33 protein-coding genes, 4 tRNA genes and 1 pseudogene are annotated in these 44,515 nt (G+C 72.7%); 10 read left to right on the plus strand and 28 right to left on the minus strand.

The features are described from left to right. The 16 genes from BCD48_RS35865 to pgsA form a co-directional block, all read right to left on the minus strand. Nucleotides 1-1,985: RelA/SpoT family protein (locus BCD48_RS35865; RefSeq protein WP_131804167.1), on the minus strand; the 1,985-nt coding region annotated here is incomplete at its 3' end. A 30-nt stretch (nucleotides 1,986-2,015) separates the two neighbouring features. Further along, nucleotides 2,016-4,733, minus strand: a complete 2,718-nt coding sequence (locus BCD48_RS35870; RefSeq protein ID WP_083419717.1) for a RelA/SpoT family protein — start codon at nucleotides 4,731-4,733, stop codon at nucleotides 2,016-2,018. A 180-nt stretch (nucleotides 4,734-4,913) separates the two neighbouring features. Further along, nucleotides 4,914-5,510: an adenine phosphoribosyltransferase gene (locus BCD48_RS35875; protein WP_071052859.1), complete on the minus strand. Its 597-nt coding sequence runs from the start codon at nucleotides 5,508-5,510 to the stop codon at nucleotides 4,914-4,916. A 9-nt stretch (nucleotides 5,511-5,519) separates the two neighbouring features. Continuing rightward, complete coding sequence (secF, locus tag BCD48_RS35880) at nucleotides 5,520-6,731, minus strand: protein translocase subunit SecF (RefSeq protein WP_071052860.1); 1,212 nt, start codon at nucleotides 6,729-6,731, stop codon at nucleotides 5,520-5,522. 1 nt (nucleotide 6,732) lies between these two features. Beyond that, on the minus strand, nucleotides 6,733-8,610 hold the full coding sequence (gene secD / locus BCD48_RS35885; protein WP_071052861.1) for a protein translocase subunit SecD: 1,878 nt from the start codon (nucleotides 8,608-8,610) through the stop codon (nucleotides 6,733-6,735). 133 nt (nucleotides 8,611-8,743) lie between these two features. Further along, on the minus strand, nucleotides 8,744-9,226 hold the full coding sequence (yajC, locus tag BCD48_RS35890) for a preprotein translocase subunit YajC (protein ID WP_071052862.1): 483 nt from the start codon (nucleotides 9,224-9,226) through the stop codon (nucleotides 8,744-8,746). A gap of 197 nt (nucleotides 9,227-9,423) precedes the next feature. Next, the gene (ruvB, locus tag BCD48_RS35895; protein WP_071052863.1) at nucleotides 9,424-10,503 is read right to left on the minus strand and encodes a Holliday junction branch migration DNA helicase RuvB; all 1,080 of its coding nucleotides are present in this window, start codon (nucleotides 10,501-10,503) and stop codon (nucleotides 9,424-9,426) included. 106 nt (nucleotides 10,504-10,609) lie between these two features. After that, nucleotides 10,610-11,230 (minus strand): Holliday junction branch migration protein RuvA, encoded by a 621-nt coding sequence (gene ruvA, locus BCD48_RS35900; protein ID WP_071052864.1) that lies wholly within the window; start codon nucleotides 11,228-11,230, stop codon nucleotides 10,610-10,612. Beyond that, nucleotides 11,227-11,787, minus strand: coding sequence for a crossover junction endodeoxyribonuclease RuvC (gene ruvC / locus BCD48_RS35905; protein WP_071052865.1), 561 nt, complete (start codon nucleotides 11,785-11,787; stop codon nucleotides 11,227-11,229). The genes ruvA and ruvC overlap by 4 nt, the downstream gene beginning before the upstream one ends. A 690-nt stretch (nucleotides 11,788-12,477) precedes the next feature. Beyond that, complete coding sequence (locus tag BCD48_RS35910) at nucleotides 12,478-13,233, minus strand: YebC/PmpR family DNA-binding transcriptional regulator (RefSeq protein ID WP_071052866.1); 756 nt, start codon at nucleotides 13,231-13,233, stop codon at nucleotides 12,478-12,480. 446 nt (nucleotides 13,234-13,679) lie between these two features. Beyond that, a complete protein-coding gene (gene pdxT, locus BCD48_RS35915; RefSeq protein WP_071052867.1) occupies nucleotides 13,680-14,285 on the minus strand; it encodes a pyridoxal 5'-phosphate synthase glutaminase subunit PdxT in 606 nt (201 codons plus the stop codon). A gap of 172 nt (nucleotides 14,286-14,457) precedes the next feature. Next, on the minus strand, nucleotides 14,458-15,402 hold the full coding sequence (gene pdxS, locus BCD48_RS35920) for a pyridoxal 5'-phosphate synthase lyase subunit PdxS (RefSeq protein WP_071052868.1): 945 nt from the start codon (nucleotides 15,400-15,402) through the stop codon (nucleotides 14,458-14,460). A gap of 372 nt (nucleotides 15,403-15,774) precedes the next feature. After that, nucleotides 15,775-16,356: a hypothetical protein gene (locus BCD48_RS35925; protein WP_071052869.1), complete on the minus strand. Its 582-nt coding sequence runs from the start codon at nucleotides 16,354-16,356 to the stop codon at nucleotides 15,775-15,777. Nucleotides 16,357-16,434: 78 nt separating this feature from the next. Beyond that, nucleotides 16,435-17,574, minus strand: a complete 1,140-nt coding sequence (locus BCD48_RS35930) for a glycosyltransferase family 4 protein (protein ID WP_071052870.1) — start codon at nucleotides 17,572-17,574, stop codon at nucleotides 16,435-16,437. Further along, nucleotides 17,571-18,545 (minus strand): phosphatidylinositol mannoside acyltransferase, encoded by a 975-nt coding sequence (locus BCD48_RS35935; RefSeq protein WP_083419719.1) that lies wholly within the window; start codon nucleotides 18,543-18,545, stop codon nucleotides 17,571-17,573. Before BCD48_RS35935 ends, BCD48_RS35930 begins: the two co-directional genes overlap by 4 nt. Nucleotides 18,546-18,562: 17 nt before the next feature. Continuing rightward, nucleotides 18,563-19,384, minus strand: a complete 822-nt coding sequence (gene pgsA / locus BCD48_RS35940; protein ID WP_083419724.1) for a phosphatidylinositol phosphate synthase — start codon at nucleotides 19,382-19,384, stop codon at nucleotides 18,563-18,565. A gap of 944 nt (nucleotides 19,385-20,328) precedes the next feature. Between pgsA and BCD48_RS35945 the strand changes: the two genes are divergently transcribed. Beyond that, nucleotides 20,329-22,446: an elongation factor G-like protein EF-G2 gene (locus BCD48_RS35945; protein WP_071052871.1), complete on the plus strand. Its 2,118-nt coding sequence runs from the start codon at nucleotides 20,329-20,331 to the stop codon at nucleotides 22,444-22,446. A gap of 61 nt (nucleotides 22,447-22,507) precedes the next feature. Here the strand turns inward: BCD48_RS35945 and BCD48_RS35950 are convergent, their stop codons facing one another. Beyond that, the gene (locus BCD48_RS35950) at nucleotides 22,508-23,020 is read right to left on the minus strand and encodes an HIT family protein (protein ID WP_071052884.1); all 513 of its coding nucleotides are present in this window, start codon (nucleotides 23,018-23,020) and stop codon (nucleotides 22,508-22,510) included. A gap of 868 nt (nucleotides 23,021-23,888) precedes the next feature. Continuing rightward, nucleotides 23,889-23,960 (minus strand) — tRNA-Val (locus BCD48_RS35955). 605 nt (nucleotides 23,961-24,565) lie between these two features. On the opposite strand from BCD48_RS35955, the gene BCD48_RS35960 reads away from it, so the two are divergent. Beyond that, the gene (locus BCD48_RS35960) at nucleotides 24,566-24,997 is read left to right on the plus strand and encodes an SsgA family sporulation/cell division regulator (protein WP_007520135.1); all 432 of its coding nucleotides are present in this window, start codon (nucleotides 24,566-24,568) and stop codon (nucleotides 24,995-24,997) included. 669 nt (nucleotides 24,998-25,666) lie between these two features. On the opposite strand, the gene BCD48_RS35965 is transcribed toward BCD48_RS35960, so the two are convergent. The 5 genes from BCD48_RS35965 to BCD48_RS35985 form a co-directional block, all read right to left on the minus strand. Further along, nucleotides 25,667-25,738, minus strand: a tRNA-Val gene (locus BCD48_RS35965). Between the two features lie 29 nt (nucleotides 25,739-25,767). Then, a tRNA-Cys gene (locus tag BCD48_RS35970) sits at nucleotides 25,768-25,839 on the minus strand. A gap of 45 nt (nucleotides 25,840-25,884) precedes the next feature. Then, nucleotides 25,885-25,957, minus strand: a tRNA-Gly gene (locus BCD48_RS35975). An 840-nt stretch (nucleotides 25,958-26,797) separates the two neighbouring features. Further along, nucleotides 26,798-27,763, minus strand: coding sequence for an N-acetylmuramoyl-L-alanine amidase (locus tag BCD48_RS35980; protein ID WP_071052872.1), 966 nt, complete (start codon nucleotides 27,761-27,763; stop codon nucleotides 26,798-26,800). A 157-nt stretch (nucleotides 27,764-27,920) separates the two neighbouring features. Further along, the gene (locus BCD48_RS35985) at nucleotides 27,921-28,733 is read right to left on the minus strand and encodes a DUF3097 domain-containing protein (protein ID WP_071052873.1); all 813 of its coding nucleotides are present in this window, start codon (nucleotides 28,731-28,733) and stop codon (nucleotides 27,921-27,923) included. A 72-nt stretch (nucleotides 28,734-28,805) separates the two neighbouring features. On the opposite strand from BCD48_RS35985, the gene BCD48_RS35990 reads away from it, so the two are divergent. Then, a complete protein-coding gene (locus BCD48_RS35990; RefSeq protein ID WP_071052874.1) occupies nucleotides 28,806-29,423 on the plus strand; it encodes an isochorismatase family protein in 618 nt (205 codons plus the stop codon). Nucleotides 29,424-29,558: 135 nt separating this feature from the next. Here the strand turns inward: BCD48_RS35990 and BCD48_RS35995 are convergent, their stop codons facing one another. Further along, a complete protein-coding gene (locus BCD48_RS35995; protein WP_071052875.1) occupies nucleotides 29,559-29,852 on the minus strand; it encodes a DUF4193 domain-containing protein in 294 nt (97 codons plus the stop codon). Between the two features lie 747 nt (nucleotides 29,853-30,599). Beyond that, entirely contained in the window at nucleotides 30,600-31,130 is a 531-nt protein-coding gene (locus BCD48_RS36000) for a DUF3145 domain-containing protein (RefSeq protein WP_071052885.1), read from the minus strand. A 424-nt stretch (nucleotides 31,131-31,554) separates the two neighbouring features. Between BCD48_RS36000 and glgX the strand changes: the two genes are divergently transcribed. From glgX to treZ, 3 genes are all read left to right on the plus strand, one after another. After that, the gene (gene glgX, locus BCD48_RS36005; protein WP_071052876.1) at nucleotides 31,555-33,738 is read left to right on the plus strand and encodes a glycogen debranching protein GlgX; all 2,184 of its coding nucleotides are present in this window, start codon (nucleotides 31,555-31,557) and stop codon (nucleotides 33,736-33,738) included. A 317-nt stretch (nucleotides 33,739-34,055) separates the two neighbouring features. Further along, nucleotides 34,056-36,602, plus strand: coding sequence for a malto-oligosyltrehalose synthase (treY, locus tag BCD48_RS36010; protein ID WP_083419720.1), 2,547 nt, complete (start codon nucleotides 34,056-34,058; stop codon nucleotides 36,600-36,602). A 291-nt stretch (nucleotides 36,603-36,893) separates the two neighbouring features. Continuing rightward, nucleotides 36,894-38,810, plus strand: coding sequence for a malto-oligosyltrehalose trehalohydrolase (gene treZ / locus BCD48_RS36015; RefSeq protein ID WP_071052877.1), 1,917 nt, complete (start codon nucleotides 36,894-36,896; stop codon nucleotides 38,808-38,810). A gap of 517 nt (nucleotides 38,811-39,327) precedes the next feature. Here the strand turns inward: treZ and BCD48_RS36020 are convergent. The 3 genes from BCD48_RS36020 to BCD48_RS36030 form a co-directional block, all read right to left on the minus strand. Further along, complete coding sequence (locus BCD48_RS36020; protein ID WP_083419726.1) at nucleotides 39,328-39,846, minus strand: DUF2231 domain-containing protein; 519 nt, start codon at nucleotides 39,844-39,846, stop codon at nucleotides 39,328-39,330. A gap of 246 nt (nucleotides 39,847-40,092) precedes the next feature. Continuing rightward, nucleotides 40,093-41,130, minus strand: a complete 1,038-nt coding sequence (locus BCD48_RS36025; protein ID WP_083419721.1) for an SPFH domain-containing protein — start codon at nucleotides 41,128-41,130, stop codon at nucleotides 40,093-40,095. Next, on the minus strand, nucleotides 41,127-41,594 hold the full coding sequence (locus BCD48_RS36030; RefSeq protein WP_071052879.1) for an NfeD family protein: 468 nt from the start codon (nucleotides 41,592-41,594) through the stop codon (nucleotides 41,127-41,129). The genes BCD48_RS36025 and BCD48_RS36030 overlap by 4 nt, the downstream gene beginning before the upstream one ends. A 315-nt stretch (nucleotides 41,595-41,909) precedes the next feature. On the opposite strand from BCD48_RS36030, the gene BCD48_RS36035 reads away from it, so the two are divergent. From BCD48_RS36035 to BCD48_RS36050, 4 genes and pseudogenes are all read left to right on the plus strand, one after another. Beyond that, nucleotides 41,910-42,794 carry a prephenate dehydratase gene (locus BCD48_RS36035; protein WP_071052880.1) on the plus strand — a complete coding sequence of 295 codons (885 nt, stop codon included), beginning with the start codon at nucleotides 41,910-41,912 and terminating at the stop codon, nucleotides 42,792-42,794. A 78-nt stretch (nucleotides 42,795-42,872) separates the two neighbouring features. Continuing rightward, nucleotides 42,873-43,655, plus strand: coding sequence for a pyrimidine reductase family protein (locus tag BCD48_RS36040; protein WP_071052881.1), 783 nt, complete (start codon nucleotides 42,873-42,875; stop codon nucleotides 43,653-43,655). A 155-nt stretch (nucleotides 43,656-43,810) separates the two neighbouring features. Next, nucleotides 43,811-44,200, plus strand: coding sequence for a hypothetical protein (locus BCD48_RS36045; protein WP_071052882.1), 390 nt, complete (start codon nucleotides 43,811-43,813; stop codon nucleotides 44,198-44,200). A gap of 30 nt (nucleotides 44,201-44,230) precedes the next feature. Further along, nucleotides 44,231-44,515: pseudogene (locus BCD48_RS36050) on the plus strand (hypothetical protein); the annotation flags it as partial.

The raw sequence follows: 44,515 nt of genomic DNA on the forward strand, positions 1-44,515 counted from the left end.
GCGCCCACCGTGGCAGTGGGCGGGATCGCGGCGGGCCCGGCCGTGGTGGCGGTCCCACCAACGGCGTCAGTCCCCGCGGCGGCGGCGGTACCGGTGGGCCCAGCGGCGTCAGCAGCCCCCGCGACGGCCGCAGCCCCGGCGGCGGTGGGGGTCGCGGCGGTGGCCGACTGGCTCGGCACGTCGGGGCTGGCCCCGGCCGTCGGCTCGGCGGCGGGGGCGGCAGGGGCGCCCGCCGCCCCACCCGCCAACGCGGCGGTCCGCGCGGCCTTCGACGCGGCAGCGGTCGCGTCCGGCGGAGTGCCCACTTCCAGCGCCGACGGCGAGGTGACCGCCGGCGAGGTGCCCGTCGCCGGCACCGGCAGTTGGGTGCCCTGGGTCTCGGCGGCGTCGCGGCGGCCGCGTGCGAGGCGGCGCCGGATCCGCACCCGGGCGCGCGCGGTCCGGACGAACGACAGCCAGTCCTCGCTGGGCCCGGCGTGCGGCAGGTTCGACGTGAGGATCTCGACGACGTCGCCGTTGCGCAGCCGGGTGTGCAGCGGCACCAGCCGGCCGTTCACCCGGGCGCCGATAGCCCGGTGGCCGATGTCGGTGTGCACCGCGTAGGCCACGTCCACGGGCGACGACCGGGCCGGCAGCGCGATCGCCTTCCCCTTGGGGGTGAACGCGAGCACCTCGTCGGCGTCCAGGTCGCTCGACAGCGACTCGAGGAACTCCCCCGGGTCCTTCGCCTCGTCCTGCCAGTCGAGGAGGCTGTGCAGCCAGGCCAGCCCCTCCAGCCGGGCGCCGTCCGCGCCGGCGCCGACGGGGCGGGCGACGATGCCGGTCTCGGCGAGGACGTGCATCTGCCGGGTACGGATCTGGATGTCGACCGCCCGGCCGGTCGCGTCGGTGACCGTCGTGTGCAGCGACTGGTACATGTTGAACTTCGGCGTGGCGACGAAGTCGCGCAGCCGGCCCGGAACCGGCCGCCACAGCCCGTGGATCACCCCGAGCGCGGCGTAGCAGTCGCGGACGTCCTCGACGAGCACCAGCACCCGGACGATGTCGTAGAAGTCCCGGGGCGGGCGGCCGCGCTCCTGGGCGCGCTTGTGGATCGAGAACAGGTGGCTGGTGCGCACGGACACCTCACCGACGATCTTCGCCTCGCCGAGGCCGGAGCGCAGCCGGCTGACGACGGCAGTGAGCTGCCCGCCCTCCCGCTCGGCCGCGACGAAGTCGTCGACGAGCACCTTCGTGCGCCGGTGCCCGTCCGGGTCGAGCACCTCGAACGCCCGGTCCTCCAGCTCGCGCTTGATCACACTGACGCCGAGCCGGTGCGCGAGCGGGGCGAGGATCTCCAGCGTGACGCGGGAGATCTTGGCCTGTTTCGGCGGCGACATGAAGCCCAGCGTCCGCATGTTGTGCAGCCGGTCGGCGATCTTGATCAGCAGGACGCGGTAGTCCCTGGCCAGCGCCACGATCAGCTTGCGCAACGTCTCGGCCTCGGCCGCTTCGCCGAAGCGCATCTTGTCCAGCTTGGTGACCCCGTCGACGAGGTTGGCCACCTCGCTGTCGAACTCCTCGGTAAGCAGCTCCAGGGTCGCCCTGGTGTCCTCGACGGTGTCGTGGAGCAGGGAGGCGACCAGGGTCGTCGTGTCCACGCCGAGGTCGGCGAGGATCTCGGCGACGGCCAGCGGGTGAATGATGTACGGGTCTCCGCTGCGGCGCATCTGGCCGCGGTGGTAGAGCTCGGCGGCCTCGTACGCGCGCACGATCGCGCCGATCTCGGCCTTGGGATGGAAGTCGCGATGCGCTTCCACGATGCCGCGCAGCTCCGGCGGGATCTGCCCACCGCGGCCGGCGGCCACCCGGCGGGCCAGGTGCGCGAGCCGGTGGCTGGCCTGGCGGGCGGCCAGCAGCGGGCGCGCGTCGTCGCCGAACGGTGTCGCCACACCCGGCGACAGACTTCCCCCGGCCGGCAGTGCCGCCCGCGCCCCAGCGTCCATCCCCCCGCCCTCCTCTGCGGCGCCGCAGGCCTACGCCTGTACGCCAGATGTGACCCGGAAACAGTCGTAGACGCCCTCGATCCGGCGCACCGCGGCGAGCACCTGTCCCAGGTGCTTCGCGTCCCCCATCTCGAAGGTGAACCGGCTGATCGCCACGTTCTCACGGTTCGTGGTGACCGACGCCGACAGGATGTTGACGTGATGGTGCGACAGCACCCTGGTGACGTCGGAGAGCAGCTTCGCGCGGTCCATCGCCTCCACCTGTATCACCACCAGGAAGACCGAGCCGCTAGATGGGGCCCATTCGACAGCCACCCGCCGGTCCGCCGCCGGGCTCGCCGGGTCGCCGACGTTGGCGCAGTCGGTCCGGTGCACCGACACACCGCGCCCCCGGGTGACCAGGCCGGTGATCTCGTCGCCCGGCATCGGGGTGCAGCACCGGGCGAGCTTCACCCAGATGTCGGACGCCCCGGAGACCAGCACCCCCGGGTCGCCGGGGGAGCGGCGCAGCGGGCGGATCGGCAGCGCGGTGTCGGCGACGTCCTCCTCGGTCGCCTCCGGGCTGCCCATCGCGGTAAGCAGCCGGTTCACCACAGCCTGCGCGCTGATGTTGTTCTCACCGACCGCCGCGTAGAGCGCGCTCACGTCGGCGTAACGCAGGTCCTTGGCCAGGCTGAGCAGGCCCTCGCCGGTCATCAGCCTGGTCAGTGGCAGGTTGTGGCGGCGCAGCGACCTGGCGATCGCGTCGCGGCCCGCGACCACCGCGTCCTCACGACGCTCACGCGCGTGCCACTGGCGGATCTTGGAACGGGCCCGCGACGAGCGGACGAACGTCAGCCAGTCCTCGCTGGGCCCGGCGCCCTGCGCCCGGGAGGTGAAGACCTCGACGGTGTCGCCGTTGTCGAGCTCGGTGTCCAGCGTGACGATCCGGCCGTTGATCCGCGCGCCGACGCACTGGTTGCCGACGTCGGTGTGGACCGCGTAGGCGAAGTCGATCGGGGTGGAGCCGGCCGGCAGCGGGATGACGTCACCCTTCGGGGTGAACACGAAGACCTCGTCTGCCGGCGCCTCGAAGCGAAGGCTGTCGAGGAACTCGCCGGGGTCGGCGGACTCGCGCTGCCAGTCGAGAATCTGGCGCAGCCAGCTGGCCAGGTCCGGGTCGTCGCCGCGGCGGCGGCTCCTGGCCAGGTCCGGCTCGTCGCCACCGCGGCGGCGGCTGGCGGCCCGGCCCTCCTCCTTGTACTTCCAGTGCGCCGCGATGCCGTACTCGGCCCGGTTGTGCATCCCGTGCGTACGGATCTGCAGCTCGACAGGCTTGCCCTCCGGGCCGATCACCGTCGTGTGCAGCGACTGGTACATGTTGTACTTCGGCATCGCGATGTAGTCCTTGAACCGGCCCGGGATCGGCTTCCAGTTCGCGTGGACGGTGCCGAGTGCGGCGTAGCAGTCGCGAACCGAGTCGACGAGCACCCGGATGCCGACCAGGTCGTAGATGTCGTCGAAGGACCGGCCGCGCACGACCATCTTCTGGTAGATCGAGTAGTAGTGCTTGGGCCGGCCGACGACCACCGAGGGGATCCCCGCCTCCGACAGGTAGGACTGCACCCCCGCGGTGACGTCGGCGAGGTAGACGTCCCGGCTGGGCGCACGGTCGGCGACCAGTCGGACGATCTCGTCGTAACGCTTCGGGTACAGGGCGGCGAAGGAGAGGTCCTCCAGCTCCCACTTCAGGGAGTTCATCCCGAGCCGGTGCGCGAGCGGCGCGTAGACCTCCAGCGTCTGGCGGGCCTTGCGCTCCTGCCGGTGCTCGGGCAGGAACCGCAGCGTGCGCATGTTGTGCAGCCGGTCGGAGAGCTTGACGACGAGGGCCCGCGGGTCGCGTGCCATCGCGATCACCATCCGGCGGATCATCTCCGCCTGCGCCATCTCGCCGGCGTTGACCTTCTGCAGCCGGCTGACCGCGTCGACGATCAGCGCGACCTGGTCGCCGAACTGCTCCCGGATCGCGTCGCCGGTGAGGGTCGTCTCCTCGAGGGTGTCGTGCAGCAGCGCGGCGCACAGCGTCGGGACGTCCATGCCCAGGTCCGCGAGGATGCTCGCGACCGCGATCGGGTGGGTGATGTAGGGATGGCCGGAGGCGCGCACCTGCCCGGCATGCGCCGCGTCGGCCACCTGGAAGGCCAGCTGGACCGGCCCGATGTCCGCCTTCGGGTGGTTGGTGAGCAGGCCGCGCAGCACCGGGTCCAGCGCGGACGGCGGGGTCTCGCGATGCGGGGACAGGCGTGAGAGCCGGCTGCGCAGCCGCCGCGGCAGGGGCGGCGACTCGTGGCCCAGCCGGGGCTGCACCGGGGCACCGTCCTCTGGCAGCTCGTCCGGCACCGGGCCGCCGGCCAGGACACCCCCGCCGACCGCCACGACCGACGCGCCTGAAGCGGGGCCACCGTTACCGCTGGCAGCGTTACCGCTGGCAGCGCTGCCAGCAGCGCCACCGCCGGCGCCAGCCGGGCCGGAGGCCGCGGCGGAGCCGGTGGCCGGGACGCCGTTCCTGGCGGCCTCGGTCTCCGTGGCGGGCCGGTCGGCCTCCGCCGGCGAAGCGGCAGCGCCCGCCTCTTCGCCGGCCGCACGCACGCCGCCGCTCTGGGCCCCGGTTCTGGGCAGCCCACGGCGCCGCTCCGGCGACGGGCCCGTCGTGGGCCCGAGCGCCGGGAGCTGTCCGCCGCCGGTTATCACCGGGATTGCGTCGGGCACTGGGCCGCTCCTGCCGGAAAGTCTGACTTCGAGACTAACGCTGGGTTAGCCGCGGGCCTTCCGCAACCCAACCAAGCCGACGCTGAAGCCCCGAGGTCGTGCCCTGATGACGATCGAGCGGGCAGGTCGGGCAGGGCCCCGCGCGGCGGCGGATGCCCTCGCCCGGCGGGAGCCAGGGACCTAGATTGCCAGGAGGGTGGTTACTTCCAGTGACGGGATCTGGCGCCGGCCGGCCAGGAACGTGAGCTCCATGAGCACGGCGAGGCCGAGCACCTCGGCACCGCTGTGGCGCAGCAGGTTGGCGGCCGCGGCGGCCGTGCCGCCGGTGGCGAGGACGTCGTCGATGATGAGCACCCGGTCGCCGGCGCCGACGGCGTCGGCGTGCATCTCCAGGACGGCCGTGCCGTACTCCAGCGCGTACGACTCGGTGACCGTGGGGCCGGGCAGCTTGCCCTGCTTGCGGATCGGGACGATCCCCGCGCCGATCCGGTCGGCGACCGGCGCCGCCAGCAGGAAGCCGCGGGCCTCGATGCCGGCGACCACGGTCGCGCCAAGCCGCCTGGCCGTGCCGGCGAGCGCGTCGAGCACCGCCCCGAAGGCGGCCGGGGTCGCCAGCAGTGGAGTGATGTCCTTGAACACCACGCCCGGCTGGGGGAAGTCCTGGACATCGCGCACATGGGCGCGCAGCGCCGCCGCGGCCTCCTCGAGGCCTGCGTCGGCCGCCGCGGCCGACTCGGGCGCCACGCGACCCGTGGAGGGAGTCTCGATGCTCGTCATGGCGCCTTCCTACCGCCGCCGCTTCCCGCCGGGGCGTCCGCCCCCGCGGCGCGGCGCGGCGCGTCCGCGCCCGGCCGGCTGCCCAGGGCGGGCGCCCGGCCGGCGCGGCACCCCCGCCGAGGCCGGTTCCCGTTCCTCACCGACGTCGGCCACGCCGGCGTCCACCTCGCCGGCCGCCCCAGCCAGGCGCGGGACGCGCGGTGCCGTGCCCGTGCTCCTGCCCGGCGCCGTGGCGTCGGCCGCCGCGCCCGTGCGCGCGGCGCTCGCCCGCGCCCGCAGCACCCGCGCCTGCAGGGCCTGGACCGCGGGCTCACGCTGCTTGAAGTCCACCAGCAGCGGGGAGGCGAGGAACAGCGACGAGTAGGTGCCCGAGGCGATACCGACGAACTGGGCGAGCGCGAGGTCCTGCAGCGTGCCGGCACCGAGCAGGCCTGCGCCGACGAACAGCAGCGAGCCGACCGGGATCAGCGCGATGAACGAGGTGTTCAGCGAGCGGATCAGGGTCTCGTTGAGCGAGTCGTTGGTCGCCTCGGCGTAGGTACGCCGGCTGGACGTCGCGATCCCCGCGGTGTTCTCCCGTATGCGGTCGAAGACGACAACCGTGTCGTACAGGGAGAAACCGAGGATGGCCAGCAGCGCGATGATCGTGGACGGCGTCACCTCGAACCCGACGAGCGAGTAGATGCCGAGCGTGACCACAAGGTCGTGGATCAGCGCCACCATCGCGGCGGCCGCCATCTTCCACTCGAACCGGAACGTCAGGTAGGCCATCACCAGCACGAGGAAGATCACAAGACCCTCGATGGCCTTGTTCGTGATGGTGGATCCCCAGGAGGCGCCGACCGTCGACACCGCGATGTCGGTGTCCTTCGCCCCGAAGTCCTCCGTCACCTGCTTGGTGACCGCGTCGGTCTGGGCGTCGGTGAGCACCGGGGTCTGGACCCGCAGCTGCTTGCTGGTCTCCAGCTGCTGGATGACCGCGTCGTTCGGGTTCACCCCGGCCGAGCTCAGCGTGCCGCGGGCGTCCTCGACCGAGTGGCCGTTCGCCGGGAACTGGAAGACGGCGCCGCCAGAGAAGTCGATGCCCAGCGAGAAGCCGCGCACGATCATGCTGATGATGCAGATCGCCAGCAGGATGCCCGAGAACAGATACCAGATCTTGCGCCGGCCGATGAAGTCGAACCAGAACTCGCCGCGGTAGAACCGGGTGATCGCCGACATCTCAGGACTCCCGCTTCTGTCCGGGTCTGGCGGCACGCGCCCCCGGCCGTTGGCCGGGCGGCACCCCGGCTGGCGCTCCCTGGGGCGTGGTGTTGCCGGCTGGCGCCCCGGCGGCCGGTACGGCGCCGACCCGGCGCGAGAGCCGCGGCCGCTCCGCGCCGTCGGGGGCCGCGCGTTTCGACGAGCTGAGGCCCGACCACTTCGGCGAGGTGAACAGCCTGCGGCGGACCAGCAGGGTCACCAGCGGCCTGGTGAAGACGAACACGATGACCACGTCGGACAGCGTCGAGAGCCCCAGGGTGAAGGCGAAGCCGCGTACCGACCCGATGGAGACGATGTAGAGCACGGCGGCGGCGAGGAACGAGACCGTGTCCGCCGACAGGATCGTGCGCCGCGCGGCCGGCCAGGCGCGCTCGACCGCCGCCCGCGTGGTCCGGCCCTGGGCGACCTCGTCCTTGATGCGTTCGAAGTAGACGACGAAGGAGTCCGCCGTCACGCCGACCGAGAGGATCAGGCCGGCGATGCCGGCGAGCGTGAGCGTGAACCCGATCGCCTCGCCGAGCAGCGTCACCGCGGCGTAGATCAGCACGCCGCTGACCGCGAGCGAGCTGATCACGACGATGCCGAGCAGCCGGTAGTAGAAGAACGAGTAGAGGATGACCAGTCCGAGGCCGATCCCAAGCGCCAGCAGGCCGCCCTTGAGCTCGTGACGACCGAGTGTCGGTGAGATCGACTCCGCCTGCGACTTCTCGAACGCCAGCGGCAGCGCGCCGTACTTCAGCACGTTGGCCAGGTCCTCGGCGTCGGACTGGGTGAACGTGCCGGAGATCTGGGCCGAGCCGGGGATGCGCTCGTTGGTCGTCGGCGCCGACTGGACGACGCCGTCAAGCACGATCGCCACCTGCTTGCCGCGGGTTTCCTCGGTCAGCTTGGTGAACTTGTTCTGGCCCGAGCCGGTGAAGTCGACGTTGACGACCCACTCACCGGTCGAGACGTTGGTCGTGCCGCCGCTCGACAGCAGGCCCGCCGACGCGGTCTTCACGTCGGTGCCGATCACCTTCGCCGGCTTGAGCAGGTACTTCACGACGCCGTCCCGGTCGCACGCGGCGGTCCAGTCCCCGGGCGCGTCGGTGGCGGCGCCGGAGGCGCGCAGCTCCGCCGGGGCGCAGGTCAGCGCGTCGTACTTCTTCTGGACGGCGGCGGGCGGCGTGTTGGGGTCGGCCGCCGCGCTGGCGCTCGCCGACGGCGCCGGTGTCGCGGACGGGGTGGCGGCGGCGTTCGCGGATGGTGTCGCGGTGGGCGTGGGTGGCGTGGTCGCGGTGGGCGACGAGGCGGCGGCGGGGCTCGCGGATGACGTCGGCGACGCGGAGGCGCCGGCGGTCGGCTGCCCGCTCGCCGGGGCCAGCGTGGAGCCCGCCGACGGCGACGCCGAGGCGGAGGCGGTCGCGCCGGCGGTCGGGGTGGCCGTCGGGCTGGGCGCGGGTGCCGCGGCACCGGAGGTGAAGACCTCGCGGAACCGGAGCTCGGCGGTCTGGCCTACGAGGTTGACGACGTCGGAGCGGCCGCGGCCGGGCACCGAGATCTCGATCTGGTTGCCACTGCGCTTGACCTCGGACTCGGCGACACCGAGGCCGTCGACTCGCTGGCGGATGATGTCGATCGCCTTGTCGACGGCGCCGCTGTTGACCTTCTGGCCCGCCTGCGTCGACTTCGGCGTGAGAATGACGCTCGTCCCGCCCTGCAGGTCCAGGCCGAGGCGGGGCGTGAGCGTCCCGGTCAGGGCCATGATCCCGTACAGCACCGCGAGCACACCGGCGAGAAGACCCAGCCGGAGCCAGAACGGCCGTGTCTCGCGCGACCGCGTCGACCGACGTGCCAACGGATTTCCCTTCTGCCCGCCGGGTCAATGATGATCCCGGCCGGAGCCAAACGTATCCGACGGGCGACGGGATGAGGACGTTAGCCGCCCAGCCCGCGCCCGATGCGTCGTTCTTCTTACGACACGGGGACGCCTACAGTTCCTTCCTCGGCGACTTGCCCGCGTCGCCGGGCGCGGGGCGCTCCTCGCTCGTCGGCTCGCCCGACGGCGCGGACGCCTCGTCCGTGGGCGTTCCGGCCGGCGAGGCGTCGGCGCTCGGCGCCTCGTCATCCGGCGTCTGGGCCGTGTCCTCGTCGGCACCGGTCGTCGGCGTGCTCACGATCCGGCCGATCGCGCCCCGGCTGAACCGGCACACGACATCCGGCGCGATCTCCAGGAGCACGTCCTGGCCGTCGACCTCGACGACCGTCCCGTAGAGCCCGCCGCGGGTAATGATGAGGCTGCCCGGGCCGAGCTTCGACTGCTCCTGCTGGTTCGCCCGCGATCGCCGGCGTTGGATGGTGAAGAAGTACACCCCAACCAGAATGATCAGAATCGGCAGCAGCCAGCTGCCGGCTCCGCCACCGCCCTTGTCGTCGGCTGCGATGTCGCCGGCCGCGATCGCGGCGGTTGCCATTACGTGCACGTCCTGCTCCTCCTAGGTGTCGCGGCGATCGTACGGCTGTCGCGGGGCGGAGCGCGGAGCGCCCGGCCCGGCGGCGGCCTTTCGGGGCGAGACGCTGGAGGCGCTCGCCCCGCGTCGGGCGGCCAGCGGCCAGGGCGCCAGGGCGGTGGAGGGAACGCCGTGGTTGATGGTTGGGCCGGTGGGATGACTCAGTTGGTGTCGGCCTCGGTCGCGAACCCGGGTTCGAACAGCGGGGCGGGAATGGTCTGGGAGCGTCCCAGTGGGTCGGCCGGAGGGTCGTAGCCGAGGTGGGTGAAGGCGGCCGGGGTGGCGACGCGGCCGCGGGCTGTCCTGGCGAGCAGGCCGGCGCGCAGCAGGAACGGCTCGGCCACGTCCTCCACCGTGTCCGGCTCCTCACCCACGGACACCGCGAGCGTGGTAAGCCCGACGGGGCCGCCGCCGAACCGCTTCACCAGCGCGGTGAGCACCGCCCGGTCGAGCCGGTCGAGCCCGAGCGGGTCGACGTCGTACACCCGCAACGCCGCCCTCGCGACCTCCAGAGTGATGATCCCGTCGACGCGCACCTCGGCGTAGTCGCGGACCCGGCGCAGCAACCGGTTGGCGATCCGGGGGGTGCCGCGGGAACGCCCAGCCACTTCGACCGCCCCTTCCGGCCGGAGTTCCACCCCGAGCAGCCGGGCAGAGCGGGTGAGCACGGCGGTCAGTTCGTCGGTGTCGTAGAAGTCGAGGTGGGCGGTGAACCCGAAGCGGTCGCGCAGCGGCCCGGTCAGCAGGCCCGCCCGAGTGGTGGCCCCGACCAGGGTGAACGGGGCGACGTCGAGCGGGATCGCGGTCGCGCCGGGGCCCTTGCCGAGCACCACGTCGACGCGGAAGTCCTCCATCGCGGAGTAAAGGAGCTCCTCGGCCGGGCGGGCGATCCGGTGGATCTCGTCGATGAAGAGCACCTCGCCGGGCGCGAGCGCGGTGAGGACGGCGACCAGGTCACCGGCCCGCTCTATCGCCGGGCCGCTGGTGAGCCGCAGCGGTACCGCCATCTCCTGCGCGATGATCATCGCGAGGCTGGTCTTGCCGAGGCCGGGCGGCCCGGAGAACAGCACGTGGTCCGGCGGGCGCCCCCGGCCGCGCGCGCCAGCCAGCATGATCGACAGCTGTTCCCGCGCCTTGCGCTGCCCGACGAACTCCGCCAGCGTCCTCGGCCGCAGCCCCGCCTCGAACGCGCGCTCCTCGGCGTCGGCAGCGGCCGTGACGAGCCCTTCCTCGCCTCCCATGCCCCCCACTGTCCCGTCCACTCCCTACCGCCCGGCTACCGGGTCCGCGTCACGCGGACCCGGTAGCCGGCCCCTACGCGCGCGATGATGGTCCACGAGGAGCCGCCTACCGCGGCCGCAGGACGGCGAGCGCGGAGCGCAGCAGGGCGGAGACGTCGCCCTCGGCGCCGTCGCCCGTCGCCTCCACGGCGTCCGCCGCCTCGCGGGTCGAGTACCCGAGGCCGACCAGCGCATCCGTCACCTGCTCGGCCGCGGTCCGCGGCGTGGGCATGATCCGTCCCGAGGCGCTGGCGCCGAGGCCGGCGCGCGGCGTCGCGCCACCCGCCGGCGGGCCGAGCTTGCCCTTGAGATCCAGCACGATCCGCTGGGCGCCCTTGCGGCCGATGCCAGGCACCTTCGTCAGCACCGCCAGGTCCTCCTCGGCGACGGCGCGGCGCACGTCGTCCGGCGCCAGCACCCCGAGGACGGCCTGCGCGAGCTTCGGGCCGACTCCGCCGGCGGCCTGCAGAATCTCGAACACCTCCCGCTCGTCCGCGTCCGCGAACCCGTACAGCGTCAGCTCGGTCTCGCGGACCACCAGCGTGGTCGCGAGCCGCGCCGGCTCGCCGGCCGCGAGCCCGGCCAGCGTCGCCGGGGTGCACTGCACCAGGAGCCCCACCCCGCCGACCTCGACCACGGCCGCGGTCGGCGACACCGACAGCACCGTGCCGGCGACCGACGCGATCACGCCGGTCCCCCGGCCGGCCGCGGCGCGGCGCCGGCTCGGGCGGCGTTCACGCCGGCCGCCGCGGCACGCACCCGGGCGAGCGCGGGCCCGCGCCAGACATGGCACAGCGCGAGCGCGAGCGCGTCGGCGGCGTCCGCCGGCCTGGGCGGCGCCGCGAGGTCGAGCAGCTTCGTGATCATGAAGGTCACCTGGCTCTTGTCCGCCCGGCCGCTGCCGGTGACGGCGGCCTTGACCTCGCTCGGGGTGTACAGGGCGACCGGCAGGCCGCGCCGCGCCGCGAGCACGATCGCGACCGCGCCGACCTGCGCGGTGCCCATCACAGTGCGCACGTTGGCCTGGCTGAACACCCGCTCCACCGCGACCGCGTCCGGGCGGTGCCGGTCCAGCCAGGACTCGATCTCCAGCGAGATGTCCCGGAGCCGGATCGCCACGTCCTCATCGGCCGGCGTCCGGGCGACCCCCACATCCACAAGCGTCGCCCGCCGCCCCGCACCCCCACCGTCCACAACCCCAAGCCCACACCTCGTCAGCCCCGGATCGACGCCCAGCACCCGCACGCGCCAAACCTCCACCAGGACAGGAGCCCGATCGCCAGGACAGCGAACGCCTGTTCGGATCCTAGGCGCCCGACGCATCCGGACATCGCCGACACGCGGAAGCTGTGTCTCTGGTTCGCTCCGTGCGGGCACGGCGCTACGGCCCCTTACTCGCTTCGCTCCCAAGGGACCTCCGCGCCGTGTCCTCCTCCGCGAACGTGCGCTACGGCGACCTCGCTGCGGCCCCCCTACGTCGCTTCGCTCGTAGGAGGGCCTCCGCGAGGTGCGCCTCCGCGCCCAGCGCGGTTGCGTCCCGTCGCACGTCACCAAGCCAAAGCCGCACACCGGGCGGGGCCACGTCGCTTCGCTCGTGGTCGTGCCTCCGGGGAAGTCCCTACGAGCGAAGCGAAGTGGGGCGCCGCGTGGGTGCCGCTTCGGACTGGTGACGTTCAAGTGCGACGCATCCACGCTGGCGCGGAGGCGTGCCTCCGCGGAGGCCCGGCCACGAGCGAAGCGACGTGGTTGGGCCGCAGCGGAGGTCGCCGGAGCGCACGTGAGCGCAGGAGGACGGCGCGCGGAGGTCCCTTGGGAGCGAAGCGAGTAAGGGGCCGGAGCGCGCCGCCCGGACGGAGCGAACCAGCAAACAACCTTCTGCCCCGACCCCGCCCGACACTGGTCAAGGCTTTCTCCAGTCAACCCCGCCCCCGCTACCTAACCCGCGACGAGCTCCATGACCTCGTCGGAGATGTCGGCGTTGAACCAGACGGACTGGACGTCGTCGAGGTCCTCAAGGGCATCGACGATCTTGAGCACCTTGCGGGCGGGCTCGGCCTCCAGCGGCACGCTGACGCTCGGGAGCCAGGAGATCTCGGCGGAGTCCACCGTCAGGCCCGCGTCCGTCGCCGCGACCCGCACCGTGTGCAGGTCGGTGGCCTCGGCGACCACCTCGAAGGCCTCACCGAGATCGTTGACCTCGTCGGCGCCGGCGTCGAGGACCGCCAGCAGCACGTCGTCCTCGGTCAGCCCCGCGGTCTTGGTGACCAGCACGACGCCCTTGCGGTTGAACAGGTAGGCGACCGAACCCGGGTCGGCGATCGTGCCGCCGTTGCGGGTGACGGCCACCCGGACGTCGGAGGCGGCACGGTTGCGGTTGTCGGTGAGGCACTCGACCATCACCGCGACCCCGCTCGGGCCGTACGCCTCGTAGGTGATCGACTCGTAGGTCACGCCGCCAGCCAGCTCGCCGGAGCCGCGTTTGACCGCGCGCTCGATGTTGTCGTTCGGCACCGACTGCGACTTCGCCTTCGCGATCGCGTCGGCGAGGGTGGGGTTACCGGCCGGGTCTCCGCCGCCGGTCTTCGCGGCCACCTCGATCGTCTTGATCAGCTTGGCGAACAGCTTGCCACGACGGGCGTCGATGACCGCCTTCTTGTGCTTCGTGGTCGCCCACTTGGAGTGACCGCTCATGCCTGCCCCTCTGTTGACCCAACGCCTCCAGCGACGCGACGATGCAGCACGGTCGCGCCTCCTTCGGCCAGTCCGTCGGCCCGGCCGTTCCCGGCACGGGAAACTTCATGATCGCACAAGGCTGGTGGGTGCGCGAGAATGGCGGAGCCTCGCGCACCTGAGGCCAAGTTCTGGCTGTCAGGCCGGGCGGGCACCAATGCCGGCCGGCCGGGTGAACGTAGTGTTTCCTCCTACCATCTTTGCAACGACCTCGGGTCGCCCAGCCCCTCGGGTCGAGCGAAGCTCGACGACCGGGAACGGCCCGCGGAGCGCCGTCGCCGGCGTCCTGGGAGCCGGCCGGGGCGCCTCACCCACCGCGGGCTGGGTGAAACCGTGCCGGCCGCCCGCCATCCCGCGGGCCACGACGGGCCACCGCGGGCCAGGGGACGGCCCAGCGCCGGGCGCCGTCAGCCCCGCGCGGGCCGGCGGGCCACCAGGTCGACGAACAGCTCGTGCATCCGAATGTCCCCCGTCAGCTCCGGGTGGAACGACGTCGCCAGCAGGTGGCCCTGCCGGACCGCCACAGGGTGTTCCCCGACTCTGGCGAGGATCGTCACCCCATCTCCGGCCTTCTCCACCCATGGCGCGCGGATGAACACGGCGTGCAGCGGCGGGCCGGTCAGGCCCTCGACCTCCAGGTCGGCCTCGAACGAGTCGACCTGCCGGCCGAAGGCGTTGCGCCGCACGACGACGTCGAGCCCGCCGATCAGCGGCTGGTCCGGGCGGCCGTCGAGCACGTCCTGAGCGAGCAGGATCATCCCGGCGCATGAGCCGTACACCGGCAGGCCGTCGCCGACCGCGGCGCGCAGCGGCTCGAGCAGCCCGAAGATCCGCAGCAGCCGCCCGATCGCCGTCGACTCCCCGCCCGGCAGGACGAGCCCGTCGACGGCGGCGAGCTCCTCGGGCCGGCGCACCTCGACCGCCTCCGCCCCGGCCGCCGCCAGCGCCCGGGCATGCTCCCGCACGTCCCCCTGCAGCGCCAGCACCCCGATGCGGGCATTGGTCGAAGTCACGTCCGCCTCTCTGGCCGCGCGAAGCGCGGCATCGGGAGGCCCGGGGCCCCGGACCCCCCGAGGATCCGCGGCAGCGGATCTCCGGGGGAGGTGTCCCCCCGGGTCGACATCGCGGGCACTGGGGAAGCTGCCCGAAGGGCAGCGAACAGGGGTGTCCGCCTCGCCGCCGAGCTCACCACCCGCGGTCGGCGTAGCGGGCCGCCGCGGGCAGCTCGCCCACGTTGATGCCGACCATGGCCTCGCCGAGACCGCGGGAGACCTTGGCGATCACACCGGGGTCGTTGTACATCGTCGTCGCCTCGACGATCGCCCGCGCCCGCTTGGCCGGGTCGCCGGACTTGAAGATGCCGGAGCCGACGAACACGCCGTCGGCGCCGAGCTGCATCATCAGTGCCGCGTCCGCCGGGGTGGCGATGCCGCCGGCTGTGAACAGCACGACCGGCAGCTTGCCGAGCCGGGCCACCTCCGCGACCAGGTCATGCGGCGCGCGCAGCTCCTTGGCGGCGGCGTAGAGCTCGTCCGCGGGCAGCGTCGACAGCCGGGCGATCTCCCCGCGGATCGTGCGCATGTGCACGACGGCGTTGGACACCTCGCCGGTGCCCGCCTCGCCCTTCGAGCGGATCATCGCGGCGCCCTCGGAGATCCGCCGCAACGCCTCGCCCAGGTTCGTCGCGCCGCAGACGAACGGGACCGTGAACGCCCACTTGTCGATGTGGTGGTGCGGGTCGGCCGGGGTGAGCACCTCGGACTCGTCGACGTAGTCGACGCCCAGAGCCTGCAGCACCTGCGCCTCGACGAAGTGCCCGATCCGGGCCTTCGCCATGACCGGGATGGAGACGGCCTCGACGATCCCCTGGATCATGTCAGGATCGCTCATCCGGGCGACGCCGCCCTGGGCGCGGATGTCGGCGGGGACCCGCTCGAGCGCCATCACGGCGACGGCCCCGGCGTCCTCGGCGATCTTGGCCTGCTCAGGTGTGACCACGTCCATGATCACACCACCCTTGAGCATCTCGGCCATGCCGCGCTTCACGGGCATGGTGCCGGCCTGCCTCGCCGGCCCGGCGGGCGCGGGGACTCCGGCGGGCGTTCCAGCTGGCGTAGCTCCGGCAGGCATGGCGATCCGTCTCTCTCGGGTGTCCTCGTCACGGTCAGGTGCTCCGGTCATGTCCCGCGCCGGTCGGCCCTCGGCCGTGGCGGCCGCGTGCCTCCTGTCGTCCCGACGGACCACAGAACCCGCGCGTCGGGGCCGGACAGGGCAGGCATTGGAAGGCGGTTCGGGGCTTTGCCCCAGCCCTCGGCCGGCCTTCCCGACCGGCCTCAGGTGATCCCCGGCCGGCCGCCACGGCCAGCCCTCACCGCGCCCCGGGCGGACATACCACCACCATGGTACGGCCGGACGCCGCACCCGACCCTCATCACGACACGTCCCGCTGATCACTCCCGGCGGCTGGCGCCCCCGGCCACTCCGCCGCTCCGGCCACCACCGCTATATGGCTCCGCCCGGAACCACCCGGGTCGGGCGCCCAATGCCCGGCGGCGGGGCGCCCAGCGGCCCGCCCCGCGCCGGCAGGGCGTCGTCGATCTCGAAGTAGGCCGGCAGCGGGCGCCGGCTGCCCAGGCGCGTCATCCGCACCAGGCGCCGGCCACGCAGCGCCCGCAGGTCGCGCACCGCGTCGTTGTGCAGCTGGCGGGCAAGCGCCACCCGGGCCGCCGCCGAGTCGACGGCGTGCAGTAGCTCAGGGGCACCCTGGCCGGCGCTGCCCACCTCGGGCGCGCGCAGCGCACGGCTGAGCTCGTTCTCCGTGTCCTCGACGCCGTTGTCCAGCGACGCGCCGGCCCGCAGCGCCGCATGCCCGGCCAGCGCCTGCTCGGCCGCCGCTGCCAGCGAGACGAGCCCGCGGCTTTCGGCCAGTGCGACCGCCGCCTGGGCGCGGGCGGCGAGCTGGGCGACCAGCCCGGCCCGGGCCGCGTCCACCCGGACGCCGAGCCGGTCGAGGCGACGGGCGATCCAGGTGAGGTAGGTCGCGATCGCCACCACGACGGCGACCACGGCCACGACGACTGTCATTCCGGGCAGCGTAGACGACCAGGCGACCGCCCGGCCCGGGACGTCCCAAGCATCACAGAACCTTCCGCCCAGGAAGGTTCAGGCGTCCGCGGCGGAGGCCAGGGAGACGGGGTCTGCGCCGGCGGTGACCATGCGGTAGATGTCGACGATCGACTCGACGATCACCGGCCAGTCGTAGCCGGCGACGAGGGCCCGGCCGCGCCGGGCGAGCGCGGCGCGCGCCGCGTCGTCGCCGAGCAGGTCGGCGAGCCCCGCGGCGAGCTGGGCCGGCTCGCCGACGCCGAACAGCCGCCCCGCCCTGCCGTCGTCCAGCACCCGGCGGAACGCGTCGAGGTCGCTGGCCATGACGGGGGTTCCCGCCGCCATCGCCTCCAGCAGCACGATGCCGAAGCTCTCCTGGCCGGTGTTCGGCGCGCAGTACACGTCGGCGGAGGCGAACACCCGGGCCTTGTCCTCCCCCGGCACGAGGCCGACGAGGTCCACCCGGTCACGCAGCGGTGGGTCGAGCCGGGATCGCACCGCCGCCACGTCACCCGGGCCGGCGACAAGCAGGCGCACGCCCGGCACCCGGCGGGCGAGTTCCGGGAGCGCGGCGAGCAGTACGTCCAGCCCCTTGCGGGGCTCGTCGATGCGCCCGAGGAAGCACACGGTGTGCCGCGGCGGCTCGTAGCCGGGCAGCGGGCGGGCGTCCGCGAACGCGGCGACGCGCACCCCGTTCGGGATCAGTACCGCGCTGGTGCCGAGATGCTCGACGATCGTGCGCCTGGCCGCCTCGGAGACGGCGATCCGGGCTCGCAGTTTCTCCAGCGATGGCTGGAGGGCGCCCTGGGCGGCGGTGAGGATCTTCGAACGCGGGTTGGCCGTGTGGAAGGTGCCGATGATCGGGCCGTCGGCGAGCATGCAGGCGAGCAGGCCGACGCTCGGAGCGGTCGGCTCGTGGACGTGCAGCACGTCGAAGTCGTGCTCACGCAGCCAGCGGCGCACCCGCGTCGCCGAGACCGGGCCCATCAGCACCCGGGACACCGAGCCGTTGTACGGCACCGGCAGCGCACGGCCGGCGTCGACGGCGTAGGGCGGCAGCGCGTCCGCGTCGTCGACCGGAGTGATCACCGACACCTCGTGCCCGGCCGCGATCAGCGTCTCCGCCAGGTCCCGGACGTGGACCTGCACCCCGCCCGGGACGTCCCAGGTGTAAGGACAGGCCAGCCCGACCCTCACCGCTCTCCCGGCCCCGACGGGCCGCCGTTCCCGCCGGCCTCGACGTCACCGTTCCCACCGGCCGCGCCACCGGGCGCCGCCTGGCCGGCGGCCCGCTCCGGCGCCGCCCCGTCCGGCTCGTCCAGCCAGACACGCTGCAGCATGTGCCAGTCGGCCGGGTGCTCGACGATGACCGCCGCGAACGCGTCGGCCATTTCCTGGGTCATCGTCGCCACGTCGGTGTGCTCGACGGGCGGGAAGATCCGCCCGCGCCACGCCTTTCCCTCGAACCAGAGCGTGGTCGGCAGCAACGCGGCGCCGGTGCGCAGCGCGAGCGCCGCCGGCCCCGCCGCCATCCGCGCCGACGCGCCGAAGAAGTCCACGGGCACACCGCGCGCGGACAGGTCCCGGTCGGCCAGCAGGCAGAGGCAGCCGCCGGCCAGGAGCCGCTCGATGAGCAGCGCCGACGGCGGCTCGGCGCCGCCGGTGAGCGGGATGACCTCCATCCCGAGCGACTCGCGGAACGCGACGAACCGGTCGAACAGCGACTCGGGCTTCAGCCGCTCGGCGACGGTGGTGAAGGGCACGCCGGTGCCCGCGAGCCAGGCGCCGGCCTGCTCCCAGTTCCCCATGTGCGGCAGCGCCAGGATCATGCCCTTGCCGGCGGCGTACGCGTCGCGCAGGTAGTGCTCGTCGTGGATGAACATGTCCCCGATGTAGCGCTCGGGCGGCATGTCCTGGAGCCGGAAGACCTCGAGCCAGTAGCGCGCGTACGAGCGCATTGCGGCCTTCGTCAGTGCGTCGAGGTCGGTGCCGTCGGGCACGGCGTGCGCAAGGTTCGACCGCAGCCGCCGCACTCCCTTGCCACCGCGGCGGGTAGCCCAGTCGGCCCCGGCGGCGAAACCGCGCGCGGCGAGCCGCTCGGGCAGCGCGCGCACGACCCGCCAGCCCACGGCATAGGTGAGGTCGGTGAACCGTCCGGAGGAGGGCACGGGACGCGGCCCCCGGTTCAGCCGGCCGAGGTGACCGGACCGGCCGCCTCGACACCGACGACCGCGCCGACCACGGCCCTCTGGCCCACCGGGCCGGCGGCCCGATCAGCCGAAGCCCCGTAAGCGGGCGCCCCGTTGGCCGCCGCCCCGTTGGCCGAGGGCTGGTCAGCCGAAGGCTCGCCAGCCGGCAGGGCGTCGGCGCCCGCGGCCTCCGGCGACGCGGCACCCGCGCCGCCGGAACGCTGGAACTGCCGGTACACGTGCCAGATCCGCTGGATGACCGTGATGACGGTCGCCGCGGCGAGCACCCACAGCGCGATCGGCAGCAGGTACGGCACACCGAGGCCATAGAGGCCAGAGGCGACGAGCAGGACAAGCAGCCGCTCGCCGCGCTCGGCGAGGCCGACGTTGCAGGTGAAACCGAGGCTTTCCGCCCGCGCCTTGACGTAGGACGTGACGGCGGCCGCGACCAGGCTGATCAGCGCCGCCCCGGCCAGCGGCAACGAGTCGCCGTCGCCCGCGTACCAGATCACCAGGGAGCCGAAGACCGCGCCGTCGCCCAGCCGGTCGGAGGTGGAGTCGAGGAAGGCGCCCCACTTCGACGAGATCCCGCGAGCCCGAGCGATCGCGCCGTCGATGAGATCCGAGAAGACGAACAGCGTGATCACGATGGTGCCGAGGAAGAACACGCCCCGGGTAAAGAAGCCGAGCGCGCCGCCGACCACTCCGACCGTGCCGATGATCGTCACCAGGTCCGGGGAGAGCGACGTCCTGGCCGCCCATCGGCTGAACGGCTCCAGCAGCCGGTTGATCTGCGGCCGCGCCTTGCTAGCGAGCATGTCCGTCCCGTCGTGTCCGGCGCGGTGTTCTTCGCGCGGGTTCACTGTATTGCTGGTTCGCTCCGTCCGGGCACGGCGCTACGGCCCCTTCCTTGCTTCGCTGCGGAAGGGACCTCCGCGCCGCGGGGTTCCTGCCGGATCGACGGAGCCTGCGGAGTCGATCTGGGAGGTCCGCCTCCTCCGCTCACGGGCGCTCCGGCGACCTCGCTGCGGCCCGCCTACATCGCTGCGCTCGTAGGCGGGCCTCCGCGAGGCGCGCCTCCGCGCCCAGCACGGTCACCCGCCGATGGAGCGTCACGGACCGGGCCAGGGGGGTGGTGTCGGAAGCACTTCGCTGCGCTCGTGCGGTGGGTTTCGCGTCCGAGCGGTGGCTTCCGCAGGGATCTAGCTTCGGGTCAGGCCCGGTCTTGGATTGGTGATGTTGCGGCGGCACGCAACCGGGCTGGCGCGGAGGCGCGCCTGCGCGGAGGCCCGGCCCACGAGCGAAGCGACGTGGGTTGGGCCGCAGCGCAGGTCGCCGGAGCGCACGTGAGCGGAGGAGGACACGGCGCGGAGTGGTCGTCCGAGCCGCCAGGCGAGGACGGCCACGGAGCGCCGTGCCCGGACGGAGCGAACCATGACAACCTTCCCGCCCGGCCCCAGGCTTGTCCCAGAGCGAACCACCGGACTTGTGCTTTAGGTCACATGAGCGCAGGCTGGGCGGCGACGTCAGCAACCGGGCGACGTCAGCGAACCGACCGAGCGCGGAGGCCGAAGGAGGCACGAACGAGCATGATCTTCCTGTCGGCGTGCGGCGGCCTCCACTGTCTGGATCCCAGGCCCCCAGAACGTCGGGCCAGGGCGCGGAAGGGCCGCATGGCGCGTGATCACGGCGTGGCCGCGGGTCCGGAGGCCCCGGAGCCGGAGACGTAGGGGCGCTCGGCAGGACCCGAACGGAGGCCGAGATGCCGTCTGCCGCGGCTAATGTCCGCAACGTCGTCCTCGTGGGTCACACCGGCGCGGGAAAGACCGCGCTGGTCGAGGACCTGCTCACCGTGACCGGCGCCGCGAGCGCCGGGCAGAGCCGCGAGCAGGCCCGCCACGGGGACGGCGAGCACCGTTCGACCCGCGGGATCAGCCTCACGCTGTCCGCGTTGCGCCATCGAAACATGACGATCAACCTGCTGGACACCCCCGGCTACCCGGACTTCGTCGGCGAGCTGCGCGCCGGGCTGCGCGCCGCCGACGCCGCGCTGTTCATCGTCAGCGCGGTCGACGGCATCGACGGCGCCACCAGGGCGCTGTGGGCCGAGTGCTCGGACGTGAACATGCCACGCGCCGTCGTCGTCACCCGCCTCGACCATCCCAGGGCCGACTTCACCGCCGCCGTCGCCGCCTGCCAGGACGCCTTCGGCACCGGCGTCCTGCCCGTCTTCCTGCCCGACGGCGCCGCCCAGGGCGGTGACGAGGCCCGCCTGGTCGGGCTGCTCACCGGCCGCGTCGTCGAGTACGGCCGCGGAGGCCGGCACGAGGTCGACGAGCCCGCCGGGCTCGACGGCACCTTCGAGGCGGCCCGGGGCGCGCTGATCGAGGGCATCATCGCCGAGAGCGAGGACGAGGGCCTGCTCGACCGCTACCTCGGCGGTGAGGAGCTCGACCCCAAGATGCTGCTCGACGACGCCGAGACCGCCATCGCGCACGGCTCCTTCCACCCCGTGCTCCCGTTCGCGCGCGCCACGAACGGTGCCGGCCCGCCCGTCGGCTCGGTCGAGCTGCTCGACATGATGGTCGACGCGTTCCCCTCCCCCGCCGAACACCCGATGCCGCCGCTCACCCGCTGCGACGGGTCGGACTGCCCACGGATCTCCGCCGACCCGGACGGTCCGCTGCTCGCCGAGGTCGTACGCACCACCACCGACCCCTACGTCGGGCGGATGTCGGTCGTGCGGGTCTTCTCCGGCACGCTGCGCCCCGACGCCACGGTGCACGTATCAGGCCACGGGCGCGCCGCCGCCGGCCACCCCGACCACGACGTCGACGAGAAGATCGGCGGGCTGTCGCTGCCCGAGGGCACCGCGCTGCACCCCGTCGACGCCTGCCCGGCCGGCGGCATCTGCGTGGTGACGAAGCTCGGCACCGCCGAGACCGGTGACACCCTCTCCGACCGGGACGACCCACGCCTGCTCGCGCCGTGGGCGATGCCGGAGCCGTTGCTGCCGATCGCGATCGACCCGCGCACCAAGTCCGATGAGGACAAGCTGCCGGGGGCGCTCGCGCGCCTGGCCGCCGAGGACCCGACGGTGACCGTGCGGACGGACACCGAGACCGGGCAGCTGCTGCTGTGGTGCATAGGCGAGGCGCACGCCGACGTGCTGCTCGACCGGCTCGCGAGCCGGTACAGCGTCGACGTCGACCGCGGCGAGCCGCGGATCGCGCTGCGCGAGACCCTGCGCGGCGCGGCACACGGCCTCGGCCGGCACGTCAAGCAGTCCGGCGGGCACGGCCAGTACGCGATCTGCCAGATCGAGGTGGAGCCCCTCCCCGCTGGCTCGGGCCTCCAGTTCATCGACAAGATCGTCGGTGGCGCGGTCCCCCGCTCGTTCATCCCGTCCGTGGAGAAGGGCATCGCCGCCCAGATGGCCAAGGGTGTCGCCACCGGCTGCCCGATGGTCGACATCCGGGTCCGCCTCGTCGACGGCAAGGCCCACAGCGTCGACTCGTCCGACATGGCGTTCCAGATCGCCGGCGGCCTCGCCCTGCGCGACGCCGCCGCGAAGGCCGGGGTGGCGCTGCTCGAGCCGATCCTGGAGGTCTCCGTCCTCGTGCCCGACGAGCACGTGGGCGCGGTCATGGGTGACCTCTCGGGCCGCCGCGGCCGCGTGATCGGGATGGAGCCCCTGGGCGCGGGCGACGTCGGTCGCACCGTCATCAGGGCGGAGGTCCCCGAGCTGGAGATGATCCGCTACGCCATCGAGCTGCGTTCCCTTACCCAGGGCACCGGCACCTTCACCCGCTCCCCGGCTCGCTACGAGCCCATGCCCGACCATGTGGCATCCACGATGATCCGCGACCGCGCCAGCTGACCTTCTGCCCCGGTCGAGGCGCCCCCGCCTCGACCGGGCAGAAGGCGGACTCGTACCGCTGTCAGCCCTCGCCGGCGGTCTTCTCCCAGGCGTCGGCGATCAGCGCCCTGGTCTCGCCCAGCAGCGCGGGCAGCACCCTGGTGCCCCCGATCACCGGCATGAAGTTCGTGTCCCCGCCCCAGCGCGGCACCACGTGCTGGTGCACATGCGCCGCGATCCCCGCGCCGGCGACCGACCCGAGGTTCATCCCGGTGTTGAACCCGTGTGCCCCGCTGGCCAGCCGCAGCGCGCGCAGCGCCCGCTGCATGAAGAACGCCATCTCGGTCGTCTCGTCCGGCGTGAGGTCGGCGTAGTCGGCCACGTGCCGGTACGGGACCACCATCAGATGCCCCGCGTTGTACGGGTAGAGGTTGAGCACCGCATAGACCACCGCGCCACGGGCTACCACGAGCCCGTCCTGGTCGGTCATCGCCGGAATCAGGCAGAACGGGCACCCGTCGCTGTCCGACCGCCCCTCGCCTTTGATGTAGGCCATCCGATGCGGTGTGTACAGCCGCCGGAATGCGTCCGGCATCCCGACGCCCGCCTGCTCGTCCAGCCAGATCCCGCTCGGCGTCGAGCCGTCCGCCACCCCGCTCAACCGCCTACCTCACATCCCTGCCATCCCGCACCGCGCCCCCGACCGTACCAGCCCCACTGGCACCGCCAGCCCCACCCGAATCCCGCCTACCTGCCCGCCGGGCAGCCAGTCGCGCGCCCCGACGACTCCGCGGCACCGCTACCCGGATCCGCCACCGGCCGTCCCACTGCCCATCCAGGCCAAGCCCCATACCCGCCGGCAGCCCGCCCCAACCAGGGTGACGCCCGGCCTGCCGCCGTCCCGCCCAGGGTGACCCGCCCCCCTCTCCCGCCCAGACCGGGGCATAGCCCTAGTCGATCAGTGGCCACCAACTCGGCCACCGTTCAGACTCGGACCGACACCCGACCCGAGGAGACTCATGACCCCCGGCCGCCCAAGCGCGACCAAGTCCCCGAGCAAACGGGAAGCCGAAGCAATCCCACCCCTGATTCCGTCCAAAGCCCCGCGACCCGACACACCCATACATCGCCGCACAAGACCAGAACCTCGTCGCGACGCCCCCCTCCAGCACCGCACAAGACCGGATGCCCACGGCGACGCATCCCAACATGGCCCCGCAAGTCCGGAAGTCATGATGACGCACCAAGCACTGCCGTACCAAGCCGGCAGCCCATCGCGCCGCACCCGAAACAACGCCACGCAAGAAACGAGAAAGGCCGCAACGCGCGAAGCGCGAGCGGCCGGGGGTGTCGGGGGGCAAAGCCCCCTGACCCCGGGGGTTCCAGGGGGTCGCCCCCCTGGGTAGACATCGCGGCCGGTGGCGAAGCCGCCCAAAGGCGGCGAGCAGCCGAATCCCGGCTCGTGGGCGTACGTGGTTTCGAACCACGGACCTCTGCCGTGTGAAGGCAGCGCTCTACCCCTGAGCTATACGCCCGCTAGTCGCAGCCGAACTCGATCTCTGGCCGGATGGTCGAGTAGTCCCTGACCGATCATCTCGTCGATCAACCACTCCACCGACCAGTCCCTCGATCGACTGACTGTGGGACTCAGCTTACACAACCCGATGGGAGGGATGAAACGGCGTGCCGCATGGGCTCCGCGTGGGTCGAGCCTCGCGTCAGGGGCATGTCCGTCCCATGTCTGACTGATGTTCGGTCACTGGGGCTCCTGTGGGCGTTGGTCGGCACTCGCCGTGGTTGAGGACCGCGCCGCGGGGAACGATGTCGGGGCACGGCCACGGCAGTGGGGTCCGTGTCCGGGAGGTTCCCGGTGGGGTCGCAACGAGGACCGACGTCGCCTCCCGGTGGCTCGGACCGACGCCGGCCCCCCGCAACGGGGACCTGACGGATGTGGGCGCCTCTCCCAGAGACTCGCGACGCGGATCTTTGGGGATCCAGGGCTCCCCGGACGGGCAACTCGCCCGAACCGTCGTAACAGATGTTGTCTTGGCATAACCTTGTTTCCTACGAGACGCAGAGTGGGAACTATCTCGTTACACGGGTGCTCGCCCGCACCACCGCACCGCTGAGAGGCCGCCCGATGACTATTCGTCACGATTCGATCACCGCAGAACTCGCCCTCCGGCTCGTCGTGCCAGGGGGTGCCCCGGTCCCAGTCGCCGCGACGGTCCGGTATGAGCCCGACGACCCATATGCGGTCAGCATCGGGTTCCGCACCGGAGCGGACGAGGTCGTCGAGTGGACCTTCGCCCGGCAGCTCCTGAGCGACGGCGTCCGTCGCCCGGCCGGTGACGGGGACGTCCAGGTCTGGCCCGCGGCGCAGTCGGGCGGCAGGATCGTCTGCCTGTCGCTGTCGAGCCCGTCAGGGCACGCCCTGTTCGAGATGCCCCGCTCAGAGGTGCTGGCGTTCCTACGCCGCACCTACGCGGCCGTCCCTCTCGGCAGTGAGAGCGACGTGATCGACCTCGACGCCGAGCTGGCTCTCCTCATCTGGGGTGGCCCCGACCGGTGATGCGCCCGGGTCGGGCGCCGCCAGGGCCCGACCCGCGAATTCCGGTGCGGGCACCGTCCGGCGAACGACATATCGCCAGGCCCGTCCGGTGGGCCCCCCACCGGACGGGTTTTTTCGCCCCGCAATCCGGTTGGGCACCACACCGCCGACATGGCGCCACGGCCCAGGCCGCGACCGACGCCGCCGGCTGCTCTCACGATCACCCAGGCCAGACGTCCCGCTCCGGCGTCATCCGGCCGACCCACCACTTCCGGGGTACCGCATCGCCTACGCAGGCAAGCTCATCGAAGCGCCACCAAGTGCCCCAGGCCGACAGCCCTCCGCCGCCAAGCCAACCACCCGCGGCCCCACCAGCCCACCACGACAAACCCACCCCGGCCGGCAAGATCGGCAGCCCATCGCAAATCGCCCAAACACGACCACGCAGAGCCGGCACCTCATCGGGACACACCAAGCGCGGCCATACAAAGCCGGCAGCCCATCGCGCCGCACCCGAAACAACGCCACGCAAGAAACGAGAAAGGCCGCAACACGCGAAGCGCGAGCGGCCGGGGGTGTCGGGGGGCAAAGCCCCCTGACCCGGGGGTTCCAGGGGGTCGCCCCCTTGGGCAGACATCGCGGCCGGTGGCGAAGCCGCCAAAAGGCGGCGAGCAGCCGAATCCCGGCTCGTGGGCGATACTGGGATTGAACCAGTGGCCTCTACCGTGTCAAGGTAGCGCTCTCCCACTGAGCTAATCGCCCGAAAGGGTTTTTACACCCGTGTAAGTGCGAGGCGGAGGCGGGAATCGAACCCGCGTACAGGGCTTTGCAGGCCCTTGCCTAAGCCACTCGGCCACTCCGCCGGAGGAGGCCTTGACGGGCTTGACCTCGTGACCTCGCTACTTCCGAGCGGACGACGGGATTCGAACCCGCGACCCTCACCTTGGCAAGGTGATGCTCTACCAACTGAGCCACGTCCGCGTGCGTTGCCTACTGTACAGGACCGAGATCCTGTCACCATGACCGTGTCTCACGACTCGATCACTAACCGGTAGGTTCGCCGCCCTCCGGAGTCTAGCAGAAGGCCCAGGTTGCCCCGGTTTGCCTCCCTTTGCCGCTCCCCATCGGGTGCAAGGTGAACTCTAGCGGACGGCGGGGCCGATCGTCGAACAGCGCGCAAGCGTCGTCCAGATGTTGCGCGATACCCCGCGCCATCGGTCTGTCGTGGGCACCCGAGTGAGGCATCTTGCCCGCTCGGAGCGCCACGCCCGGCCGGTCTCCGCCCACGCGCAAGGCTCGGCCGCCCAGCCCCCATCGTCATCATCACCACCCACCCGAGCCTCAGCACCCCGGCTGCCGCCACTCCGCGGCACCATCGGGTGGTGGCGTCCCGCGGCGCGCACGGTTTGGCTGCCACCAGTCGCGCCGACGCCCTCGAGACCCAGGCTCCACGCCTCAGGTCCCCGCCGCGCCGTCCTCTGTCGGCGAGTTGTGGCGGCTCAGCCCGCCTATGGACGTGCGCATCCGACACAGTCCGCGCGCATCCGACACAGTCCGCATCGCGTCGTCCGACCTGTGTTGGATGCGCACGCCTATGGGCGGGCTGAAGCGACACAGCTCGACCGTCCGGCGGAGCCCGGCGGAACGGTGCCTGAGGCACCGCCGTCGCGAGCCCAGCGGGACAGCCGAGGCCCCTCGCGATAGGCCCCCAGCGGCCGTGTCAGCCGCATACAAGCAGTCACTCTAAGGGATCGACACTGGTAGCGGACCTCGCCCCGACCGTCCGAGAATGACCGGCCGGATGTCGCGCTCCTCAGGCGTTCAGCTCGCGGGTGCGGTGAGGTAGCGGGCGATGCCGGTGGCGATGCCGTCGGCGGCGCGCTGGCGCCAGGCGGGGTCGCTGACGCGCGCCGCGTCAGCCGGGTTGCGCATGTTGGCGCACTCGACGAAGACCTTGGGAACCGTCGACAGGTTCAGGCCGCCCAGATCGGACCGGTCGACGATGCCCTGGTGGGTGGGGAGGTAGTTGGCTGGTGCCTCACCGGTCGAGGACGCGAAGGCGTCGCGCAGCTGGGTCGCCAGCCGCCCGGAGGCGACCACGATGCCGGCGTTCACGCTGTCGGGCGCGCGGTCCGGTGCGATGACGTGGAACCCGAAGCCGTCCGCTGGGCCGCCGTCGGCGTGGATGGAGACGGCGGCGTCGGCGTGCGCGTCGGCGCTGGCCCGGGCACGCGCGTCGACGCACGGGCCGACGCCGGTGTCATTGTTCCTAGTCAGCACGACGGTGGCGCCGCGGTCGCGCAGCAGCTGGGCCGTCCGGTTCGCCACGTCCCAGGTGAATGCGTGCTCCGGGTAGCCGGCGTCGGTGCTCGCGCCGACGGTGTCGCACTCCTTCAGGAAGCCGCCGGCGTCGACCTTGCGGTCGATCTGCGCCGGCGCCGCGCCGTTGCCACCGTCATGCCCCGGGTCGAGCACGACCACCCGCCCGCGCAGGTCGTCCTCCGGCGGCACCGCGCCGGGGGCCGCGGAGCTGGGAACCACCGGGCTGGGGACCGCCGTCGCCGACGGGACCCCGCCCGGCACCGCCGAGGCGGGCGCGTCGCCAGCCCCGCTCGCGCCGGCCGCTCCGTCCACGGCGGCGTGCCCCGCAGACGGGGCCCCACCGGCCGCGCCGCCCGCCAGCACGGCCACCAGTACCGCCAGGAGCAGCACCACGGCCGCCGTCAGCGCCAGCATGGGCCGCGGTACCCCCCTGCCGGCGGCGAGCGGCGACCGTCCCGCGAGCACGTAACTCCGCTCGCTCTGCCGGGACGGCCCTTTCCGGCGCCCCCCGACCGCCTGCCGCGGTCGCGGCCGCGGCGCCGCGCGGCCACCGGTCGGGCGGCGGCCACCAGTCGGGCGCCCGCCGCCCGCGGGCGGCGGGCGGCTCCCGGACGGGGAAGGATCAGCCGGTGGTGACAAAGTCAATGAGCTCCTCGACCGCGCGTAGCAGACCCACCTCGAGGTCGCTGTAGCTGTCCACGGACGCCAGCACGCGCCGCCACATCTCGGCGGGTTCGCGCACGCCGAGCGCGCGACACACGCCTTCCTTCCACGGCTGCCCGCGTGGCACCTCGGGCCAGGCCTGGATGCCGACGGAGGCGGGCTTCACCGCCTGCCAGATGTCAACGTAGGGATGGCCCGTCACCAGGATGTGCTCGCCTGTGACGGACGCGGCGATCCGGCTCTCCTTGGAGCCGGCGACCAGGTGGTCGACGAGCACCCCCAGCCGGCGCCCGGCGCCCGGCCGGAACGCCGCCACGATCGCCGGCAGCTCGTCCACTCCGTCGAGGGGTTCCACGACGACGCCCTCGACCCTCAGGTCGTCGCCCCAGACCCGCTCGACGAGCGCCGCGTCGTGCAGGCCCTCGACGTAGATCCGGCCGGCCCTGGCGACCCGCGCCGGCGCGTTCGGCACCGCGACCGAGCCGGACGCGGTCCGCCCGGGACCCGCGGGCGCGGCCCGCCGCGGCCGGACCAGAGTCACCCGCCGGCCCTCCAACAGGAACGCCCCGTCTTCCAGTGGGAAGAGGCGGCGGACGCCGAACCGGTCCTCCAATGTGACCCCGGTGGCGTCCAAGCCGACGACGGCGCCGCAGAAACCACTCCCCGCGTCCTCGACGACGAGGTCCGGCTCCGCCTCGACAACGGGTATGGCTGCCGGCGCCTTCTTCGCGGAAGGGGCCAGTACATCCCGGCCATAGTCGCGGCTACGCATACCCGACACCCTAGGATCACAGCACGAGTGACCCCACGCGGGCACACCGGGCGGCACGGGAGGAACACGCCGATGACGACGTATGGCCCTGGGGTCGCGTTGATCGTCGTCGACCTGCAGAACGACTTCGCGACGAGGGAAGGCAGCCTGTACGTCCGTGGCGGCGAGGAGATCGTCGACGCGGTGAATGCGCAGGTGGAGAGGGCGACCGCGGCCGGTTCACCCGTTTTCTGGACGCAGGACTGGCACCCTGAGGTCACGCCGCATTTCGTGACGTCCGGGGGCGTCTGGCCGCCGCACTGCGTGGCCGGGACGGCCGGCGCCGAGTTCCACACCGGTACCCGTGTCACCGGCGAGGTGATCCGCAAGGGTGTCGACGGTGCCGACGGCTACTCGGGGTTCTCGGTGCGCGACCCCAGGTCGGGCGAGCGGACGTCGACCGTGCTTGGTGACCGGCTCGTGGCGGCCGGCTGCGGCCAGGTGGTGGTCGTCGGTCTCGCCGGCGACTACTGCGTCAAGGAAACAGCCCTGGACGCCAGGCGTCTCGGGCTGGACGTCGTCGTCCCGCTCGAGCTCACCCGCTTCGTCAACCTTCAGCCAGGCGACGACGAACGCGCCGTCGCCGAACTGCGCGCCGCGGGCGTCCAGGTGGACACTCCCCCGCTGGCCAGGTCAGACGTCATCTCTTAGGCCGGGCGCGGGTCCCGGGCCGGGGGCGCGGACCTCCCCGATCGGCTTCACCGATCGGCATGGACCTCGGAGCCCCGGCGACCGGGCCTGCGCGGTATGGATGTGCGGTTTCCGTGTCTTGCGGGCGGATGGTCGTTATGCGGCGCAGTCCCGGCAGATCATGCGACGAGCATCTACCAGCTGGCTGCGATGGTGAACCAGGTAGCAGCTGGTGCAGGTGAACTCGTCAGCCTGGCGAGGCAGCACCCGCAGGTTCAGCTCCTCGCCGGACAGGTCAGCTCCGGGCAGGTCGAGCTCGGTCTCGAACGGGTCGACTTCATCACCGAGGTCGGCCGCCGCGTCCGCCCGCCGCGCCTTGAGGGCCTCCAGACTCTGCTCGGGGGCATCCTCGAGATCCGTGGTACGGGGGGTGTCGTAGTCGGTGGCCACTTGATTTCTCCCAGATGGTCGGGGTCCCTGCGAAACCGGCGAGGCCGATTTCGGAGGTCGCGCTCCTCGTGCCCAACCCACAACGCACGACTGTCTGGCAATGTGCCCAGGCTGTGCCCAGGACTTTCCTGTGGCCTTCGCCACACGATACGACCGGGTCACCGCGCAGCGTGGTCGTGCCGGCCCATGGCCGCGCCGCCGCCCCGCGCTCGATGGCCCGTCGGTATCGGCTGAACCTACGCCAGCCCGAAGCCCGACCAGGGCAAGCTGACGTCGTTCTGGCGAGCAATGTACGCAACCCAGCCACCGATGGTGACGCCGCACCGGCCCAGCCGGAGCCAAGTGGCCGCGATGTCGTCCCGCCAACCAACGCACGCACCGCACCCGCCGACGCCGCAGCAACCTGGCAAGGCACCAGCCGGCCACGAAATCGTCCGGCGGACAACGCGCCCACCCCAGCCACCGCCGGTGACGGCGCATCGGCGCAGCGCCAACCCAACCACGTCGTGAACCCGAATCCAGCCCCACCACCGCCATAGGCCAGGGCCCAGAACCACGCAGGGAGCAGGGTTCCTGCCGGATCGCGAAGCGATCTGGGAGGTCAGGCTCAGCGCCCGCGGACCTCCCAGATCGGCTACGCAAGCTCCCGGACCTCCCAGATCGACTCCGCAAGCTCCGTCGATCCGGCAGGAACCCCGGATCCGGCAGGGACCCCGGGCGGGCGGCGCGTCCAGCGCCCGCCGCCCCTTAGCCCGTGCGGCGCAGCCAGGTCACCGGGGCTCCATGGCCGCCGCGGCGCAGCGGCTCGAGCACGTCGTCCCAGTCGGTGCCGAGCAGCCGGTGCAGCCCGCGGGCGAGGGTGTCGCGGCCCTCGCCCCGCTCCAGCAGGGCACGCAGCGCGGCCTCTCCGATGACGACGTCGCCATTGGCGGCGATGCCGACCCGGTGCAGGCCGAGGTCGGGGGTGTAGGAGTAGCGCTCCGCGTCACAGCCGGGCGACGGGCCCTCGACGACCTCGAAGGAGACGTGGCCGAGGCGGCGCAGCCGGGTCGCGAGCCGGCCAGCGGTGGCGGGGGCGCCCCGCCACTCCAGCCCGGCGTAGAGGTTGCCCGGCCGGGCAGGCTGCGGCGACCAGGTGAGTGACACCGTCGCCGACAGTGCGCCGGACACGGCGAACTCCAGGTGTGGGCACAGCGCCGGCGGGCAGGCGAGCACCGACAACATGCCCGGCACCACGTTCGACGCCGAGCTGGATGACAGCCCATGGGCTGACGACATGACCACGGAGTACCTCCGTCGACGAGGAACGCCTTCCCCTTGCGTCTCGTCAGTGGTGGCCTGTTCCGTGTACTGGACGATCGTGCCATGTCGTGGGGGTTGCGGACCACCGGTTTCGCCACCCAAACGAGTTATCTCACCCGCAATCCGGGTGACAGTCCAGCCGAGGTGTCGTCGAGGTCTCCGGCGCGTGTCTGGTCCGTGCCGCCGCGCACCAGCCCGTGCCGGGTCGGGCTCGGCCCGCTTCCGCCGCGGACGGCCCCGTGAGCCACGACACGCTGGTCCTCGTTCGGCGCCACACGGTTCCCCCACCGGGCGATCCCGTTCGCCCAGCGTGCCGCATGCGCTCCTCCGTCCACGGAACACCAGGCGCGCGCACGGGCACCGGACCCATGAGGGGGTAGATTCCGTAGGCTTCGCGGGTATGTCGCAGGTCTGGCCTGGCCACCCCTATCCCCTGGGCGCCACATATGACGGGTCCGGCACCAACTTCGCGATCTTCTCCGAAGTGGCGGAGCGGGTCGAGCTGTGCCTGTTCGACGAGGCGGGCACCGAGCGGCGCGTCGAGCTGCATGAGAAGGACGCCTTCGTCTGGCACGGCTACCTGCCCGGAGTCGGCCCGGGCCAGCGCTACGGCTACCGGGTCCACGGCCCGCACGACCCGGCCCACGGCGTGCGCTGCAACCCGAGCAAGCTGCTGCTCGATCCGTACGCCAAGGCCGTCGACGGTGAGATCGACTGGGACCAGGCGTGCTTCGGCTACACCTTCGGCGACCCGGACAGCCTCAACACCGCGGACTCGGCGCCGCACGTGATGAAGTCGGTGGTGATCAGCCCGTTCTTCGACTGGAACGGCGACCGGCCGCCGCGCACCCCGTACGAGAAGACGGTCATCTACGAGGCGCACGTCCGCGGCCTGACCATGCGCCACCCCGACCTGCCCGACGGCTACCGCGGCACCTATGCCGGCGTCGCCCACCCGCTCATGATCGAGCACTACCAGAAGCTCGGCGTCACCGCCGTCGAGCTCATGCCGGTACACCAGTTCGTACACGACGAGCACCTGGTACGCCAGGGCCTGCGCAACTACTGGGGCTACAACTCGATCGCCTTCCTCGCCCCGCACAACGCCTACTCCGCCTCCGGCGGCCTCGGCCAGCAGGTCCAGGAGTTCAAGGGCATGGTCAGGGACCTGCACAACGCCGGGATCGAGGTGATCCTCGACGTCGTCTACAACCACACCGCGGAGGGCAACCACCTGGGCCCGATACTCTGCTTCCGCGGCATCGACAACGGGGCCTACTACCGGCTCATGGAGGACGACCCGCGGTATTACATGGACTACACCGGCACCGGCAACACGATGCACGTCCGCCACCCGCACGTGCTCCAGCTGATCATGGACTCGTTGCGTTACTGGGCGACGGAGATGCACGTCGACGGTTTCCGGTTCGACCTGGCCGCGACGCTCGCCCGCGAGTTCTACGACGTGGACCGCCTGTCGAGCTTCTTCGACCTGGTGCAGCAGGACCCGGTCGTCTCCCAGGTGAAGCTGATCGCCGAGCCGTGGGACGTCGGTGAGGGCGGCTACCAGGTCGGCAACTTCCCCCCGCTGTGGACCGAGTGGAACGGCAAGTACCGCGACACCGTCCGCGACTTCTGGCGCGGTGCCGACCACGGCATCGCCGAGTTCGCCTCCCGGCTGACCGGCTCCAGCGACCTCTACCAGTTCAACGGCCGCCGCCCGATCGCGTCGATCAACTTCGTCACCGCGCACGACGGCTTCACGCTCGCCGACCTGGTCTCATACAACGGCAAGCACAACGAGGCGAACGGCGAGGAGAACCGGGACGGCTCCGACGACAACCGGTCATGGAACTGCGGGGTCGAGGGGCCGACGGACGACGCGGCGGTGCTCGCGCTGCGCGGGGCGCAGGCCCGTAACCTGCTCACAACGCTGTTCCTGTCCCAGGGGGTGCCAATGCTCGTCGCCGGTGACGAGCTGGGCCGTACCCAGGGCGGCAACAACAACGGCTACTGCCAGGACAACGAGACGAGCTGGGTGGACTGGTCGCTGGCCACCCAGAACGCCGACCTGGAGCGGTTCACCGCCGCGGTGTCGCGGCTGCGCCGTGAACACCCCGTGTTCCGCCGCCGCCGGTTCTTCCACGGCGCCCCGATCCGGGGAACGGGCGACGGCGAGTACGAGGACGGCGCTCCCCCGAAGGACGACGGTGTCCCCCTGAAGGACATCGTGTGGCTGCGCCCGGACGGCGGCGAGATGTCCGACCACGACTGGGAGTCCGGCACGGCGCAGTCGCTGGCGGTGTTCCTCAATGGCCGCGGCATCCCCGACCCGGACGAACGCGGCGAGCCGGTCGTCGACACCTCGTTCCTGATGTTCTTCAACACCCACCACGAGACGGTCAGTTTCCAGGCGCCGCCGGCGGAGCTCGGGGCCAGCTGGGAGATCGTCGTCGACACCCGCGCCGCCGCCGAGCCCCCTGACGGCGACACCCGGGCGAACGCCGGGCCCCACCTGGTCAAGGCCGGCGACGCAATACCCCTCGACGCCCGCTCGACCCTGGTCCTGCGCCGTGCCGACTAAGCCCCCCCACCGATTCGCCCGAGGCACGCGGTCGGTCATGTGCTGCCTTGCGGGGGTCGGTGTGGCGAATCGCAGACCTCCCCGATCGCTAACCTCCCAGCAGACCTCCCAGATCGGCTCCGCCAATCCGGCGGGGACCCCGGGCTCCGCCGATCCGGCAGGGACCCTGTCGCCGATCGGGCAGGATCCCCGGGGACCCCGGCCAACTCGAGCCCATACCGATCGGCGTTGGCGCAGGCGCTTTCACGGCTCGCTCCACCTTGCTCGGGTCCGGGTCGTTGGACCGACCGCCGGTGGGGGGCGGATGGGGGGTCTCGATGAATGACGGCCCGATGGGCGACGAGCGCACCCGGGTCGTGCCGACGTCGACCTACCGGCTCCAGCTGCACCTGGAGTTCAACTTCACCGACGCCGCGGTGATCGTGCCGTACCTGGCGGCGCTCGGCGTCTCGCACCTGTACCTGTCGCCGGTCCTTGAGGCCGCGCCCGGCTCGATGCACGGCTACGACATCGTCGAGCACGGCCGGATCAGCCCGGAGCTCGGCGGCGTCGGCGGGCTGCGCCGGCTCACCGCCGCCTGCCGGCGGGCGGGGCTGGGCCTCGTCGTCGACGTGGTGCCCAATCACATGGCCATCCCGACCCCACAGACCGCGAACCCCGTCTGGTGGTCGGTGCTGCGCGAGGGCCCCGACTCCCCCTACGCCGGCTGGTTCGACATCGACTGGGCGTCGACGGACAACCCGGGCAAGGTGCTGATGCCGCTGCTCGGCCAGCCGTTGCACGACTGCCTCGAGGCCGACGAGATCACCCTGGTCAGGACCGTCGACGCGGCGGAGACCGGCGCCGGGGACCTCGCCGGGTTCGGCGACGCGGGCGCCGACGATGACGCCGCCGACGGCGACGACTGGGTGATCACCTACTACGACCACGTCCTCCCGGTCGCGCCCGGCACCGCCGACCCGGACGACCTGGCCGGCACGCTCGACGCCCAGTACTACCGGCTGTGCTGGTGGCGCACCGCCGGCACCGAGCTCAACTACCGGCGGTTCTTCGACATCACCACGCTCCCGGCACTGCGCCAGGAGGACCCCGACGTCTTCGCCGCCACCCACCGCCTCCTCATCGACCTGGTCCGCGCCGGCACCGTCGAGGGGTTGCGCATCGACCACCCCGACGGCCTCGCCGACCCGGAGGAGTACCTGCGCCGGCTCTCGGACGCGACCGGCGGGGTGTGGACGGTCGTCGAGAAGATCCTCGAGGGCGACGAGTCACTGCCCGAGGCGTGGGCCTGCGACGGCACCACCGGCTACGAGGCCCTGAACAGGATCACCCGGCTCTTCCTCGACCCGCATGCCGCCCGCCCGCTGGCCGCGCTCTACGCCGAGGTCTCCGGCGAGGCGCCCGACTGGGCGCACACCGCGCACCAGGCCAAGCTGGACGTGCTGGACAACGTGCTGCGCCCCGAGCTGGACCGGCTGACGGCGCTCGCGCTCACCGAGGCCCGCCGGGACCGCGCCGACCTGACCCGCACCGGCCTGCGCGAGGCGCTGCGCGAGGTGCTCGCCGGCTTCGGCGTCTACCGGGCCTACCTCCGCCCCGACGGCACGCCGTCGCTGGAGGCCCGCTCGCACGTCGTCCGGGCCTGCGAGGAGGCCCGCCGCAGGCTCCCGCGCCGCGCCACCGAGATCGACCTGATCGAGGACCTGGCGCTCGGCGGCCCGGCGGAGTTCGTCGTCCGCTTCCAGCAGACCTGCGGCCCGGTGATGGCCAAGGGTGTCGAGGACACCGCGTTCTACCGGTTCGGCCAAGTGGTCGCGCTCAACGAGGTAGGTGGTGACCCGGGTGCCTACCCGGCCTTCCCGCCCGGCCATCCGCGCAGCGCCGTCCACGAGTTCCACGAGGCCAACGTCACGACGGCGCGGACCTGGCCGCTGACGATGACGACGCTGTCCACCCACGACACCAAACGCTCTGAGGACGTCCGAGCGCGCCTCGCGGTCCTCTCGGAGGACCCGCGCGGCTGGGCGGACGTGGTCCGCCAGCTCGGCCGGCTCGGCTACCGGCACACCGACGCCGAGCGCGGCTGGCCGGACCCGGTCACCGTCTACCACCTGATCCAGACCCTGGTCGGCGCATGGCCGATCTCCGCGGAGCGGGTCCGCGAGTACATGCTCAAGGCGGTCCGCGAGGCCAAGGTGCACACCTCGTGGAGCGACCAGGACCCCTCGTACGAGAACGCGCTCACCACCTACGTCGACGCGGCCCTCGAGGACCCGGACTTCGTCGCCGCGCTGGAGAACTACGTCTCCACGATCGTCGAGCTCGGCCGGCAGAACTCGCTGGCGGCCCGGCTGCTGCAGCTCACCGCGCCCGGCGTCCCGGACGTCTACCAGGGCCAGGAGCTGTGGGACCACTCGCTGGTCGACCCGGACAACCGTCGGCCGGTGAACTTCGGGGAGCGCACCAAGTTGCTCGGCGAGCTCGGCACCGACCCGGTGCCGCGGCGCCCGCCGTCGCTCGACGACACCGGCGCCGCCAAGCTCCTGGTGGTTTCCCGGGCGCTGCGGGTGCGCCGCGAGCACCCCGAGTGGTTCGGGCCGGGGTCGTCCTACCGGCCCCTGTGGGCGTCGGGCTCGGCGGCCGAGCACCTGGTGGCGTTCACGAGGGCCGAGTCCGTGGTGACCGTGGTGCCCCGGCTGGTGCTGGGCCTACGCCGCGGCGGCGGCTGGCGCGACACCACGCTCACCCTGCCCGACGGCCGCTGGCTCGACGTCCTCACCGGCCGCCGCCACGACGGTGGTACCGCCTACGTCCTGCGCCTACTGCGCGACTTCCCCGTCACCATGCTCATCCGCGTCCCCTGAGCCGATCCCAGCCCCGGCCCTCTGCCGCTGCTGGAGGCCACCAGGCCCAAGACCAGTCAGACGCCACCCGCCACCGCCGACGCACCGCGTCTGACTGACCTCCGGCGGGCCTGCCCTCGCCTGGGCGATGTTGGTGGGAGGTCACCCACCGCCCGCACGACGACCACGAGGCTGTGTTCCGCGACCAGCGACTCCTGACGGTCGTCGCCCACCGAGGCGGCGCACGGCAAAGTCGTGGCGTTCGGCGTTCGGCGTTTAGCGGGTGGGGGTTCGGGCGGTATGACAGAGGCGATGAGCACTTTTCGGGTCTGGGCACCCCTCGCGAAGTCCGTCGCCGTCGTCACCGCCGAGCCCGGCGGCCCGCCCAAGGCCGGCGGCCCCGACGGGCCGGACGAGGCCGGTGCCGCCGGGTCCGCGGCGGACCTGGTCACCGACCTGGCGCCGGCCGCCGGTGGCTGGTGGACGGCCGAGGTGCCGGGCGCCGGGCACGGCACCGACTATGCGTTCCGGCTAGACGGCGCGGACGAGGAGCTGCCCGACCCACGGTCGGCGTGGCAACCGTACGGGGTGCACGGACGCTCCCGGGTCGTCGACCACGGCCGGTTCGCCTGCACGGACCACGGCTGGCGGGGCGTGCCGCTCGCCGGAAGCGTGCTCTACGAGTTGCACGTCGGCACGTTCACCCCGGAGGGGACCTTCGACGCCGCCATCGGCCGGCTCGACCACCTCGTCGACCTCGGCGTCGACGCCGTCGAGCTACTGCCGGTGAACGCCTTTCCCGGCCGGCACGGCTGGGGCTACGACGGCGTCGGCCTCTTCGCCGTCCACGACCCGTACGGCGGCCCAGATGGACTCAGGCGGTTCGTCGACGCCGCCCACGCCCGCGGCCTCGGCGTGGTCATGGACGTCGTCTACAACCATCTCGGACCCGACGGGAACTACCTCGGACGGTTCGGCCCCTACTTCACCGACCGGTACGCCACCCCGTGGGGCGCGGCGGTCAACCTCGACGACTCCGACTCCGACGAGGTACGGGCCTTCATCCTCGACAACGCGCTCGCCTGGCTGCGGGACTACCACTGCGACGGGCTGCGGGTGGACGCGGTGCACGCGCTGCGCGACAGCCGGGCGATGCACATCCTCGAGGAGCTCTCGACGGCCGTCCGCCGCCTCGGCGCGCACCAGCGACGGCCGCTGTTCCTCATCGCCGAGTCCGATCTCAACGACCCGCGGATGATCACCTCGCTCGAGGCCGGCGGCCACGGGATGGACGGGCAGTGGGCCGACGACGTCCACCACGCCCTGTGGACGGCGCTGTCCGGCGAGCGGCAGGGCTACTACCGCGACTTCGGCTCGCTCGCGACGCTCGCGAAGGCCTTCGAGGGCGGATTCGTGCATGACGGGACGTACTCGACGTTCCGCGGCCGCGCCCACGGGCGGAAGATCCCGTCGTCGGTGCCGGCGTCCCGGCTCGTCACCTTCCTGCAGGACCACGATCAGGTCGGCAACCGCGCCACCGGCGACCGGGCAGCCGCGACGCTGTCCGACGGTCTGCTGCGGGTCGGCGCCGCGCTGCTGCTGGCCGGGCCGTTCACGCCGATGCTGTTCATGGGCGAGGAGTGGGGCGCGACCACCCCGTGGGCCTACTTCACCGACCATGAGGCGGACTGGCTCGCCCAGGCGGTCCGCGACGGCCGGCGGGCCGAGTTCGCCACACATGGCTGGAACCCGGACGATGTGCCCGACCCGCAGGACGAGGCCACGTTCACCGGGTCGAAGCTGGACTGGTCACAGCCGGCCGCCGAGCCGCACCGAAGCCTCCTCGACTGGCACCGGCGCCTGATCGGGCTGCGCCGCGCGGTCGAGGACCTCGCCGACCCGTCCTGGGACGGCGTGCGCTGCGCCTACGACGAGCAGGCCCGGTGGTTCGTGCTGTACCGAGGCGGCCCGCCGGCCGAGGTCGCAGTGGTGTGCAACCTGTCGGGGACGCGGCAGTCGATCCCCGTCGACCCGACGGATCCGGCCGGCGACGACACGGACCTGCCAGGGCCGGGCGGAGTGGTGCTCGACGTGCTGGCGGCGTCGACCCCCGGATTCGTCTACCAACCGGACAGCGTCGAGACCGACGGCGAGTCGGTGGTGATCGCCCGGCTGCTGCCGCGCCACCTCGGGGAGCACCGCCCGGCATCGGGCGGGCCACCGGCCTAGCACCCCGCGGCCTGGTACTCCGCCGCGGCTGGATGCCAGGCGACGGCCCGCCATCGTCGCCTGGCCCTCGGCCTAGCGTTCGCGGGTGGTCTCCTGGGGGCTCTCGGCGCGGCGGAGCACGAAGTACAGCAGCCCGAGCAGGCCCAGCGCGAACAGCAGGACCACTACCAGCAGAATCACGTACGTCGCCATGGCCCTATCGTCGCCGCCCCGCCCGCCGTCGGAAAATCCGCCCCGCCCCGCCGATCCGGCGGGGGCCCTGTCACCGGTCCGCCAGGCCGGCCGGCCGGACCGCCGGAAAGTCCACGGCCCGCTCGGTGACCATCGTCAGACGTGCCCAGCCGGCACCGCTCCCACCCCTCCAAGCGCGAAAGATCCCGGCCGGAGAGGCGCGGCCACGCTCCGCCAGCCACGCTCCGCCAGCCGCCAGCTGACATCCCGTCAGTGATCCTGGGGACAACGGCCGCCGGACGTGCGAAGGAAGATCATTTTCGCACGCCCTTTGGCCCTCTAGCCGCTAGCTGGTGCCCACGCCCTGCCAGACGGCCTCCGCGCCGGCGTGGCCAATCCGGATCACCTCGACGACCGTCACCACGGCGAGAGCCAGCACGATCACGGAGACGACGAGCGCCACAACGCGCATCCTGGAGCCGGTCGCCGTCGCCGCACGAGCTCCCGTCCCGGGAGCCGGTGTCGACCAGGCGGTGGGGCGCCAGCCGTCGGCCCACAGCAGCAGGACCGCGGCCACGAACAGCGCGGCCACCCACGGCAGCAGCTGCTCGCCGAGGTCCGCATGCCGGTTGATCAGCGGGTTGTCGACCCCCAGCCGGTCGCGCAGCTTGTCTCCGGTCGCCGTCGTGATCGGGACCAGGATGAGCGCGACGGCCGCGCCGAGCGTGGGCAGAGGCCCGAGGGTGCGCCGCAGCCGCGGCCACAGCGCGGAGAGCGCCAACAATGCCGCCGCCAGCGGTATCAGCACGACCGTGGCGTGGACAATCAGGGCATGGGTGGGAAGCCCGGACACAGTATCGGGCAACGCGGCCTCCGGCGTGGGCTGAGCGGACATGAGGGGTAGCGGACCATCCGCCGCGGCACGCAGGCCGCGGCGGAGATCGCCTTAGACCCTGCCGACGTCGCCTGAAGATGTCCTGAGAAACCCCGCCGCCTTAGCAGCCTGCTTACTACTTGCCTGGTGCCAGCCGGTCCAGGCGCACCGACGGGACCGCGCGATGCGCCCGCCGGCTTGCCGCCCGCCGCCGGCCGGCGCGACCAGCCTTCGGCGCTACGGGGTGGGAAGGCCCTCCGGTCCGGAGGCGGAGGCCGGCGGCTTGGCGAGGCGGCCACCGGGCCGCGGGGTGGCGTCCGGGTCGCCGTCGCCGGCCGAAGGCAACCCGGCCGGCGGCCGCGTCGAGGCCGGACTCGCGGGCGGAGCCGCTGCCGACGGCCTGCCGAGCAGGCCGTTCAGCTCGCCGAGGCCGTTGCCGAGCGCGGTGGTCAGCTCGCTGGGGACGATCCACAGCTTGCTCGCCTGCCCTTGGGCGATCTCCGGGAGGGTCTGCAGGTATTTGTAGGCGAGCAGTTTCTGGTCCGCGTCACCCGCGTGGATGGCGGCGAACACGGTCGCGATCGCCTTCGCCTCGCCGTCGGCGCGCAGGATCTGCGCCTGCTGGTCGCCCTCGGCTCGCAGGATCGCCGCCTGCTTCTCGCCCTCGGCGCGCAGGATCTCGCTCTGCCGGATGCCCTCGGCGCCGAGGATCGCGGCGCGGCGGTCCCGCTCGGCGCGCATCTGCTTCTCCATCGCCTCCTGCACGGAGCGCGGGGGCTCTATGGCCTTGATCTCCACACGGTTGACCCGGATGCCCCACTTACCGGTCGCCTCGTCGAGCACGCCGCGCAGCGCGGTGTTGATCTGATCCCGCGAGGTGAGCGCGGCCTCCAGGTGCAGGCCGCCGATGACGTTGCGCAGTGTGGTGACGGTGAGCTGTTCGATCGCCTGGATGAAGTTGGCGATCTCATAGGTGGCCGCGCGCGGGTCGGTGACCTGGAAATACAGGACCGTGTCGATGCCGACGACCAGGTTGTCCTCGGTGATCACCGGCTGGGGTGGGAAGGCCACGACCTGCTCGCGCAGGTCGATGCGCTCTCGGATCCGGTCGATGAACGGCAGCACCAGCGCGAGCCCCGGCACGAGGGTGCGGTTGTAACGGCCGAGCCGCTCGACGACCATCGCGCGGGCCTGCGGGACGATCTTGATCGTCCGGACGACGAAGATCAGCGCGACGAACGCCAAGACGACCGCCGCGATCAGTCCACCGGTCATGCCAATTCCCCTCGTGGAGCCTCCGGCCCCGGGATTTCCTCCTGGTGGACGACGGCCGTCGCCCCGTCGATACGCAGCACCCGCACCCGGCTACCGGCGGCGAGCACGGCGTCCTCCGGGTAGGCCCGCGCCGACCAGACCTCGCCCCTGATCTTCACCCGGCCGTCGTCACGGTCGACCCGCTCGAGGACGACGCCCTCGACGCCGATCAGCGCATCCGTGCCGGTGGTGGTGAGCGGGGTGTTCATGAGGTGGCGGCGGGCGATCGGGCGCAGCCCGAAGGTCAGGCCGCCGGACGCGACCACGAACACCACGACCTGCCAGGCCGTGTCGCCGCCGAGGAGCGCCACCAGCGCGGAGACGAGCGCCGCGCCCGCCAACATGAGCAGGAAGAGACCGCCGGTGAGCAGCTCACCGACCGCGAGCGCCCCCGCCACCACGAACCAGACAACCTCTGCCGGCACGACTTCATCGTAGGCCCGGTCATGCGTCGGATGACGCCTCAATGTCGGCCGCCGGACAAACGGGAATCAGGCCGTTCGACCGTCGCGAAAGACCCCCACGCGGACATCGCGGGTCGGGTTGCCCCCGGGCCCGAGCGTGGCTTCAACCCGCGCAGGCCGGCTGGCGGACCGGGTTGGGTACCGTTGATGACAGCCTCTCACCGCCGACCCGGCAGGGACCCTGTCGCCGATCCGGCGGGGAACCGGGCGCGGATGTCCGACCGCCCGCCAGCAACCCATTCCCGACAAAGGAACCGTGACCACACCGTGTCCGTGATGACATCCCGGCAGCGCATCGCCTACCAGGGCGAGCCTGGAGCGAACTCCCATCTCGCCTGTCGGAACGTCTATCCGGACTTCGACGCGGTGCCGTTCCAGACCTTCGAGGAGTGCTTCGCCTCGATCGAGGACGGCACGGTGGAGCTGGCGATGATCCCGGTGGAGAACTCCACCGCGGGCCGGGTCGCCGACATCCACCACCTGCTTCCGCAGGCGACGGCCCACATCATCGGCGAGTACTTCCTGCCGGTGAACCACCAGCTCATGGCGCTGCCGGGCGCGACGCTCGACGGCCTGAAGACCGTGCACAGCCATCCGCAGGCGCTGGCCCAGTGCCGGGAGGCGCTGCGGGGGCTCGGCCTGCGGGCCGTGCCGGACGCGGACACGGCCGGGGCCGCGCGCGAGCTCGCCCAGTCCGGCGACCTCACCAGGGCGGCGATCGCCTCCGGGATGGCCGCCGAGGTCTACGGGCTGACGATCCTGCGCGCCGACCTGGAGGACGAGGACCACAACACCACCCGGTTCCTCATCTTCTCCGGCGAGAACCTCCGGGCCGCCGCCGGCGTGCACGAGCTGGTGACGACGTTCTTCTTCGAGGTGAAGAACCGGCCGGCCGCGCTCTACAAGGCGCTCGGCGGCTTCGCCACCAACGGCGTCAACATGACGAAGCTGGAGAGCTTCATGGTGAGCGGCAACTTCGTCGCCACCCAGTTCCTCGCCGACATCGAGGGCAGCCCGGAGGAGCCGGCCGTCGCGCGAGCGTTCGAGGAGCTGGCCTTCTTCGCCGACTACCGCATCCTCGGCGTCTACCGCGCCAGCCGGTACCGCGAGCGCATCGCCGGGAGCACCGCCGCCAGCCGGCCCCGCGACGCCGCCGGCTGACCCGTCCAGGAAGGGCCGCCGTCATGAGCCCCCGCACACACGGCACATCGGCCGGGGCCGAACGCTAGGGTCGGGCCGATGCGCCGCCTGCTGCCCCTGCCCGAACCCGGCTCGCCGGCCCGGCCCGGGCCGGGCGACCCCGGCCTGGCCCAGGACGACCTGGATGCCGCCTACGCCGTGCCCGCGCTCCTCCCGGGCACCGCCCACGTCCGCGCGAACTTCGTCGCGTCGGCGGACGGTGCGGCCGAGGTGAGCGGCCGCTCGGGCGCCCTCGGCGGGCCGGCGGACCGGTGGGTGTTCCGCACGCTGCGCTGGCTCGCCGACGTCGTGGTCGTCGGGGCGGGCACCGCTCGGACCGAGGACTACGGCCCCGCCATCGTTCCGCCCGAGCGACGGGAGGCGCGGGTCGCGGCCGGGCTCGCGCCCGTCCCACCGATCGCGGTGATCAGCGGGTCGATGGAGCTCGACCCGACGGCGCGCCTGTTCGACGCCGAGGTCCGGCCGCTCCTGCTCACTCGGGCGAGCGCGCCGGCGGACCGGGTGGCGGCGCTGCGCGAGGTCGCCGACGTCGTCGTCTGCGGCGACGAGCGGGTGGAGCTGAAGGCGGCCCTGGCCGAGCTGGTCGCGCGCGGCCTGCCGCGGGTGCTCACGGAGGGCGGCCCGTTGCTGCATGCCCAGCTGGCCGGCGCCGGGCTGCTCGACGAGCTGTGCCTGACGGTCGCGCCGCTGCTCGGCGGGCCGGGGCACCTGGGCATCGTCGCCGGGCTCCCCTGGCCGTCGGCACGGGCGATGGAACTGGCGCATCTCCTCGAGGAGGACGGCACGCTGTTCCTCCGCTACCGGCTCACCCGCGAACAGTAACGGGTCGCTACCCCACGTCATATCCACAGGTCAGCGGCCGTCCACAGCCAGCGGTCGACCTCTTCCGAGCGCGTCGCGGTCTGGCTAGCGTGCCAGCCAGTCCCGGGCGATGCGCGGGCACCGGGTCGGCGATCGTTGGCGAAGGGCGGTGGACCGTGGCGGGCACGTCGGTCTACGCGAGTGGTGCGGGCAGCGCGGGCCGTCGTGGCGGCCCCGCGGCGCTGCCACCAGCCGGGCTGGTAGCCAACGAGCGGCGCGGCACGCTGCTGGCCGCGACCGCGGCGCTCCGCATGGTGGACGCCGAGACAGCGACGGCGTTCGACCAGGTCACCACGGTGTTCGATGGCGGCGCGTGGGAGGGCCGGGCGGCGACGGCGTGGGGTACTGAGCTCTCCCGGGTGCGCGCCGTGACCGCGGAGGCGCTCGCCGGGGCGGCGCTGGACTGTGCCGGAGCGGCGAGGGCCGAGCCGGAGTGGGTGGCGCCGGACGACCCGCGGGCGATCCCTGCGGTGCCGGTTCCGGGCGTCCCGCCCGGCGGGCGGTGATCGGCCGTGCCCGGTCCCCGCGAACGCGTCATGCTGGACACAGCCCTCACCAGGACGCTCGTCGAGCGGCTGAAGGCGCTGCGTGACGTGCTGTGGCGGTATGCGCGGGTGGTCGCGGCGCTGCTCGCCCCGCTCGGCCGGCCCGGCGACCCCGCGGCGGAGCTGCGGCGCGCCGCCGTATGGGCCGACGATGCGCAGCGAATGCTGACCCGCCGGCTCGCGCTGGTACAGGCCGCGGACGGGGCACACCGCGCCGTGACGCTCGACGGCCCTGTGGCGGCGGGCGGCACGGCGAGCGGCGGGAGGGTCATGCTG

Source organism: Pseudofrankia coriaricola (genome assembly GCF_001854805.1).
Lineage (GTDB): Bacteria > Actinomycetota > Actinomycetes > Frankiales > Frankiaceae > Pseudofrankia.

Coding starts and splice junctions, on each gene's coding strand:
- pdxS (WP_071052868.1), bottom strand. CDS start 15,402: ATGCCTGCCGGAGCTACGCCAGCTGGAACGCCCGCCGGAGTCCCCGCG.
- treY (WP_083419720.1), top strand. CDS start 34,056: ATGAATGACGGCCCGATGGGCGACGAGCGCACCCGGGTCGTGCCGACG.
- BCD48_RS35925 (WP_071052869.1), bottom strand. CDS start 16,356: ATGACAGTCGTCGTGGCCGTGGTCGCCGTCGTGGTGGCGATCGCGACC.
- glgX (WP_071052876.1), top strand. CDS start 31,555: ATGTCGCAGGTCTGGCCTGGCCACCCCTATCCCCTGGGCGCCACATAT.
- secF (WP_071052860.1), bottom strand. CDS start 6,731: ATGTCGGCGATCACCCGGTTCTACCGCGGCGAGTTCTGGTTCGACTTC.
- BCD48_RS36040 (WP_071052881.1), top strand. CDS start 42,873: ATGCGCCGCCTGCTGCCCCTGCCCGAACCCGGCTCGCCGGCCCGGCCC.
- BCD48_RS36035 (WP_071052880.1), top strand. CDS start 41,910: ATGACATCCCGGCAGCGCATCGCCTACCAGGGCGAGCCTGGAGCGAAC.
- pgsA (WP_083419724.1), bottom strand. CDS start 19,384: ATGCTCGCTAGCAAGGCGCGGCCGCAGATCAACCGGCTGCTGGAGCCG.
- BCD48_RS35910 (WP_071052866.1), bottom strand. CDS start 13,233: ATGAGCGGTCACTCCAAGTGGGCGACCACGAAGCACAAGAAGGCGGTC.
- BCD48_RS36025 (WP_083419721.1), bottom strand. CDS start 41,130: ATGACCGGTGGACTGATCGCGGCGGTCGTCTTGGCGTTCGTCGCGCTG.
- yajC (WP_071052862.1), bottom strand. CDS start 9,226: ATGGCAACCGCCGCGATCGCGGCCGGCGACATCGCAGCCGACGACAAG.
- BCD48_RS35945 (WP_071052871.1), top strand. CDS start 20,329: ATGCCGTCTGCCGCGGCTAATGTCCGCAACGTCGTCCTCGTGGGTCAC.
- ruvB (WP_071052863.1), bottom strand. CDS start 10,503: ATGGGAGGCGAGGAAGGGCTCGTCACGGCCGCTGCCGACGCCGAGGAG.
- BCD48_RS35950 (WP_071052884.1), bottom strand. CDS start 23,020: ATGCCGGACGCATTCCGGCGGCTGTACACACCGCATCGGATGGCCTAC.
- BCD48_RS35875 (WP_071052859.1), bottom strand. CDS start 5,510: ATGACGAGCATCGAGACTCCCTCCACGGGTCGCGTGGCGCCCGAGTCG.
- BCD48_RS35990 (WP_071052874.1), top strand. CDS start 28,806: ATGACGACGTATGGCCCTGGGGTCGCGTTGATCGTCGTCGACCTGCAG.
- treZ (WP_071052877.1), top strand. CDS start 36,894: ATGAGCACTTTTCGGGTCTGGGCACCCCTCGCGAAGTCCGTCGCCGTC.
- BCD48_RS35960 (WP_007520135.1), top strand. CDS start 24,566: ATGACTATTCGTCACGATTCGATCACCGCAGAACTCGCCCTCCGGCTC.
- BCD48_RS36000 (WP_071052885.1), bottom strand. CDS start 31,130: ATGTCGTCAGCCCATGGGCTGTCATCCAGCTCGGCGTCGAACGTGGTG.
- BCD48_RS35985 (WP_071052873.1), bottom strand. CDS start 28,733: ATGCGTAGCCGCGACTATGGCCGGGATGTACTGGCCCCTTCCGCGAAG.